This window comes from Winogradskyella arenosi (assembly GCF_003337305.1).
Classification (GTDB): domain Bacteria; phylum Bacteroidota; class Bacteroidia; order Flavobacteriales; family Flavobacteriaceae; genus Winogradskyella; species Winogradskyella arenosi.
Genome location: NZ_QPJO01000003.1, coordinates 57672 through 115342 on the forward strand (window position 1 = coordinate 57672; position 57671 = coordinate 115342).

Annotated in this window: 41 protein-coding genes and 2 tRNA genes (2 of these 43 cut by a window edge); 26 read left to right on the forward strand and 17 right to left on the reverse strand. The window is 36.6% G+C overall.

What is annotated here, in order from left to right; translation table 11 throughout:
* Positions 1–1616: the 3' portion of an LptF/LptG family permease gene (locus DFQ08_RS09305; RefSeq protein ID WP_114309756.1), read on the forward strand. 397 nt of this gene lie to the left of the window's left edge; the window shows 1616 of its 2013 coding nt (coding positions 398–2013); its start codon lies off the left edge, out of view; its stop codon occupies positions 1614–1616.
* Between the two features lie 31 nt (positions 1617–1647).
* Positions 1648–2796 carry a 3,4-dihydroxy-2-butanone-4-phosphate synthase gene (gene ribB / locus DFQ08_RS09310; protein ID WP_114309757.1) on the forward strand — a complete coding sequence of 383 codons (1149 nt, stop codon included), beginning with the start codon at positions 1648–1650 and terminating at the stop codon, positions 2794–2796.
* Here ribB and DFQ08_RS09315 read toward each other — a convergent pair.
* From DFQ08_RS09315 to DFQ08_RS09355, 9 genes are all read right to left on the reverse strand, one after another.
* Positions 2793–3986, reverse strand: a complete 1194-nt coding sequence (locus DFQ08_RS09315) for a DegT/DnrJ/EryC1/StrS family aminotransferase (RefSeq protein ID WP_114309758.1) — start codon at positions 3984–3986, stop codon at positions 2793–2795. The two genes, ribB and DFQ08_RS09315, sit on opposite strands and share 4 nt — an antisense overlap.
* A 72-nt stretch (positions 3987–4058) precedes the next feature.
* Complete coding sequence (locus DFQ08_RS09320) at positions 4059–4688, reverse strand: NAD(P)H-dependent oxidoreductase (protein WP_114309759.1); 630 nt, start codon at positions 4686–4688, stop codon at positions 4059–4061.
* Positions 4689–4822: 134 nt separating this feature from the next.
* On the reverse strand, positions 4823–10720 hold the full coding sequence (locus DFQ08_RS09325; RefSeq protein WP_220235582.1) for a T9SS type B sorting domain-containing protein: 5898 nt from the start codon (positions 10718–10720) through the stop codon (positions 4823–4825).
* Between the two features lie 200 nt (positions 10721–10920).
* A complete protein-coding gene (locus tag DFQ08_RS09330) occupies positions 10921–12789 on the reverse strand; it encodes an OmpA family protein (RefSeq protein ID WP_114309761.1) in 1869 nt (622 codons plus the stop codon).
* Positions 12790–12807: 18 nt separating this feature from the next.
* Positions 12808–13743, reverse strand: a complete 936-nt coding sequence (locus DFQ08_RS09335) for a PorP/SprF family type IX secretion system membrane protein (protein ID WP_114309762.1) — start codon at positions 13741–13743, stop codon at positions 12808–12810.
* 33 nt (positions 13744–13776) lie between these two features.
* Positions 13777–21105, reverse strand: coding sequence for a choice-of-anchor J domain-containing protein (locus tag DFQ08_RS09340; protein WP_114309763.1), 7329 nt, complete (start codon positions 21103–21105; stop codon positions 13777–13779).
* 179 nt (positions 21106–21284) lie between these two features.
* A complete protein-coding gene (locus DFQ08_RS09345; RefSeq protein WP_181858388.1) occupies positions 21285–22436 on the reverse strand; it encodes a tetratricopeptide repeat protein in 1152 nt (383 codons plus the stop codon).
* A complete protein-coding gene (locus DFQ08_RS09350) occupies positions 22436–24019 on the reverse strand; it encodes a helix-turn-helix domain-containing protein (RefSeq protein WP_114309765.1) in 1584 nt (527 codons plus the stop codon). Before DFQ08_RS09350 ends, DFQ08_RS09345 begins: the two co-directional genes overlap by 1 nt.
* A gap of 299 nt (positions 24020–24318) precedes the next feature.
* Positions 24319–27306, reverse strand: coding sequence for a T9SS type A sorting domain-containing protein (locus tag DFQ08_RS09355; RefSeq protein WP_114309766.1), 2988 nt, complete (start codon positions 27304–27306; stop codon positions 24319–24321).
* Between the two features lie 221 nt (positions 27307–27527).
* Between DFQ08_RS09355 and DFQ08_RS09360 the strand changes: the two genes are divergently transcribed.
* Complete coding sequence (locus DFQ08_RS09360; RefSeq protein WP_114309767.1) at positions 27528–27806, forward strand: hypothetical protein; 279 nt, start codon at positions 27528–27530, stop codon at positions 27804–27806.
* A gap of 334 nt (positions 27807–28140) precedes the next feature.
* Here the strand turns inward: DFQ08_RS09360 and DFQ08_RS09365 are convergent.
* A tRNA-Ser gene (locus DFQ08_RS09365) sits at positions 28141–28225 on the reverse strand.
* 197 nt (positions 28226–28422) lie between these two features.
* Here DFQ08_RS09365 and DFQ08_RS09370 point away from each other — a divergent pair.
* From DFQ08_RS09370 to DFQ08_RS09385, 4 genes are all read left to right on the forward strand, one after another.
* Complete coding sequence (locus tag DFQ08_RS09370; RefSeq protein ID WP_114309768.1) at positions 28423–29202, forward strand: DUF3108 domain-containing protein; 780 nt, start codon at positions 28423–28425, stop codon at positions 29200–29202.
* Between the two features lie 6 nt (positions 29203–29208).
* Positions 29209–29544 (forward strand): FUSC family protein, encoded by a 336-nt coding sequence (locus DFQ08_RS09375; RefSeq protein ID WP_114309769.1) that lies wholly within the window; start codon positions 29209–29211, stop codon positions 29542–29544.
* 42 nt (positions 29545–29586) lie between these two features.
* Positions 29587–30618 carry a M28 family metallopeptidase gene (locus DFQ08_RS09380; protein ID WP_181858389.1) on the forward strand — a complete coding sequence of 344 codons (1032 nt, stop codon included), beginning with the start codon at positions 29587–29589 and terminating at the stop codon, positions 30616–30618.
* Between the two features lie 128 nt (positions 30619–30746).
* On the forward strand, positions 30747–32327 hold the full coding sequence (locus DFQ08_RS09385) for a M28 family peptidase (RefSeq protein ID WP_114309771.1): 1581 nt from the start codon (positions 30747–30749) through the stop codon (positions 32325–32327).
* A gap of 207 nt (positions 32328–32534) precedes the next feature.
* Here the strand turns inward: DFQ08_RS09385 and DFQ08_RS09390 are convergent.
* Positions 32535–32610, reverse strand: a tRNA-His gene (locus DFQ08_RS09390).
* Positions 32611–32668: 58 nt separating this feature from the next.
* Positions 32669–33391 (reverse strand): bacillithiol biosynthesis deacetylase BshB1, encoded by a 723-nt coding sequence (gene bshB1, locus DFQ08_RS09395; protein WP_114309772.1) that lies wholly within the window; start codon positions 33389–33391, stop codon positions 32669–32671.
* Positions 33392–33835: 444 nt separating this feature from the next.
* Here bshB1 and pckA point away from each other — a divergent pair, with 444 nt between their 5' ends.
* Complete coding sequence (pckA, locus tag DFQ08_RS09400; RefSeq protein ID WP_394347177.1) at positions 33836–35446, forward strand: phosphoenolpyruvate carboxykinase (ATP); 1611 nt, start codon at positions 33836–33838, stop codon at positions 35444–35446.
* A gap of 55 nt (positions 35447–35501) precedes the next feature.
* Positions 35502–36200 carry a DUF2490 domain-containing protein gene (locus DFQ08_RS09405; RefSeq protein ID WP_114309774.1) on the forward strand — a complete coding sequence of 233 codons (699 nt, stop codon included), beginning with the start codon at positions 35502–35504 and terminating at the stop codon, positions 36198–36200.
* On the opposite strand, the gene DFQ08_RS09410 is transcribed toward DFQ08_RS09405, so the two are convergent.
* The 4 genes from DFQ08_RS09410 to DFQ08_RS09425 form a co-directional block, all read right to left on the reverse strand.
* Positions 36181–37332: a trans-sulfuration enzyme family protein gene (locus DFQ08_RS09410; protein WP_114309775.1), complete on the reverse strand. Its 1152-nt coding sequence runs from the start codon at positions 37330–37332 to the stop codon at positions 36181–36183. The two genes, DFQ08_RS09405 and DFQ08_RS09410, sit on opposite strands and share 20 nt — an antisense overlap.
* A 129-nt stretch (positions 37333–37461) precedes the next feature.
* Complete coding sequence (ccsA, locus tag DFQ08_RS09415) at positions 37462–40659, reverse strand: cytochrome c biogenesis protein CcsA (protein ID WP_114309776.1); 3198 nt, start codon at positions 40657–40659, stop codon at positions 37462–37464.
* A 102-nt stretch (positions 40660–40761) separates the two neighbouring features.
* Positions 40762–41211 (reverse strand): large conductance mechanosensitive channel protein MscL, encoded by a 450-nt coding sequence (gene mscL / locus DFQ08_RS09420; RefSeq protein ID WP_114309777.1) that lies wholly within the window; start codon positions 41209–41211, stop codon positions 40762–40764.
* Between the two features lie 59 nt (positions 41212–41270).
* A complete protein-coding gene (locus DFQ08_RS09425; RefSeq protein ID WP_114309778.1) occupies positions 41271–41657 on the reverse strand; it encodes a group III truncated hemoglobin in 387 nt (128 codons plus the stop codon).
* Positions 41658–41770: 113 nt separating this feature from the next.
* Between DFQ08_RS09425 and DFQ08_RS09430 the strand changes: the two genes are divergently transcribed.
* The 11 genes from DFQ08_RS09430 to DFQ08_RS09480 all read left to right on the forward strand — a co-directional run bounded on the left by DFQ08_RS09430 (position 41771) and on the right by DFQ08_RS09480 (position 53253).
* Positions 41771–42562, forward strand: coding sequence for a Rossmann-like and DUF2520 domain-containing protein (locus tag DFQ08_RS09430; RefSeq protein WP_114309779.1), 792 nt, complete (start codon positions 41771–41773; stop codon positions 42560–42562).
* Positions 42563–42568: 6 nt separating this feature from the next.
* Complete coding sequence (locus tag DFQ08_RS09435; protein WP_114309780.1) at positions 42569–43102, forward strand: KdsC family phosphatase; 534 nt, start codon at positions 42569–42571, stop codon at positions 43100–43102.
* A gap of 26 nt (positions 43103–43128) precedes the next feature.
* Complete coding sequence (locus DFQ08_RS09440; protein ID WP_114309781.1) at positions 43129–43443, forward strand: hypothetical protein; 315 nt, start codon at positions 43129–43131, stop codon at positions 43441–43443.
* Positions 43444–43451: 8 nt separating this feature from the next.
* Complete coding sequence (locus DFQ08_RS09445; protein ID WP_114309782.1) at positions 43452–44378, forward strand: geranylgeranylglycerol-phosphate geranylgeranyltransferase; 927 nt, start codon at positions 43452–43454, stop codon at positions 44376–44378.
* Position 44379: 1 nt separating this feature from the next.
* Positions 44380–44973 carry a Maf family nucleotide pyrophosphatase gene (locus DFQ08_RS09450; protein WP_114309783.1) on the forward strand — a complete coding sequence of 198 codons (594 nt, stop codon included), beginning with the start codon at positions 44380–44382 and terminating at the stop codon, positions 44971–44973.
* A 94-nt stretch (positions 44974–45067) separates the two neighbouring features.
* Positions 45068–46000 (forward strand): septum formation inhibitor Maf, encoded by a 933-nt coding sequence (locus tag DFQ08_RS09455; protein WP_114309784.1) that lies wholly within the window; start codon positions 45068–45070, stop codon positions 45998–46000.
* A gap of 45 nt (positions 46001–46045) precedes the next feature.
* Positions 46046–46585 carry a mechanosensitive ion channel domain-containing protein gene (locus tag DFQ08_RS09460; protein ID WP_114309785.1) on the forward strand — a complete coding sequence of 180 codons (540 nt, stop codon included), beginning with the start codon at positions 46046–46048 and terminating at the stop codon, positions 46583–46585.
* Between the two features lie 2 nt (positions 46586–46587).
* Entirely contained in the window at positions 46588–47667 is a 1080-nt protein-coding gene (gene corA, locus DFQ08_RS09465; protein WP_114309786.1) for a magnesium/cobalt transporter CorA, read from the forward strand.
* Positions 47668–47794: 127 nt separating this feature from the next.
* On the forward strand, positions 47795–50314 hold the full coding sequence (locus DFQ08_RS09470) for a PIG-L family deacetylase (RefSeq protein ID WP_114309787.1): 2520 nt from the start codon (positions 47795–47797) through the stop codon (positions 50312–50314).
* A gap of 157 nt (positions 50315–50471) precedes the next feature.
* Positions 50472–52289, forward strand: coding sequence for a sodium:solute symporter (locus tag DFQ08_RS09475; protein WP_114309788.1), 1818 nt, complete (start codon positions 50472–50474; stop codon positions 52287–52289).
* Positions 52282–53253: a Gfo/Idh/MocA family protein gene (locus tag DFQ08_RS09480; protein WP_114309789.1), complete on the forward strand. Its 972-nt coding sequence runs from the start codon at positions 52282–52284 to the stop codon at positions 53251–53253. The genes DFQ08_RS09475 and DFQ08_RS09480 overlap by 8 nt, the downstream gene beginning before the upstream one ends.
* Before the next feature lie 67 nt (positions 53254–53320).
* On the opposite strand, the gene DFQ08_RS09485 is transcribed toward DFQ08_RS09480, so the two are convergent.
* Positions 53321–54166, reverse strand: a complete 846-nt coding sequence (locus DFQ08_RS09485) for a DUF2911 domain-containing protein (RefSeq protein ID WP_114309790.1) — start codon at positions 54164–54166, stop codon at positions 53321–53323.
* Between the two features lie 170 nt (positions 54167–54336).
* Between DFQ08_RS09485 and DFQ08_RS09490 the strand changes: the two genes are divergently transcribed.
* The 6 genes from DFQ08_RS09490 to DFQ08_RS09515 all read left to right on the forward strand — a co-directional run.
* Positions 54337–54672: an ArsR/SmtB family transcription factor gene (locus tag DFQ08_RS09490; RefSeq protein WP_114309791.1), complete on the forward strand. Its 336-nt coding sequence runs from the start codon at positions 54337–54339 to the stop codon at positions 54670–54672.
* A 23-nt stretch (positions 54673–54695) separates the two neighbouring features.
* Positions 54696–55166, forward strand: coding sequence for a DUF6428 family protein (locus DFQ08_RS09495; RefSeq protein ID WP_114309792.1), 471 nt, complete (start codon positions 54696–54698; stop codon positions 55164–55166).
* Between the two features lie 23 nt (positions 55167–55189).
* Positions 55190–55807, forward strand: coding sequence for an arsenate-mycothiol transferase ArsC (locus DFQ08_RS09500; protein ID WP_114310174.1), 618 nt, complete (start codon positions 55190–55192; stop codon positions 55805–55807).
* Positions 55808–55809: 2 nt separating this feature from the next.
* Positions 55810–56862, forward strand: coding sequence for an ACR3 family arsenite efflux transporter (gene arsB / locus DFQ08_RS09505; RefSeq protein WP_114309793.1), 1053 nt, complete (start codon positions 55810–55812; stop codon positions 56860–56862).
* Positions 56863–56971: 109 nt separating this feature from the next.
* A complete protein-coding gene (locus DFQ08_RS09510; protein ID WP_114309794.1) occupies positions 56972–57631 on the forward strand; it encodes a TetR family transcriptional regulator C-terminal domain-containing protein in 660 nt (219 codons plus the stop codon).
* A gap of 2 nt (positions 57632–57633) precedes the next feature.
* Positions 57634–57671 carry the beginning of an ABC1 kinase family protein gene (locus tag DFQ08_RS09515; protein ID WP_114309795.1) on the forward strand. The gene runs 1273 nt beyond the window's last position, so only the first 38 of its 1311 coding nucleotides appear in the window; the start codon lies at positions 57634–57636; its stop codon lies off the right edge, out of view.

Sequence of the window (57671 nt, forward strand, 5' to 3'; positions counted from 1 at the left end):
GACGAAATATCGCCAAAATGAAACCGGCCTTAGCAATTGCTGAAGGTCAGTTTAATGAAATTGGAAATATTAATATTAAAGTTGAAAAGAAGTCTGGTGATCGCGGCCAATTTTTAGAAGGTGTTGTGATTCATGAAAAAAACAACACACGTTCAGGGAACTATAAAGTGATTATTTCTGAAAAAGGAGAACTTAAAAGTAGTCCGGACTCTAGTATTCTACAACTCGAATTAGAAAACGGACATTATTATGAGGAAATCATCAATAAGGACGTTAGGAAAAACCAACGTAAGCCGCATGTAAAAAGTTATTTTAAAACCTATGTCACTAATGTTGATTTAGAAATTTTAAATGCTGAAGACTTAGACGAAAAAAATCATTCGGACCGCTATAACATGTTAAATGTAAGTCAACTTAACAAAGTTATTGACACCTTAAAGCAAAAGGAAGCTAATGATTATAGAGCCTTAGCGACCACGATGTTAAACCGTAGTACCTTTTCGTCTATTAACATAAACATTGACCTTAAGGATGTAGATTCGCTACGGACTCAAGATCCAGATGCTCTACCTTTAGCAGAGACCAACTATCTAGATCTTTACAGCACCACGCAACAAGTTCAGATTATGAACTTGGCCATAAACTCTACCAATAGCGCAACACAAATTTTAAATTCTAACACTAAAAATTTAAATACAAAGCGCGTTTTTATGAATAAGCATATCATTGCATTACAAGATAAATTTGTTCTTGCATTTGCTTGTATCATTTTATTTTTCGTTGGGGCACCATTGGGTGCCTTAATCCGAAAAGGTGGACTAGGCCTACCAATGGTTATTGCTATTGTGTTGTTCTTAACCTATCATTTCTTTGGTATATTCTCTAAAAATAGTGCAGAGAAAGGAAGTTTCAGTCCTGTTATTGGCGCTTGGTTGTCTACAGCGGTTATGTTTCCATTAAGTGTTTATCTCACCACACGTGCCACTAATGATAAAGGTGTTTTTCAGTTAGGTGCGCTTTTAGTGCCCCTAAAACGTTTCTTTAATACCAAGCAAAAAATTCAGCTTTCAGAAAGTGAAACCAAAACCTATAATTTCTATTCTAAGTATTCTATTGAAGAACTTATTGACATTATAAAAAAGCAAGACCACTTTGATTTGGATAAGAAACCTAAAGAAATTGCTTTGCGTAACTTACTAAATCGTAAAATAGCATTAGAAAGCTTACAGTCTGAAGGCCTAAGCATTCCTAAAAGTCTTATTGAAGCACGCCAATTATTAAAAGATTATAAAGACTACTCTACAACCAACTTTGTCAGTTACTGTATTGCAGTAGTTTTATTTGTGCTCTACTTTGTGTTTAAAAACAATAAGCTGCCACAACTGGCAGATGCGTCTTTAAGCTTAAGTGCAGTGGCCTTTATATTCTTTATTGTGTTTATTATTGTTAACGCTTTAATCTACACTAAATTTTATTCTAAACTGAATTTAAAAGGGAAACAGATTAATCCGTTAATCCTTGTATTAACCTTACCTATTTATCCTTTAAAATATATTATTGTTCGCAGTAGAATATCACAAGACTTCTTTCTAAGTTCGCTCCAAAATATAAAATAAACGTATCTTTGCATCGTCTAAAACAAACATTATGATGACTGAAACTATAAATAAAAAATTGACTTTAAATACCATTGAAGAAGCTATTGAAGACATCAAGAAAGGTAAGGTTATCATTGTTGTTGATGACGAAAACCGTGAAAATGAAGGCGATTTCTTAGCGGCTGCTGAAAAGGTAACTCCAGAGATGATTAATTTTATGGCTACACATGGTCGTGGATTAATCTGTACACCACTTACAGAGCACCGTTGTGAAGACTTAGAGCTTGGAACGATGGTTAGAAATAACACGGATCCTATGGAAACGGCCTTTACGGTTTCTGTAGATTTAAGAGGTAATGGTGTAACCACCGGAATTTCTGCTGCCGATAGAGCTAAGACTATTAAAGCTTTAGTAGATCCAGAGACTAAACCTTTTGAGTTAGGACGTCCAGGACATATCTTTCCTTTAATTGCGAAAGAAGGTGGGGTCTTAAGACGAACAGGACACACCGAAGCAGCTATAGACTTTGCACGTTTAGCAGGATTTGAACCTGCAGGTGTAATTGTAGAAATTATGAATGAAGATGGTACAATGGCGCGTCTCCCTCAATTGATAAAGGTAGCCGAACGTTTCGATCTTAAAATAGTTTCTATTGAAGATTTAGTGGCTTACCGAATGGAGCACGATTCTTTAATTGACAAAAAAGAAGATTTTAATATTGAAACTCGCTTCGGGCAATTTAGATTAAGAGCTTACCAACAAACAACTAATGATCAGGTTCATATTGCCTTAACTAAAGGCACTTGGAAATCTGATGAACCTATATTAACTCGTGTTAATAATACTTTAGTGAATAGCGATATTCTTGGATCACTTACCAACAATCCAGATCAGAAATTAGACGACATGTTTAATGTGATTAATAAAGAAGGTAAGGGCGCTATCATATTTATTAATCAGCAACCAGAATCTATAAACTTGCTAACACGTTTGTCTTTATTAAGAGAAAGTCAAGTGGAAGGTGAAGTGGTAAAAGCCCCAAGTTTAGGGATGGATACAAAAGATTTTGGTATCGGTGCACAAATTTTACACGATCTTAAAATCAGTAAGCTTAATCTTATATCAAACAGTCTCCAAACCAAACGTGTGGGGATGATTGGTTATGGTTTGGAGATTGTAGGTTATGTTAATTATTAAAGCGTTGCTCTAATAATTTTCGCCATTTTTTCGGCACGTTCTGCAACTTCTTCTTCTGTCCATGACAATTTAATTAAGCATGAAATATTACGCCCTATATAGGCATCAGATTGATCGAAGGTTTTGGTATCTAAATACTTTAAACCTTCTTTCACTTCTTGAGAAATTGGAAATAAAGATTTCTGTTCTTTTAAGTGGTGCCATTCTTTAATGTAATGCCAATTGTTTTGGTAATAATTCCAACAAGCATCTACACCTCCTTCTTTAAAAGCCGCTACAACTTTTTGTACCGAATCTAAATCGGGTAAAAAGAAGTTTAAAAACGCATAGCTTTCTTCTCCTCCTTTAGGCACACGTCTAAAGCTTACTCCAGGAACTCTGGCAATCGCATTTTTTAAAACATTATAGTTTCGTTTTTGCAAGGCTATAAACTCTGGTAAACGTCTTACTTGGGCTAAACCAACCGCTGCATGTAATTCTGAAATTCTAAAATTATAGCCTAAAAACGGATGGGTTTCAGCTCCTCTATCCTGACCTATATGATCATGACCATGGTCACTATAATGATCGGCATTAATATAAAAGTCTTTATTATTGGTCACCACTGCTCCCCCTTCTCCACAAGTTATGGTTTTTACAAAGTCGAAAGAGAAACAACCTAAGTCCGCAATACTTCCTAAAGGTTTTCCGTTATACGTCCCTCCTATGGCTTGGCAAGCATCTTCTAAAAACACGAGATTATGCGACTTACAAATGGTTTGTAGCGCCTCCATATCGCCCATACTTCCGCACATTTGCACTACCATTACCGCTTTTGTTTTAGGCGTAATAGCGGCTTCAACAGCTTTAGGGTCTAAGGTAAGGGTATCATCAATATCCACTAAAACCGGAATTGCTCCTAACATCATAATCGCCTCAAAACTGGCCACGAAGGTAAAGGTTGGCATAATAACCTCATCTCCTGCTCCGATTCCGGCAGCGGCTAGAGCTACAGAGACTGCAGCCGTTCCGCTAGAGACCAACTGAACGTGTTTAGAGGCAAACGTTTGCGCCAATTCGGCTTCAAGTTCTTTTGCTTTCCAATGCCCTTTTCGCATTCCATCAAAACCATAACGCATTAAGACCCCATTGTCTAACACATCATTAACTTCTTTGCGTTCTAAATCACTGAATAACTCAAATCCTGGCATATTTTATTTATTTTTTTTGTTTTGTATCCTAACAAAGATACCATTTTACTGAAGTACGAGAATTAAAAACGCTTATAATTCTATCACTGTTTTTGAAACCGGTTGACGGACTTTTTTTAAGCCAGAAAACAGATCATCATCTGATCTAAAACCTACAGGAAGTAACAACACAGAACGTAATCCGTGGGCTTTTAAATTTAACTTTTCATCTAAAGCTTCTGGCATAAAGCCTTCCATAGGGCAACTGTCTATTTCCTCTACAGCACAAACCGTCATTAAATTTCCTAAGGCGATATAGGCTTGTTTTGTAGCCCAACTTATTTTCTTTTCTGCTGTCATCCCTTCAACAGTTGTTTTTAGATCTTCCTTAAAAGGATTTAAAATTGCATCGGGTGTATTTCTAATTGCCTTTACGGATTCAAAATGTGTTTCTACATCATTGGCATCAATCACATCCTGAACACAAATCACTAATAAATGAGACGCATCAACCACTTGTCGTTGCCCATAAGCCAATCCTACTAATTCTTCCCTTAAGGCTTTATTTTCTACGACTACTAATTTCAAAATTTGTAGACCATAAGATAAGGCTGTAAGGTTAAAGGCTTGTTTTAACGTGGTAATTTGCGCCGTTGAAAGCGTTTTATGAGCATCAAATTTCTTTGTTGCGTAACGCCACTGTAATTTTTGTATAATGGACATTTTCTTCTATTTTTTTCAAAAGTAAGCAATAAATATTGGAGTCTTATGCCCTAAAGCGCCCTTCTATCTTCAGCAAAAAAAAGCTGAAAGACCTTATTGATCTTTCAGCTTTCATATAACAACCTATTAGGATTTTATCGTTTTAAAGCAAAATGGCCTTTATACGTTTTTCGTTCTCCTGTAAGCGGTTCATTATACTCTACGGTAAACCAATAGTCACTAGACGGCATAGCCTCGTTATTAAAAAAGCCATCCCAACCATTGCCTTCTGAGCTAATCTGTTTTAGGAGTTTTCCGTAGCGATTATAAATCATTATTTTGGCATCAGCACCTAATTGCGGAATATTCCATGTATCATGGTTACCATCTCCATTCGGTGTAAAATACACCGGGTAATCAATAATAAACTGGGTTTCTGACGTTAGTCCACATCCGTTCTTATCTCTAGCCGTAATCTCATGTGTTCCGGCAGAAACATTAGTAAAGGTATTCTCATCTTGCCAAGGTCCGCCATCTAAACTGAACTCATAAACCCCAATTCCCGTTGCGGTCGCTTCAAGAATATGGTTTCCTGCAAAGGCTTGAGTCAGCAAGGCAACAGATAAACTTGGAGGCGCACTTTCTATGACTTCCATCGTTTCTGTACGCGAACATTGTGTCACCGTAGACGACGATACATCGGTGACCTGTACACTATAACTCCCTTCTTCTAAAGGCATATAATTAGGCGCCGTTGCTCCGGCAATTTCCACACCATTAAAGAACCAGACAAAATTATATTGATCTGCCGCTAAACCTGTGTCAATATTTAAAGGCGTTAAAGCTTCAGTACCGTTCGTACTTAAACATAAGACATATGATGACTCTAAATTTAATTCTGGCAACTGATTAACTTGAAGTGTCACTTCTGCCAAAGCATAACAAATAGAAGTATCACCACCCGTTGTACTATCTGGCGTATCATTATCCACCCTAGCATAAAGTACTTGAGGATTGGTCACATTTTCATAAAGTGTAGATAATGGGTTCACGTTTAACTCCGCATCTTCTAGTGTCGTATAATAGCTTACACTATAGTTTGCGGGGTTTTGACTGTCTAACACTTCAGGATCTAAAGTTGTAAGATCAAATTGTGCACTATCATTACTTGGATCTCCATCGGTGTCAACATCTAAATCACAAACTTCATATACAATAGGTACTGTATCGGGATTGGCTTGCGCCGACTCATGAACTTCAATATTAAAACTTTGTGTTGTTATCGCACAGCCGGTATCTACATTGGTAATGCTTACAAATATTTGTTGCGGATTACTAGTATTGGTATACGGTCCTATTAAACTATTTGTACCTTGTTGCGCGTCTGCTAAGGTTTCATAATAGTCTACTACAAATTGATTAGGATTCTGACCGTTAAGTACCTCTGCATCTTTAGTTGTAAGGTCAAAACTGTCAAAGCCATCCGTAAATAATTCACATTGAATAAAATCGGTAACGGCAACGGCCTCTGGTAAGGCATGCAATACCAATCTAAAACTTACAATGGTATAACAGCCCGAGGTATTATTATACACCCTAACATAGATCACTTGTGAGGTACTTGTATTTTCATATTGTGTAGGGTCTGCAATGGCAGCAGTTCCATTTTCAGCATCAATATAACTTTCATGATAGCTTGCCGATACGTTGGCTTCACCATTAAACATTAAGGTTTCATTTATTGTTAAATCGAAAACCTCAACCTCGTCTCCAGTATTATTAACATCACACAACACCACTTCTGGCAATACCGAGGTTGGTGTTGGATTAGGCATCACGCGGATCGTTAGCGTTACGCTACTCGTACAACCCGTGTCGGTATCGGTAACCACAGCAAATAAGGTTTGAGGGTTGGCTTCAGTCCCATTTACAGCAGTATTGGTATAAGCTTCTGCATCTACCGCAGCGGTTTGGTTTTCGGCATCATCTAATGTTTCATAATAGGCGACGCTCCAACTTGCTTCACCTCCCGTGATTTCATCATTCTTAACCGTTAAATCAAACACTGTAACTTCATCAGCCACTTCATCATCACATAACTCTAATTCGGTTGGTCGAACAGGCTCAGGAGGAAGTGCTACACTAATTTCAAAAACACCCGTATCAAAACAAGCCGTAGCCGTACTTTCTAAACGCACATAAATAGATTGTGGGTTACTAGAATTTGTAAAACTATTAGGGTTTGTTATCGGGTTATTTCCAGCTTCAGCATCTGATGCACTCGTGTAATAACTTAAGTTTACCCCGGTTTGACTTCCTATTATTTCTGAATCGTTTAAAGTTAAATTAAAAGACGTACTTCCATCCGCATCCGTATCGCAGTTCACAAAATCTGAAATAGACGTTGGTACTTGAGGTGTCTCTAACACGGTTAGGGTTAAGGTTTCTGAAGTATTATAGCAACCTGTGAGCGTATTTGTAGCTCTAACATATAAGGTTTGTTGCCCCATTACGATATTGGTATATGGACTTGAAAATGCATTCACCCCCATATTCGCATCTTCTAAAGTCTCATGATACGTAATTGCGATGTTTAACTCATTTCCTATAATTTCATCTGTTCGTTCGTCTAAATTAAAACTCGCAAATCCATCCGTATCATCATCACACACTTCTAAATCTGTTGGAGGTGTTGGTGAAGGTAATGGTAAGACTCTTAACGTTAATAAAGTCGTATTTGTACAGCTGGTAAGACTGTTTGTTCCTTTAACAAAAATAGTCTGCGGATTAGACGTATTGGTATAGGGACTTAAAATTGGATTATTATTGTCTAAATCATTCTGAGTTTCATAAAAACTAAGTGTTATGCCTGATTGACCATTTAATATTACATCGGCAGCATCTTCCAAATAAAATACTTCGATTTCATCACCATGATTATTAGCGTCACAAAGTTCTAAAGGTTCAGACAGCGCCAAAGTTGGTATTGTATTAACTACTAAAGCTAAAGTGGTTAGTTTATAGCATCCTGAATTATTATCTTCTACACGTACCCAAACCTCATCACTAAAACTCGTTGTATTAATATAGTTGCTGGTATTTGTGATTGGGTTACTGGCTAAATCAGCATTAGATTCATCTGTATAAAAGGTTACTGAATAAGCGGCAGGATTTGCCAAATTTCCTAAAATATCATCAATCTTACTCGTTAAATTAAAGCTCGCATACCCGTCTGCACTGCTGTCATCACACACCTCTAAAGCCTCTGGTGGTGTCGCTCCTAATTGTGGTGTTGGATTTACAATAAGTTCTAAAGTTACAATAGTATCACAATCAGTAACAATCGTAGAACTTTCTACACGCGCGTATAAGGTTTGTGAGTTTTGAACAATATTATCATAAGGACTCGTTACCGCATTCACATTGTTATCCGCATCAGCCATCGTTTCATGGTAAGTTACGGTTAATGTGCTATCTCCTCCTGTAATTTCATTGTCTTTACTCGTTAAATCAAAAATACCATAGCCATCACTATCTGGATCACAATATTCTAATGGCGTTGGGTTGTTAGCAAATGGCGCTTGAGCCACCACAAGTTCTAACCTGGTGGTATTATAACAGCCCGTAGTAAGATCATCTACACGCGCTACAATAATTTGACCATTGGACGTATTGGTATACAAGCTTGGTAAAGGATTATTTTCCGCATCAGCATCCGTTAAATTCTCATAATAGCTCACCGTATAATTAGCATTCCCCTCAGTAATTTCAGCATTTTTAATACTAAGATCCATCTCCGTTAATCCATCAGGTGTTCCATCATCACAGACTTCTAGTGCAGTAGGCGCCGTTACTACCGGTAAAGGATTCACTTCTAATATTAATGTTGAAATGCTATAACAATCTGGATTAAAATTATTTTCAGCACGAATATAAATCGTTTGAGAACTGCTTGTGTTTGTATAAGGACTTATAAGATTCGCGGTTCCGTTTTCAGCATCAGCTTCTGAATCATGATAACTCACGGTAACGTCTGTCGCCCCATTTAAAAGTAATGGCGTTTGGGCTTCTAAATCAAACTCAGCCCCCCCATCATTAGAAGAATCGTCACAAACTTCTAAAGCTGCAATTGTATTTAACAAGGGGGTATCAAAAACTTCTAAATTTAAACTTGTTATGGTATAACAGGTTGTCGCGTCTGAATCTACACGAGCATAAATAGTTTGATTATAAGCCGTAGTATTTTCAAAAGCGGTTAGATTGGTTATTACCGGAGTTCCTGCTTGGGCTTCGGCTTCATTAAGGTAATAAGTGACTTGAACCAATAAGGTGTTCCCTGCCGTAATAGCGGCATCGGCTTGAGTGATATCAAAGATTCCAAAACCGTGGGCATTGCTATCACAACTTTGTAAGGGTGCAATGGTATTGGCTAAAGGTGCATCTACAACTTGTAAGTTTAGAGTGGTATAGGCCACACAACCTAAATCTGTTTCCACACGAACGTAAACGGTTTGGTTAGCCGAAGTACTCTCGTAAGGCGATATTAAAACTTCTAATGGGTTCCCCGTTTCTGCGGCTGCTTGAGTTTCATAATAAGTGACGTTGACATTGGCCGCATTATTAGCTATAGCCACACTTTCAGCATCTAAATCAAATGTGGCCGTATTAGTATTTACTCCATCATTACACGCTAGCAAAGGCTCAGGATCGACTACGGTAGGCATTGGATTTACCGTGATGGTTTCAATGGTATTTAATAAAAGTCCACAATTTGGTGGTGAAGCATTGGTTACAGAAATGAGTTCCACGTTGGTTGTAGAAGTTAAGCTAGATAAGGTTAGGGTGTAATTTCCTGAAGCATCTAAATTAAAACTTTGCGTTGCTCCTGCATTTATACGGTAAGTTATGCTGGCATCAGCATCTCCCGAAAATTGTAATTCTGCATCCTCACCTTCACAAATAGGGGAATTATGTGTCACCGTTGGTACCGTAATTGAATAGACGGTAATAGTTTCTGAATCGGATAAATTCTGAGAACAGACTACCGCTCCAGATTCATTTAACACTTCTGCCGTTTCTAAATTAAAAGTCAAATTGTTCACAGCTGTTTCCGTTATAATCGCTGTTCCTGAAGCCTCTAATAAAACACTCTGTGAAGCTGCACCATCAATATTGTAATAGATGGTTGCTCCCGGTGTTCCTGTAATGGTAAATTCTATATCTTCCCCTTCACAAACGGCATTGGTAGCCACCGATAAAGATGCTTCTGGAATTTCTGAAACCACTAAATCGAAATCAATTAAAGAGTAACACTCGGTCCCTGCCGATTTTACTTTAGCGTAAATGGTTTGAGGATTTGAAGTATTCGCATAAATTCCTGGAAGTTCATTAATATCATCCGTAGCATCTGCTAGGGTTGCATAAAACTCTATGGTGTTGTTTGGATCTGAATTGATACTCGATTTTAAACCAAAAAGACTAAATACAGACACGTCTGTTGTGCTACTACACTGTACCACATCATCTATTTCATTAACTACTGGGGGCGCAGGAAAAGCACCAGAACCTTCAGTTGCGGTCCCTGTCCATTCAATTTCAAATCCACCATCACCTTCAGGTCTATCAATAACAATATAATAACGTTCTCCTACATTAACATTTAACCAATACACATAACCATTTCCGTTAGCCCCAGGGCCGGTTTGAGTTAATGTGGTACTTCCGTTAATTCCGGTGTGGTTATTCGTTAGTCCGGCTTCCGCAGGATTGGTGGTTGCACAGCGTATAGGACTTCCTAGATTAGAACAAATTAAATTAGGGCCGTAAACCCAAAAATCATAATCGACCATAATGTCGGGATCATTAGGAATTAAATCGAATCCTAAAGTCCCCGCCTGAACCACATTGACTTCTAACCATAGGGAATTGTGTTCAAAACCACTACAGGCATTCACTTCAAACTCGTCTCCAGAGCCTGTGGCATTAGACATAAATGTCCCATTACCACAGACTGTAATGGCGTCTATACAGTCATTAGGTTCATTTTGTGCCATTAGCTTAAACAGCACCGAACTAAAAATTAATAGTATTAAAAATTTATTCATTTAATGTATGTATATGAACCTCAAATAGTCAACATCTTACATATTGTAAAACTTGACTATCGAGATGCTTGCTATTAAAAGTAAGTGTTTATAAGCCTTTATGGGTACTTATAAAACAACTTGATTTACAGATGTCCTACCTGAAGGTCTTATTTCTTCACAATTAAAAATTCAGAGCGTCTATTTTGCGCATCTTGGTCTTCTGTACATGGCTCACAATCAATTTTTGGTGCCGTGCTTCCCATACCTTCAGCAGATAATCTAGATTTATCAATTCCTTTAGAAATTAAATATTGCACGGTAGATTGTGCTCTACGCTCCGATAGTTTTAAATTATAGGCTGCATTACCCTTAGAATCTGTATGCGACTTCACTAAGATATTCATCTCTGGATACGCTTTCATAATCGCCACTAATTTATCTAATTCTAAAGCTCCTTGATTGGTGATATTACTCTTATTAAACTCAAAATAGATTGTATTTAATTTCACTTCTGTTTCTGTGATAATCTCATTAATCGGTTTTAAAGCGATAGCAATATTAATAGTTTCACCTTCGGAAGGTTCTACAGGTATTGATACCGTAGTATAGCCCTCTTTAGAAACTTGAAGGCTGTACTGGTTTTCACAAACCACTTGAAAATTTGTTGTCCCTTTCTTTTTGGTCGCTTGTGTTGCAATTTGATTTTGTTGTGCATCTAAAAGTGTAACCTCTGCTCCCTTAAGGGTCGCGTTAGTTATGGCATCGCGAACCGAACCAATAATTTCAAATTGACAGATAGGAATAGCACTATAAATTTGATCTACTCCAGACCTGTTAGAAGAAAAGTAACCGACTTTTAAGGCATTATTAACACTAAAAGCAAAATCATCTCTTTCAGTGTTAATCCCCTTTCCCAAGTTTTCAGCAGGTTCTTTTTTATTTAAATCTATTTTAAAGATGTCAAAACCACCAAAACCTTGGTGCCCACTTGAGGCAAAATAAAGGATATTGTCGTTACTAATATATGGAAATCCTTCTTTGCCTGAGGTATTCACTTCAGGACCTAAATTAACAGGCTCACCATAACCATTGGCATCGATACTAATTTTCCAGATATCTGTATCGCCTATTCCATTTGGTCTATTAGAAGCAAAATATAAGGTTTTTCCGTCACTACTTAAACTTGGGTGACTTACGGTATAACTAGTGCTATTGATAGGAAGTGCTTCTACATTTCCCCATTTTCCATCAATTAAAGTGGCTTTATAAATTCCTTGTTGCGCCACTTTTAAACGTTTGCTCTTCATTTTTTTAAACGATCCTTCACTATGGCCATCTCTAGAAAAATACATGGTTTTTCCATCGGCACTAATGGTTAAAGGTCCGTCATGGTAGGCGGTATTTAATTCTTCAACTTCTTCTGGTTCAGATAAAGAACCATCATCTGAACGCATGGACTTATAAATATCTAAATAAGGTTGCTTGGTCCAGGCATCTTCTTTCCCTGATTCTTTTCGTGTACTTACAAAGTATAAGATATTATCATTAGATAAAACAGCTCCAAAATCAGTATGTTCAGAAGCATTGATGTTTACATCTTCCACTTTAAAAGTTTCATCAATATCAGCCAACATCGGTATATAATTAGGGTTTTGCATGTGGGCTTTTGCTCTAGCATCTTGAGGGGCTAATTTTGCAAATTCATCTAACTGTGCATTTGCAGCTTCATACTTCCCTTGAGATTTTAAAACCTGAGCATAACGGTAATAGGTCTCTGCACTCCCCTGTTCTTTTAAGGCCAAAGCATACCATTTAGACGCTTCATCCATATTATAAACATGGTAATAACTATCTCCCAATTGTTGGTAGACATAGCTATTGGCCTTCCCTGCTTCAACAAGTTCTAAATAACTATCAATAGCATCTACATATTGGTAGCTTTCGTATAATTTATCTGCTTTTTCTGTTTCCTTATTTTGTCCGTAGCTAGTGGCTACTATGAAGCACAAAGCTAAAACACGATATATTTTTTTCATTTTAAAACGTTTAATTGATTAGAAGAATCTAGGTGAAATGGATACTTTTTTCGCAAAATTTAGGTCGAATAACAACATAATTTCATGAGATCCTGAGGCATCTATATTTAAGTCTGACGTGGTATAATCATAGGCATATCCTATTCTTAATTCTGGCGTAATAGCAAAATTAGCCATAGCTCCAACAGCATCTTCTAAACGATAGGTGGCGCCTACTTCTAGTTTATCAAAAAATAAAAAATTAGCAGAAAGATCTAAAGATGAAGGTGCATTAAAAGCTGACTTTAGTAAGAATGAAGGTTTAAATTTTGTATTCTCATTAAGGTTAAACACATAACCTGCAGAGAAGAAATAATGTAAAACTTCAGAACCGTATTCAAATTCTTGACCATTATTAGTCACATCTAAATAAGTACTTTTAAGCATGTTTGGTACTGAAAGTGATACGTAATATTTGTCGGTATAGTAAAAGGCTCCTGAACCTACATTTAGATAGGTATTATTTGTATTCTGGCTAAACGCTTCATCACTAGCATCTGGAACATAACCGTTACCAATATCACTAAACAAACCTATATTTTGGAACGTGGCTCCAGCTTTTACCCCAAAGGCTAAGCGGTGTTCCCCACCTAAATTAAGCGTATAGGAGAAATCTGCATACACATTATTTTCTTCTACAGGACCAATCTTATCAGAGATTACGGAGAGCCCTAGCCCTACGTTTTTTCCAACAGGACTGTGTACTGAAAGTGTTGCCGTTTTAGGCGCATCATTAATCCCTACCCATTGTGATCTGTATAACAAGCCAACCGATAAGGCTTCGTTAGAGCCTGCATACGCTGGGTTTACAACATTCATGTTATACATATACTGGGTATATTGAGGGTCTTGTTGTGCATTGGCACTCCCTAAAATCATAAGTGCTAAGGCGATTGTAAAATATATTCTTTTCATCTGTATTTTATATTGCTGTATTATCAATTATGATTAGTGAACTCTGTTTATAAAAACCCAACCTGTAGCTGAAGTCCCATCTTCTTTATCTATTCTATAGAAATAAGTACCATCTGGTAATTCTTCACCAGCGTTAGATTGCCCTTTCCATTGCGACGTGTAATTACCGCTAAAGTTGTAAACTTCTCTTCCGTGACGGTTAAAGATCTGTAAGTTTTGAACTCCGAATCCTGTTAAATCGAACGTATCATTTTTACCATTTCCATCAGGTGAGATACCTCTTGGAATCTCTTTACATGATAAACGTTCCGTGGTATAAGTTGTGGTTACAGAACAACCTCCAAAATCTACAGTCAATGAAAATTGTAAGGGAACTGTAACTTCAGGATAAGACGCTGCATAGTCTGAAACATTAAAGACTTCAGAATTGTCTCCTACTATAGTTCCATTGCCATCTCTCCATGTGTAGTTCGCTTCCTCTACACTGTAAGAATTCTCCACTGGCATAGCTATTAAAACATAGTCGGCATCATCACAAGCACCTTCAATTGTTGCTTCAATAGCATCTAGAATTGTAATATTAAACGTGCTTGACGTTCCTTCTACACAGTTAGCCACATCATCTAAAACTTCATAAACCACATCGTAATTCCCCATGCTACTCGCAGCAATGTTTATCTCCCCTGTCACCGGATCTATCGCTAAACCTGCTTCTGCACTAAACATACCGGTTAAGGTTGCCTCTGGAGAGAACTCTGGGAAAATAGACGTACTGTCTGCACAGTAAACATCTTCTTGATAGCTAAATGACGTTACAGGAATACTACTTTCTGTAATTGATAGCGTTACGATAAAGGTACCAGGCGCCATACAAGTTTCTGCATTAGCCTCTACGCTATACGTTACCTCATGATTACCAACTGTGGCTGTAGATAAGTCTAAAGCTCCAGTCGTTGCATTTACCGCTAGTGTTAATGAACTATACACACCACCTTCGGTAAAATCTGAAGCGAAACTTGGTAGAACCGTGTTTACTTCTAATACACAGAAAGATGATGCGCCATAGTCAAACAGTGTTACTGGGGTTGTAGCAGCGGTAAAATCTATAGTTGCCGTATATGTTCCGGCAGCGGTACATGTTGTTGCATCTCCATTAAAGGTATATGTTATTTCGTGTTGTCCGGCTGATGCAGAAGCCATATCAATAACTCCTGTTGAAGCTTCAATATCTAAGGTTGTTGAACTGAACACACCGCCTGTAGCAAAATCTGCTGCCAATTGTGGCGTTGGATTTTCTATAGCGACAACACAAGTCTCATTATAAGTGAAGGCTAATTCTGGAGTGAACGAATCGCTCACCACCACTTCGATTTCAGAACGAGGACCTTCACACCCTTGAGCATCGACGTAAGCTACATAATAGCTCACAGTTGCTGCTACAGAAGTATCTGGTGTTGGTGCCGTTGTAGAGCCTGTAGCTCCTACGGCATCTGTAAACCACCATAAGTCGTACACATCAGAAGCTGAAGCCTCTAAAGGTTGCGCGGTGTCGTTAAGGCAGTATTCTACAATACTTTCTACTGTAGGCTGATCTGCAATACCATTATAAGTAATTTCTAAATCGTAAGCACAATAAGCGGTTTGCCATGTAAAGCTATACACGCCTGGTTGTACAAAATCGGTAAAGCTTGTTGTGTTACTGTTGGCATCTGCAATAGTCACTGTTCCTGGATTAGACGCAGCGGCCACCCAAGTTCCAACACCACTTGCTTCAACATTAGCCACATCATCATCACACTCTAATGTAATCGGTGTAGTGACAATACCTGAGTGCGAACTGAAGTTTACAGCATCAAGGACGTTACCAATGTCATTCCCTTGTAAAGCTCTAAAGATAAATCGTGTCATTAGTTGACCTTCAGGAACCTCGTATGTGCCTGTAACCACTTCCCATGCTTGCATAAGCCCCAGGTGACTTGTAACTAAAGTATAAGGGCCTCCAATTGGTCCGGCAAAGAGTTCAATAGTATTCCCATCGAATCGCGCTAAATGGGCAAAACTATATTCAAACGTTGTGATTTCAGAACTATCAAAGTCTCTATAATAGCCTCTAATTTCTGAATCATTAGCATCGCTGTCCTCTTGATCTGATAAAAGTTGTACACACTGGCTTCCTTCATAAGGTTCAAACCCTGGTGCATTCAAAGATTCCCAAACAAAAATATTATTTGATGAAGTTAAGTTAGAGCGCCATCCTGGAACCGTGTTCATCGAAATGATGGTATTAACACCACTTAAGGTACTAAGGGCAGGTTCTTCAAAACCACCATTAATCGTATCAAATGCACATAAATCTTCAGGCGTTTTTACACAAATATTAAAATTATATGCTGTTGGCGTATCACTGTTTAAAGTCAATCCCAATTTATAGTCTTGTCCGACAATAAGTTCTGAACTGTACATCGCCAATAAAAGATTATCGTAACTACACGAGATTTCTTCTAAACTTCCTCCACCGTTATCTTTATATAAAGTCATAACAATTTCAGGATACACTGGGTTTCCGTTATTATCTCTTAGGTCTCCGTTAAAGCTGTTAATTTCTATAGCATGAATTAAGGATTCTGCTGTAAAACTAAACCAAACATCACCTCCGTTAACACCATCACAAGACATGGTTTCTGGTGAAGCACTCGCATTAATAAACGATACGGTTGTTACCGCTTCTTCACAGGTTTCTCCGTCATTTATAGGTAAGGTAAGCGCCTTAGACACATCGTCATTTCTAACAAAAATATAAGGACCAGACCAATAACTTTCATCTTCTGTACTACATAAAGCTCTTACAAAATACTCGTAAGTTGCCGCATTAGGATCGCTAAAATCAGCTGCTACCGGTGTGTAAGAATTGGTAGAAACTACAGTCCCTGATTGTGGAATTGTGGCGTTACCTAAAGGCTGAATAGCAACTTCCCATTGTGTTTCTGAGCCCGTTGGCGTCCATGATAATTCTGAAAATTCATTAATGGTTAAATCTGTAGGCTGCGGACAGCTAATATCGCCACAAATTGAAGTCCCTGTATAAACGGTTGTTCTCGGTATTAACCCTGTAGGACTTGAATAGATTGTAACCCCTTGATCGTTTAAAATATCGAATTGGTAATTTGCATATTGAGGTGCAGACCAACCAATAGTATCAAAATATAATGAGAACTCTACGCCTGAACATAATAATACGTTATACGTCACATCTTCTTCACCTGTAAATGGTAAAGCCTGTGATACTTGATTGTTTTGTGTAATTAATAATTCTGAAGAAGTACTCCCGTCACTTGTTAATACAAAAGTGTACTGACAAAGGTTTTCAAAGCTACATTTTGTGGTCACTTCACTTGGTCCTGTCCACATTCCGGTAGCTCCACTACAAACTGCACGTACATAAATATCATACATGGTTGACGCCTCTAAACCTGAAATGGTAAATGGATTAGTTGTAGCTTCAAATAAATAACTCGGATCCGTATCTCCAACAGGAGCGTCAGAACCTGCTGGTTGCACTGAAATCTCCCAAGCCGTTTCAGATCCATTAGCCTCCCAGCCGACTTGCACTGAAGTATCTGTAATGGCACTTAAAGTCATATTCGTTGGCTCTGGACATTCTGGTACATCTTCAATATGCACATTATCGATCACTAAAGTTTGTCCTCTATATGAATTTGTACTTGCAAAGTAAGGTACATGAAAAGCAATATTGACATCTCCTGAGATTCCTGCAGGGAAGTTGATGATCTTCACTTTGTACGCCGTATTATTTATCAGCACCGTATCATCATCAGAATCGTAAAGTACGGTTGTAAATTCCTCTAAACCGACCCCATTAGTCGATAATAAGACTTCTAAATCTTCTGTAAAAAAGCTATCGTTAACTCTGTAATAATAACGTAAACGTTGGTTTTCTGTAATGGTTATCGTTGGTGAAATTAACCAATCTTCATTTTGCCCGTTAGAACCTGTAAAGATTGCTGCGGCTTGATCTCCTTCATAAGGAAAAGATCCACTATTTAATTCCCAAGTTTCATCGTCTGAATTATCATTAATAACAATCCAACAATTTTCTGATTCAGAATCCGAATTAAATGTTTCAACAAAAGGTGCAGTAAAAGCCGTACATAGTGTTCTAAACATTACGGGACCTACCCATTCACTATCGCCAGAATCGCAAATTGCTCTAACATAAACCTCATAATCTTTATCTGAATTTAAGTTACTCGCTGTAAAGTTAGTCGCATCCGCAAGTGCTCCAGATCCTGAAGGGACACCTGAACCCGCTAATTGTACAGCCACCTCCCAAGAGGTTTCATTATAGCCTGCAGACCATGAAATACCTGCACTATCCGTTAACACGGTATCTACCATAATATCGGTAGGATTTGGACAACTCGGTGCATCTTGAATACTGACATCATCTAGACTTAAAACAGACCAGCTTCCTGTAAATTCTGGTGGAACTCTAAAGGCAATATAAACCGTTCCTGAGCCTTCAATGATTAACGATTTTTCTTCATAACTCGAATTGGTGAAAATTTCTAAAGGTGAAATAACCGAAAAACTAGAAGGATTCGTGTTGGTTGTAGACATTAAAACTTCCAAGCCAAATCTTGGTGATCCGGCAAAGAATGAAAAATCTGCTCGGTACTTATAGGTCAATTCTTTTACACCGTCTAAATTAATAGCTGGTGTAATAAGAAAATCATTAAATTCTGATGGTGGTGACGTCACAGAAGTCTGTAATAACGCATGAGACTCATCTATTAGCCAAGTGTTACCATCATTGTTAGCATCAATAATCTCCCAACAGAATTTTTGAGTTCCAGCATCTTCATCATTAAAGCTTTCGAAGAACGGTGTGTCATAAGATTCACATAGTGTTGTAAAGGTTACCGGACCAACCCACATACTAGTATCGTCTTCGCCACAGTAAGCTCTTACGTAAAATTCATAACGTGTTCCTGGGTTTAAACCTGATGCGATATATGGAAAATTACTGGACACTAATAGTCCTGCCTCCGTAGGTATACCTGTTCCTTCATTTTGAATTGCAACCTCCCATTGTGTTTCTTCGTCACCTGCCGTCCATAATAACCAAGCAGAATCAGTGGTAATACTAGACTCTAAAACGAATGGGTTAAGCGGATCTGGACAAGTTGGTCTATCTTCAATCACCACATCATCAATAGAAAAACGCAATGCCGTTTCCGTGGTATTCGGTTCTACAACAAAAGCGATATTCACATTACCAATAACCGTTTCTGGAATGTCTACAATAATTTCCTGAAATGAGGTATTGTTAACAGTCGTCGGTGGTAAAAGTTCTGTTGTAAAATCTTCAACACCTACACCTGTTGTAGATAGTTTTAATGTATAGGTAGAAACTCCTTGCGTCGCTCTATACTTATAACGAATTCGTTTTTGAGTTCCGTCAAAATTAATTTGAGGTGTGACATAGTAATCATGATTACTGTACTGGCTATTGTTGGTTTGTACTGTGGCATACCCTCCAATAAATGCCCAAGTTGTTCCGTCTCCGTTAGCGTCAATGGTTGTCCAACATGGTTCTGGATTGGCATTATTGGCATTATCAAAACTAGTAGCGTAAGGTGTATCGAAAACTGAACATAAGGTTGTAAAACTTACTGGAGTGCTCCAAATTCCTGGCGTTCCACCACAAATTGAACGCACATATAAATCGTAAGATGTCCCAGATTCTAAACCGGTGTTGATTGCTACGTTGGTATTTGTTGTCGTTGCAGTTCCTGAAGTTGTAGGTTCCCCTGAATTTGCAGGAACTACAATATACTCCCAAGAATCTGAAAAACTACCAATGTTATCCCATGAGAAATTAACACTACTATCGGTTAAGTTTGAATATGTAATAGCACTAGGAGGTGCACAAGTTGGTGCTGAAACTTCTAGTGAGAAACAAATACCTGCAGAGCTCGATAATTCTGATGATACCACAATGATATATGTTTGTCCGGCCGTTACTAATAAATTAGAAATAGTTTTAGGATCGTAAGACGCTGATGTCGTTACCCCAGCGACACAACTTACTCCAACATCTTCACAGCTATCGTAAACAAACAATGAACTTCTAGAGTTATAACAATCAGAATCTCCTCCTCCTCCTGGTTCTACAAAAGTGGTTTGCGTTAAGCTTATTAAACCGTCTTGAGGAGCTGTATAACTTAAAAAGATTTTATTACCTGCTAAATAATTAGTGGTTGATGAACCTAAAACGCAGTTAGAACCTTGTGTAGAATAGACCACATCAGGATTTGTCCAATTGGCTAAGTTATCTTGTAAAATATACGGTGTACTAGAAATATCTGAAATGTCTATAGGCGCACCACAAGACAAACCATATTTTAAGGTTTTAAACGTATAAGGTCCTGTAAAAGCACTTTCGGTATCATTATTGCAAATAGCGGCTAAATACACATCGTACTCCGTATCTTCATCTAAATTGTTTAAAGTATAAGAAGTCCCTGAGATAGGAATACCACTTGCTGCAGGCACCCCATCGGTTGGTAATACTTGAATTTCAAAATCTGTTGCTGACGGGTGTGACCAAGAAATCTCAGCGCCATTTACCGTAATCCCATCGACAAGCACATTATCATCCTCAAGTTCTTCACAGCCTTCAACCACCGCAAAATCATCTACAAACCACTCATCTCCGGATGGCGTTGCGCCGTTTTGTGTGTTGATAGCTACAAAAGCAATATAAATATCTAATCCAGTAGGGATTCCTGGTGGAATCTCAATGACCTTTTTTTCATAATTGGTTTGCGCTCCTTGGTTTAAGGTTGTTTCGGTATAACTTTGAAGAACAACATTAAAACCGTTAATATCAGGTTGCGCTCCGGTAGAAATTCTTATTTCGTATTGCGCCCCATTATCAGCTTCACTGGCTTGTTTGGTATAAAAATGAATTTCTCCATTTTCTGGAATACTCAATTGCGGCGATACTAGAAAATATTGTCCGGTATTTTGATCTCCAATATTATCTGCACTAGGATTTACAGAAACAGCATTAGTCCCTAAATAACCGTCTGTGGTTGACGACCAATTGATATTTGAATTGTTGTTTCCGAAAAGCGTCCAATTCGCAGGAATACCACTATCAAAATTCTGTGATAGTTGCGCAAAGCTTTTCCCTGAAAAGAGTAGAAAGAATGTAAACAATACAATGCATTGTATTTTCCCTATATGAAGTTTTTGTTTCGAAAACTTTAATTTAAAAGGTGAGGTTAGGAAAACTAAATGATTTACTGCAACAGAGGATTGTAACTTATTTCTCATGTCGTTAAAGTGTCAGTATTAGAGTTAAATTAGATATTCTATCCTCTAAATATACACGAAATAAACACTGAATAATATAGTGTGTCTTTGCTATTTACTGAATTTTAAAAGTCAAAAACAAACAATAAACCCCTGTACTATATACACTTACAACATTTTACCCCTAAAAAAACCAAATCTTAGCTTTGTTTTTGATTTTGGACGCTTTTTAGTTTTGATTTAAGTAATTTAATGGCCGTTCTATTCTTTCTTTCAATAAATAAGACGCCTAAAATAATGATAAAAATAAGGATTAAAATCCAATAAAGCTGCTCCTTATATTGCAGTTTAAGGAGGTTAAGATCTTGGTTTTGCACCTTATGACTTTCTTCAATTGAAGCACTAATAGAGTTCCGCTCTGAGACTTTTATTTCTAATTGCGTTTTAGAATACAGCTCATAATATTTTTGGTAGGCTTCCCATTGATTTAAGGCTAAATAATTCTCAAAAAGTCCATTGTAGATCCCTAAATTTAAGACTAAATCCCCTACCGTTTTAGACTTATGGTACGCCGTTTGAAGTAAGTTTATGGCTTTCTCATACTCCCCTTCTTGGGTGTATACTTCTGCCAATCCTTTTTGAGCAAAGGCAATTAAACTATTCGCATTTTCTAACTGCGCAAAAGCTATAGATTTTTGAAAACTGTTTTTTGCAGCCTTATATTCTGAGAGTAGCGTATAGCAATTACCCCGATTATAATAGGCAATACTTAAATTAGCATTGACCTCTTCACGTTTTAACCGCTCGTACTCTTTGATTCCCTTATCAAAATACTCTAAAGCAATATCACAGTTAAGGTTATCTTTATAAATAAATCCTTTTACAATATAACTATTTGCCAAATGCTTTCCTACCGAATCGCGCACGGGGTAAAGCAAAGCGAGTTCTTCGGTTTCCTCCAAATAGTCAATAGATTTGTCAAAAATTTTCAGTTGTTGGTATAAAATTCCTGTTCGGAAAAGAATCTGAATTTGCAGGACCTTATCATCTATGTCTTTAGAAAGTGCATTGGCCTTTATGATATACGCTAAAGCACTCTGATAATCTCTTTTAGACGTATAAGCCAAAGTCATTAACATTAAGGCTCTAACTCTGGTTTTAATGGAGTAATGCTCGTTATTATAAATAGAAACTCCTAATTCTATAGATTTATCTGGGTTTTCGTAAACGTGACGGCGACTCGCCTTTAATAAACTATCTATCCTTTGATAGCTTTTCGGTAAATTATACCCCCAACAAACCCCTTGTATACTAAAACAAACGAAGAGCACTATATATGTAAATTTTGCCATCATTCGGTTTTAGATTTTGGTTGATTTGCTTTTCTTTCCTCTTGAATAAGTTTTATAAACGTTACAGGTGACATCCCTACTACCGATTTAAACACGGTTGCAAAACTACTATGCGACCCATACCCGCTTTCTTCAGCTAAAAAACTAATTTTATAATTAATATAATTAGAATCATTTTTAAGCTTTGTAATGATGTAATTGATACGTAATTTATTAATGAAGGTATTAAAGTTATCATTGTAATGCTTATTGATAACTCCTGAGAGATACTTTGTATTTGTTTCAAATTGGCCCGCTAGCACCGCTAATGACATATCCTTGTTTAAAAACCTTTTAGAACTTTCAAAACGCTTCAACTTTGCTAAAATAGTTTTCTCTGTTTCTTCAGGAATATTAATACGTTTTTTACTGACTTTTTTAGTAGGCTTAACCTCTAAGAAATTATTCTTTGTAATTTCTATATAATTAATAATCTCGTTTAATCGTTTTTTACGAGCTTCACTTTTAAACACTATAAACACAGCAATTAATACTACAACCAATACCACCAACCATAAGATATACCCATAATTTGTATAGGTTTGTTTTTGTGCATGTAGTACGATTTCATTTTGTTCGGTAATAAGATTATAAAAGGTATTAACGGCTTCTTGTTCTATTAACTCAGTTTGCGTATTGAGCACCATAAATTTGTCATTATACACTTTGTGTTGGCTCTTTTTATTCGAGGCCAAATAACTAATAGACAAATACTTATTAATTTCTAATAACAAAGGTACATTACCTATAATTTCTGCAAAGCGAGAAGCAATAAAGAAGTTTCTTTCGCTATCATCAAAGGCCTTTTGATTAAGGTTAATACGTCCCAATTCTTTATAAGCCAAGGCTTTTTGTTGAAGATTATTAATTTTACTATTCGGAATTAAACTTAAAGTTTTATGTAGATATGTTGCGGCAGAATCTACAGCCGCTGTGTTATTAAAAAGCTTGACTTTCGCTAAATACAATTTAATTTTTTGATCAGGGGAAGCTTTGTAAGTGCTTTTAAACCGTTTTTCTTCCTCATTAATCGCTAAAAAGGCTTCTGCACTTAACCGCCGATCTACGTAATAATTAATTTGTTCTAAAGCAATTAGACGACCTACAGGATCTTTAAAAGCTGGTTTCACTTTTTCACTAAGTGCTTTAGCTTTTAGCACATAATCTTGAGATTGGGAATCTAAATACAGTTGCCTTAGAAGAGTGGCTTTAAAAATATAATGTTCTACTTGCAAGGCCGGAGCCACTGAATTTAAATGATTAGAATTTTTAAACGCATACTTAATGGCGCTATCCATATTTCCCTTTACCAAATAACTTTGAGCTATAATAAGGTGGAGTTGCGAGACTTCTTGTAATTGGTCATGGGTTCGTAAAATATGCTCGGCTATTTTAATGGATTCATCAGGATCAGAATACACTAATTCTTTTGCTTTATCAAGAAGGTCATTATCTTGGGCATGCCCTACAGTGGTTAAGCACAAGCATGCATACAACCCAAAAAGGTAGATAATTTTAGAATGAAAAATATAGCGTTGTTTCATTATCAATATCACCAGCAATTCTTATTTTACTTGATGAAATTAAATTTAAAACCATTAAGTAATTGCCGCTTACGCAGTAAATATAATAAACTTTATTAAAGCGTACTTTTCTTATAACTTTTGAATGCTATGAAATAGTATAAAACAAAAAAACAAACCTTATAAGACACTGGTACTAAAAAACACACAAAAGAATAAGAAATTTACTTTTTCTAATTCTCATTTTAAATAATGTACGGGCATAAAAAAGGATAACATACTAATGTTATCCTTTTTAAAAATTTTATTGTAATTAAGACTTATTCCTTAATCACTTTAAAGGTTTGCTTTGCACCGTCAATAGTGACTTTTACAAAATAAACACCTTCATTAAGGTTATTCATTTGTACTGAAGCATTTAAGCTATTTGGTGCTTGTTGCATCACTTGCTGACCAATCATATTATAAACGCTAATACTAGAAATAGCTTGCTTTGCCTCTAAGCTCAGCGTATTTACTACGGGGTTTGGATAAAATTTAAATCCTTCAAACGTATTTAAGTCTACGTTTAATGTCGCATCTGGATAAACAAACAATTCAAACTCCGCAGCACTAGAAGCGTGCACACTAATTAAATACGTAGTTCCAGCAACGAAGTCTCCAGATCGAGATCCTGATAAATAACAGCTTGTTAAACCTTCAATATCATTATCAATTGTAGAACAGTCGTTTCCATTAAATACTGAAAATGAGGCTGAACCTGATACTCTAGTAAACTCAAAGTTATAAGTTCCCGTGTAGTTTGGTGTAAAGCTATACCAAACCGTTTCTCTTGTAGTACTACAGTTTTCTGCTGATGGATACGCATTTTCCATATTTCCAGAAATAGCATTATTTCCATTTTCATCAATAGATTCTGCTAATACTACTGGTGAAGAACAATCGTTATTTGCTACTGCGTCTGGCAGTTGCCATGCACATAAGTTAAAGTCAATCCCTACGCCTGTTTGGCTCGTTTGTACCATTACATAGTAACTAAGGTTCTGATCTAATGTAAGAATCTTATTTGCTGTAGAACATCCTCCAGTAATATCAATTAACGTTCCACAAGCCCCTTCATATATCGCAAAAGAACTTGATGGTGTAGTACTTAATCGGTCTAAAGAGAATTCATATAAACCTGAAACTTCAGGATTAAAAACATACCAAACATCCCCATAACCTTCAGTTTCACAAGCATTCCCTGCAGACAATGTCGCACCAACAGTACTTCCTGTAACTTGGTTGTTACATGCATCGTCAGTTGAAACAAAGAACTCTATAGCTCCTGAACATTCGTCATTTACTGGAGCCTCTGCTGCTGCTCTTAAACAAATATTGAAATCTTGAGCATATTCGCCATTAAGTCGAGTATTGTTTCTAACATAATAGATATTTCCGATGGTTAAATCGGTTAACGTTACATAATTAGACGTATAACAGTTTAAGCTTGTTAAGGCGCCACATGTTCCTTCTAATAATTCTGTAGCCTGAATAGTTCCACCACCACCAATAGCTGCTGTGATATCTAAATACTCTAATACAATAATTTCGCTTGTTGCTTCAAAACTAAACCACACATCATTAGTATTGTCTGTGGTTGAACCACAAGTATTAGGGTCTGAAATAGACTCTGTAGCCCCAGCATTTGTAGCACTTGTTAAAATAGTACAAGACCCATCGGTATTTACTGTTAAACTCAATGGAGCATCACAGTCGTCGTTAGACGGAGGACAATAAAAATACGCGCTATCCGTATAAAGACAAGTTGTATCTTGGTTATTTGTCACGGTAAAGTTTACAGTAGAACCGCTTTCATAAGGTCCCATAGTAACGATACCTGTTGCAGTAATATTTGCAACATCAGCAGTTGTCGTTACATCATCAGATAAAGTTAAAGATGTTGCGCTCCCTAGGTAAGATACCTCTACATCTATAGAGAATTGACCGTTATCACAGTCTGCTACTGGTGTTAAAGTTCCTAACGTAGGATTTACACAGCTATTCGCAGTAATAATTAAATCGTAAGTATAAGTTCGTGAAGCAGAGGAGTTACTTAAAACAATAAAGTACGTATTTCCGGCTAATAAAACCACATCAGTTAAGTTCCTTGAGGTACCAGAATAAGACCCCTCATAATCTACACACTCTGTAGCAGAATCTGGACATCCATTTAACACATGAACACTAGAACCGTTATTTGAGATATTAGTCAAATTAATATCAATAGAAGTATCTACAGTAGGTGTTACACTATAAAAGACATCCTTACCATTCATATAAGAGTTACTACATGGACTTTCATCAATATTGTTTTCGTAATTATCAGTGTTTCCGCCAGCTTCAATAAAAGGAAAAGAAGTAATTTCTATAGGGTTACTACATGTTGCTCCCGGAAGTGGTGCTGAGCGTGTTGTAAAACTTTGCTCTGTACATCCCGTTGCTGCACCTATAGCGTTAAAAGGAACAATATTAACATAGTATAACGTCTCATAAGTTAAGTCTGATAACGTATAGCTCGCTTCTGATGTTGTGGCTTGATTAACAATATCAGTACCCCCTTGTGTCGTTCCAACAGATACGGTATACCCTGTTGGTAATCCTGTAGCTGCTTGCCATGATAAAGTAACATCAGCATCTACACCTGTAGCACCATCAACTGGAGTTGTTAATACAAAATCACAGTTTGGCACAGCATTAGAGGTTTGTGTAATACTCACATTATCTATAAGTAATACTTGTCTGAAACCAGACACATTTGTTACTGTATTTACAAATCTTACTTGAAAATCACTGCCATCAGCAATAGTCCCTGCGTTAATAGTCCCAGTAGATTGACAAGTATCAGAATCAATAAAGATGTAATTAGAAGCATCTATAGTAGTGAGGTTTATCCATGATAGACCACCATCAGTAGAATATTCTAACACTAAACTTCCCCAATTGGCACCAGGCCCTGTAAAAGTAACTGGCGGGAATTGGCTAACCTGCTCAAAGATATTGTAACTAAAACTTACCGTAAGGTCTGTTCCGTTAGAAACCCCTGTATAATTGTTAGAAGTTAATGTTGTTGTTACACCAGCGGGAGCATAAGAAAAAGCACTTAAGCCTTCATCTCCACAAGTAAAACCAGATGTCGTCACTATTTCTCCTATCCACCCTTCTGGGGATTGATTGTTTGTTCCATTGTCAAAATCATCTATGATCTCAATTTGAGCAAAAGATGACGCACTTAATAGCATCATTAAATAAATCGTAATTTTCTTCATTGATTTTTAATTTAAATTAATTAGTAGTCTTTTATGACATAGTTAGTTTAGCATGGTTCTAAGATATAACCATATATTCTGTATCTAAAGGGCTTGTTTTTGGTATTTCCCGAATTTCAAAAGCAGAAAACACACCATAAAACACTGTGAATCAATTAATTAAACCGAATGCAAATCATTTAACAAAATGCTAACAATTTATTTATCTTTTTAGCTTAATAATGAAATATCAGCATGTTTTCACCACAATTGATACTGAATTCTCTAAAGAATTAACAGAAAGAAAAGAACTAAAAATAAAATTAACTTTTACACAGAAGAAATACCAAAAAGCTTTGAATCATGACTTACATTTTATAAAAATAACCTCATGGGACGACGATGGTTTTTCAGTATTTATTATAAATAACAATGATGAATCTCATGATCTTCAAAATGTATTCATCAGATTTTTTTTAGTCGATTTTAGATTGAGAATGTTTTTACATCTTATTTATTAAGATTGCTTAAGTCACACTATTTTCAAATACCACAGAGCGATAAAAAAAGATTTTCTTAATAAAAGACAAACTCCGAAAGACTACAGACTACTCCTTATTAAATAGCACGCCTTAATTTTTTCAACATAAAAACAGCGCGACAAGACTAATAAAGTATACTGAAAATGATTTATTAGGACGATTAAGCTTGAAGAGTCAGTACGAGAAAGTTGCAAAAAATAAAATAATAAGAACCGATTCTATATATTATCCATCATTTACAAAGCTAAAACACCCCTATTGGCCTAGCTTAAAACGCAAAAAACCCACAACTTTCGTTATGGGTTTTAATTTGCGGAGAAAGAGGGATTCGAACCCCCGGAGGTGTGACCCTCAACAGTTTTCAAGACTGCCGCATTCGACCACTCTGCCATTTCTCCGAGCGTCTCATCAGGTATTCCCTGATTGCGGGTGCAAATATATAACCCTTTTTCAGTTTGACAAAATTTTTTTCGACCTTTTTTCAAAAAAAATCATTTTATCAATTTATATCTCAAAAATATCTCCGTTTTCAAAAAGCATCGTATTTTCGGCACAATAAATGTTTCACTTATTTTGGTATTAAAACCAACACTTTATGAAAAAATTGCTTGCCCTAAGTTTCTTCATTTCTACATTATATAGTTTTGCTCAGAATAATACAATTGCAGCCGGAGAAAAACTTGTCTTTACGGCCTCTTATAATATGTCTGGACTTTTAACAGATATTGCTGAGGTAAAAATGGAAACTAGTGAAGTTAAAACTTCAAAAACTACCCTACTCCGTTTAAAATGCACAGCAACAACTTATAAGAAATGGGATGACTTTTTTAAAATTAGAGATATTTATGAAAGCTATGTTAATCCTAAGACCCTAACGCCTTATCTATATAAGAGAGATATTAGCGAAGGTGGCTATTATAAGTTTATGCAATACAAATACAACCATAAAGCCAACCTTGTAAAAAGCCTTAAACGTAAAAAAAAGAAAGACGGGACCACCTGGGACGAGAATAAAGCCGTAAGAATAAGTACAGGAACTAAAGATATTGTGAGCCTCTTATACACCTTAAGAAACTTAGACATCCATAAAGCTACACCTGGCGATCAACAAGAATTCACTGTTTTATTTGACAATAAAGAAACTACGGTTGTAGTCTCCTATATAAAGAAAGAAACAATCTCTACAGCATTAGGCAGTAAAGCTTGTTACAAACTTAGCTTCGCGCTTAAAGGAAACGATATCTTAAAAGGCAATAATGCAAACTTACTATGGCTTACAGCAGATGCCAATAAAGTTCCTGTGTATGCTAAATTTAAAATCCCTGTTGGGAATGGCGAATTAAAAATAACTTCAGCAACAGGTTTAAAACATTAATACAACATGAAAAAGATTCTTATTATTCTAGGTTTTATTGGCGCAATATTAGCAGTTATTTTTTCGGTGACTCCTTTATATAATATTGCTCTTATGCCGCTAATTGTCGCTTTTGTTTGCGGTATAGCCCTTGTATTTATGACTAAAACCGCAGCATCTAAACCCAAAGCTATTCAGTATATTTTTCTGTTGGTGATCATCGCTTTAAGTATCACTATATACAAAGCCGTATTCAACACTTCCGAAATTGGAGATATTGAACAACTAGAACAACGTGACGAACAAAACCTTGAAGACTCTAAAGAACTTTTAGAAGATATTGAGATTGATGAGAATTTTTAAACTTTAGATAATTTTTAAAGCGTAAGACTTTTACTGCTGAACATGAAAACACTTATTGCTTCTGTATTGATTTTGGTTGGCTCTTGTGCCAACTTAAGACACAGTGAAAAAATTAAAAATCTAAAAGAAAGCATCAGCTATAAAGATAAGGCCGTAGTTGAGCAATATCTTAACAGTATTACACCTGAAGATTTAGAACTTCATCTTAAAGAAATTTCACAAGACAAATACAAAGGCCGTAAAACCGGCGAAGAAGGACATAACCAGGTATGCGATTATATTAGGAGTCACTATAAAGCGCTAGAGATTCAACCTCCTGTTTCGCATTCTAACTATTATCAAATTGTCCCAGAATCGGCTTTACCCAATAACCTAAAGGCCTCACAAAATGTTATTGCCTATATAGAAGGTTCGGAATACCCCGATGAGTATGTTTACATTTCTGCCCATTCTGACCATGAAGGTATTATTAATGGTGAAATTTACAATGGCGCTGATGATAACGGCTCTGGTACCGCCGCAGTTTTAGAAATTGCTGAAGCCTTTAAACATGCAGCTCTAGCCGGACACCCTCCTAAACGCAGTATCGTATTTTTACACGTTACCGCAGAAGAGGTAGGTTTATACGGATCGCATTATTACACCCAAAACCCCATATTTCCACTAGAAAATACCACAGCAACTTTAAATATAGATATGATTGGCCGTGTAGATACAATTCATAAGGAGAATGAGAACTACCTCTATCTTATTGGCGCCGATAAATTAAGTACCGAGTTGCATTACATTGCCCAGAAGGCCAATACTACCTTTACCCATCTTAATCTAGACTACACTTATAATAAAGACAACGATCCTAATAGGTATTATTACCGCTCTGACCATTATAATTTTGCCCAATATGGCATTCCTGTTATCTTTTTCTTTAATGGAGAGCATGAAGATTACACCAAACCTACCGATACGGCCGATAAAATTAACTACCCCCTCCTAGCCGAACGCACGCAATTTATATTTGCCACGGCATGGTATTTAGCCAATTCTAAAACTTCACTTTCTAGAGAGATTCTCTGATGTTAAAATTTACGAAAAACACAGAAGCTCCGCATTAAAGGCGCTGCTATTTTTTGTAGATTTAAGGCTTAATTTATAAGTCGCTGCATTAAGCCGCAACTTTATTACAAATCACTCTATTTTTATACATGAAAAAACTATTACTCTTAGGCTGTGCATTTTCCATAGTCGTAGGTTGTGGTACGTCCTCAAAAGGAAATCCTACAACAGTAGCAACGGAAATAAGTACTCCTGTAGACCCATCTCAATTTGCAGAACACATTAATTCCGAAGAACTCAAAACCCTACTATATAAATACGCTTCGGATGAATTTGAAGGTAGAAATACAGGAGAAAAAGGACAAAAAATGGCTGTTGAATACCTAAAACAGAAGTATCTCGCAATGGATATTCCTTCTCCTTTAGGAGGTGATGATTATTTCCAAGAAGTCCCTTTAGAAAAACAACAGGTTGCAGAAGCACAATTTTCTGTAAACGGCACAAGCTTTAAGAGTTTTGAAGATCATATTGTCTTAGCCTCTTCAGAAACTACAGAAATGACACTCGATCAGATTGTATACGTAGGTTATGGAATAGACGACACTAACTATTCCGATTATAAAAACAACGACGTAAAAGGCAAGTTTGTTTTAGCCAAAGCGGGAGAACCTAAAGATAGCGATGGTAATTACATCACTTCAGGAACATCGGAAGACACCAAATGGTCTAACGGACGTCAATCATTAGCAAGTAAAAGAGATGCTGCAAAAAACCATGGCGCACGCGGTCTTATTTATATGGATGACAACTTGTTTTCTAGATATGCTTCTTTTTACCAAAGGCAAGCCGCTAGCGGAACCGCCGGACGTCTATCCTTAAAGAGTAAGGATCAAACCATGATTATGATGATGATTAATGCGAATTTAGGTAAAGTAATTTACGCTTCTATTGCTGAAGATGCACAACCTAAAACATTAGACACTGACATTGCACTTGCTATAGAAAACAAGTCTGAAACAATTATGTCTGAAAATGTTGCGGCCTACATCAAAGGTTCTGAGAAACCCGATGAAATTCTTGTGATTTCTGCACATTTAGATCACGAAGGTATTAAAGACGGAGAAGTATATAACGGCGCTGACGACGATGGCTCTGGAACCGTAGCCATTTTAGAAATTGCTCAAGCTTTTAAAGCGGCAGAAAAAGCAGGATACGGCCCTAAACGTTCAGTGTTATTCTTGCACGTTACAGGAGAAGAAAAAGGCTTATTAGGCTCGCGTTACTATACAGACATCGATCCTATATTTCCTTTGGAAAACACCGTCTCTAATTTAAACATCGATATGATTGGACGTACCGATCCTAACCGTACATCAGGAACTCGAAATTATATTTATTTAATAGGAAGCGATAAATTAAGTACCGATTTACATAACATCTCTGAAGCTGCAAACACGAAGTATGTACAGTTAGAGTTAGATTATACTTATAATGATGAAAACGATCCCAACCGTTTTTACTACAGATCGGATCATTATAATTTTGCTAAGAATAATATTCCGGCTCTATTTTATTTTAATGGAACTCATGACGATTACCATAAACCTTCAGATACACCAGACAAAATTCAATACGATTTATTAGAAACACGTGCTAAACTTGTCTTCTACACGGCTTGGGAAATTGCCAATAGAAAAGAGCGCCCTATTGTAGATAAAGCAGGAAAATAATTTACATCACCTTATTATAGCAAAAAGCCGCTCCTTATTTTAGAGCGGCTTTTTTGATTCCTAGAATTCGATAATCCCTGTCGTTATATCTAAAATCACACAAATCATAGCTTTTAAAACCTTACAAACAACAGATTACACCAAAACTTAGTATTTCAGTTTGGTCCACAAAAAAAGCCTTTCATTTCTGAAAGGCTTATTACTTTTGGGTGGAAGACCGGGTTCGAACCGGCGACTTTCGGTACCACAAACCGACGCTCTAACCAGCTGAGCTACAACCACCATTTTAATTGGGTTGCAAAGATAATTGAATAGTTAATATCTGCAAACATTTTTTCGAATTATTTTAAATCAAATATCGAATTTACGGCCACATAACGCTCAACTGTATAACCCTCAGCATGTTCCACACCAATTAATCTTCCTAAATTTCTTGCTCTATAGTCTACGCTATCCGTGAAGTTTTTACTAGATATCGGAGTTTCAGGCTCTTGACTATCCGGATCAAAAAATTGTGTCTTATACGCTAAAACCGAAGCCTTCTTTTTTTCCATATATCCCGTAACATCAACCACAAAATCCGGTTTTATATCTTTCCATTGTATATAATGGTATACCGCTTTTGGACGCCAAGGATCTTGTGCCCCTGTTTCGTCATCATAATGGGTTTCAATTTTCTTTAAACCACTTAAAAAACAAGCATCACTGACCAACTGACTCCCTTTTGGATGATCTATATGCCGATCGTCAATAGCATTACAAAGTACAATTTCTGGGCGGTAGTAACGGATCATTTTAATCAACTCTAACTGATGTGCTTTATCATTCTTAAAAAAGCCATCGGCAAAGCGCATATTAATTCTAGAATGCACGCCTAAGATTTTAGCGGCATCAAAAGCCTCTTGATCTCGCGTTTCTGCTGTACCTCGTGTTCCTAACTCGCCCCGAGTCAAATCTATAATGCCTACTTTTTTTCCTTTGGCCACTTCTTTGGCTAAAGTGCCTGCACAACTTAATTCTACATCATCAGGGTGCGCTCCAATCGCTAATAGGTCTAATTTCATCTTCAATTTTATTTATCTGAATGTCAAAAATATTAAAAAGAAGACAGATTGTCGATTTCTTTTTAGTTCGCAAACGTTAGCGTCTGAAAATAAGTTGATTTTATGACCAAAATCACTAAAAAAATGAAAAACGTCTCATAAAATCAAAGTATGACTTTCGTCATAAAAAATCCTTCTTAATGCCTTTACCTTTACACCATAATTAAAACAGAGCATTCGTTTGAGCTTTGAAAAGTCTATATAATAAAGAACATTTTTAACGTCTAACGTTAGAGTTTCAAAAAACATAGCCTGTAAAGCACATTCCTATCAGGATTACAAAATAAAGGCGCCTTGATCCTACTCTTTTTTAATTGTATTGTGAAAGCCATCATAATGGCGAGTTAAACTTAATATGAAATAAAAAAAAATTAAATCATGGAAACTTTATTAAATAACCCAATTATGAAAACAAGAGATCTGACAAAGTACGGCCTAAAAGACACCACGGCACATTGGAACCTTTCTCCTGAAGAATTGCAACGCATTACAATAGAAAAAGGCATGGGAAAAGAAACCGCCAATGGTACCCTCGCTATTAATACCGGAAAATACACCGGACGTTCTCCTCAAGACCGTTTTATTGTAAAAGATAACTATACTGAAGATCGTGTATGGTGGGGAAAAACGAATAAAGCCATCTCTCCAGAAAACTTTGATCATTTACAGGCTGAAATTACAAAATACTTAAGCGGAAAAGAAATTTATGTAAGAGATGCTTACGTTTGTGCAGATCCTGAATATAAAACGAATGTAAGAACCGTAACTGAACTTCCTTGGTCTAACATGTTTACTTATAATATGTTTTTAAGATCTGACGAATCAGAATTAGAAAACTTTGAAGAAGAATGGTTAGTACTATGTGCTCCAGGATATGAAGCTACAGACCCTAAAGCCGTTGGTTTGCGTCAAGGAAACTTCTCAATCTTAAACTTTACTAAAAAAATAGCTTTAGTTGGTGGTTCTGCTTATACAGGTGAAATTAAAAAAGGAATTTTCTCTTCTTTAAACTTTATCCTTCCTGTTGAAAAGAATGTATTACCAATGCACTGTTCTGCTAACGTTGGCGAAGCAGGAGACACAGCAATCTTCTTTGGATTATCTGGAACAGGCAAAACAACTTTATCTGCCGATCCAAAACGTAAATTAATCGGTGATGATGAGCACGGATGGACTGCTGAAAACAACATTTTTAACTTTGAAGGTGGATGTTATGCAAAAGTAATTGACTTATCTGAAGAAAAAGAACCAGATATCTTTAGAGCTGTTAAGCCAGGCGCTATATTAGAAAACGTAGTCTTCAAAGACAATGGAGAAGTTGATTATATGGACAGCAGCATCACACAAAACACACGTGTAAGCTACCCTATTTATCATATCGATAATATTCAAAAGCCTTCATTTGCAGGAAACCCTAAGAATATTTTCTTCTTAACAGCAGATGCCTTTGGGGTATTACCTCCAGTATCTAAGTTAACTCCAGGTCAAGCGGCTTACCACTTTATCTCTGGTTACACAGCTAAAGTAGCAGGTACAGAAGCTGGAATTACAGAACCTGTACCATCATTCTCTGCTTGTTTTGGAGAGCCATTTATGCCATTACACCCAACGGTGTACGCAGAAATGCTTAGCAAAAAAATGCAAGATGCCGGTGTAAATGTATGGTTAATCAATACAGGATGGAGCGCAGGACCTTACGGTGTAGGATCTCGTATTAAATTGAAATATACTAGAGCCATGATTACGGCTATCCTTGATGGGGAATTAGACAACGTAGAGTTCTCACAACACCCAATCTTCGGATTATTTATGCCAAAAGAATGTCCTAATGTTCCTAATGAAATTTTAGATCCGATGAACACTTGGGCAGAAAAAGGCCAATACATTAGTAAATCTATCCAATTAGCACACTCTTTCCACTTAAACTTTGAAAAGTTTGCTAGTGAGGCTTCAGAACAAATAATTGAAGGTGGCCCATTAATTGATGAACACCACCAATTAAACGACCACGTTTAATCATTTCCATGATTGTTAAGAGCCCTATTTTAGGGCTCTTTTTTTTATTCTTTATATGATGAAAAATAATTTACTTCTCATATGGATTCTACTCCTTTGGAGTTCTACCCTATTCGCTCAGAAAACTTCCGAAGATTACTTTGGGGCTTGGTATACAGTTGGTGTACAACATCGATTTTCAGACCATTTTAGCCTAACGCCTTATGCTGAACTTCGTTTTTACGAGCCCACATCTAATTATAACCTCACGTTTTTAAGTCTTAATGCTAATTATCATTTTAAAAACAGCCAAACCCTTACGCTAGCCTATGCTTACTTAGATATAGATAGTGTTCTCGATGCGGATAATATGCCCAATACTATTGAGAACCGTATTATGGAACAATACAGTAAAAAACACAAATTGGGAGCCTTAAGCCTACAACACCGATTTAGACTGGAACAACGCTTTCTAAAGTATACCGATAGAAACGAAATACAACACCGATTCCGTTACCGCTTGAGCCTTAAATACCCCCTTAATAGCACCTTTTTTTTAGGATTACGAGAAGAGGCTTTTGTTAATTTTCAGGATCAAGTTTTTCATGAAAATCGATTTTATATCGGCCTTGGTATATACATAAAAAAACAGGTTCAACTTCAAATGAGCTATATGAAACACCACGTCAGAAAGAACAACTTAAACAGAATTCAAGTTGGTCTTAGCATACAAACAGGCTCTAAAGCACCAAAACCTACTGCAACGCCGCAATAGCTTGCTTAATATCTGCTTTGAGGTCTTTTACATCTTCTATCCCAACTGAAAAACGAATTAACTGATCGCTAATTCCAACAGCATCACGCTCCTCTTGCGTTAACAAAGCATGCGAGGTTAAATGCGGAGAGATCACCGTACTTTCTACCCCTGCCAAACTCATGGACGATTTAATTAATAGCAGTGCCTTTTGAAACTGGTAAGCATCTAAGCCTTCAACCAACTCAAAAGACAACATAGCACCAAATCCACTCATTTGTGATTTCGCTAATTGATATTCTGGGTGCGATTTTAAACCTGGGTAATACACTTTGGCTACCTTAGGGTGTTTAAGCAACCATTTGGCCATCTTAAGGGCATTTTTGGTTTGTGCTTTAACACGCAAGCCTAAGGTTTTCATGCTACGCTCTAACATCCAAACCGTCATATCACTTAGGTTGCCTCCTAAATTTTTACCAACGTTCCAAATCCGTTCTATATGCGCTTCGGAACTGGCCACAACACCCGCTAAAATATCACTATGTCCACCTAAGTATTTGGTGGCTGAATGCATCACCATATCGATCCCTAAATCCATAGGATGCTGATTTACCGGCGAAGCAAACGTATTATCTATAGAGGTTAAGACCCCTCTAGCCTTCCCTAACTTTGCTATAGCTTTAATATCCGTAATGGTCATTAAAGGATTGGAAGGTGTTTCAATATGAATTAATTTTGTATTCGGTTTAATGGCTTGGTCAAAATCTTTAACCTTATAACCATTAGTAAACGTATATTCAATACCGTACTTCGGAAATTCCTCTTTAATAAAATTTACGGTTCCTCCATACAAGGTATTTTGTACGACAATATGATCACCTTGTTTTAAAAAAGCCAAAAACATAGTACTAATGGCTGCCATACCTGAACCAAAAATTAAGGCGGCCTCAGTATGTTCTAAAGCAGCTATTTTCTTGGCCAAATAGGCTTGGTTGGGCGTATTAAAATAGCGCGGATAACGTTTTACTTCAACATCTAAAAACTCATAAGACGAACTTAAATACATTGGAGACACGGCTCCTTTAAACTGTTCATCTTTAACTTCTCCTACGTGTGTACAAACGGTATTTAACCCTAATTTCTTTTTAGACATCTTCTTTTTAAATTTGTTCTAAAATTAATAAAAACCCTATGAAGTCTTGTTAATTATAAACCAAAAAAAATTGGTTGCTCCACATAACGTTTTGCAACCAATTTAATAAATATATATACGGAATACCGTTTATTTCTTGTAATACTTACGGTGTTTTACGTAGGCTAAAATACCCAATACAGCAATCACACCTAAGGTAATAGCGATAAATTGGAAACTTAAAATCTGATCACCACTAGCATAAGAGTGTAAACCTGACAAATAGAAATTAACACCAAAATAGGTCATTAATATACTACCGAAAGCTAAAATTGACATTAAGTTGTAAATCCAACGGCTTCTTAAACCAGGAACTAAACGCATATGAATAACAAACGCATAAATCATAATACTAATAAGCGCCCATGTTTCCTTAGGATCCCAGCCCCAATAACGTCCCCAACTTTCGTTGGCCCACATACCGCCTAAAAAGTTTCCTATCGTTAACATCACTAAACCTACTGTCAAGGCCATTTCGTTAATAATAGTAAGCTCTTTAATGTTAATAAGCATGCGTTCTTTATTCTCCTTATTGGTAAAAATCATTAACAATAAGGCCACAACTCCTAGGATCATTCCGATAGCAAACGGTCCATAACTTGCTACGATAACTGATACGTGAATCATTAACCAATACCCTTGTAATACCGGTTGTAAATTCGCGATAGCAGGATCCATCCAGTTCCAATGCGCCACCATTAAAATCATTGAACAAACAAAGGCCGAAGCTGCAATGGTTAAACTACTCTTTTTAAGGCCTAATAATAGACCAAATAACATCACTGACCACGCCACGTAAATCATAGACTCGTAAGCATCACTCCAAGGTGCATGACCCGAAAGATACCAACGTAAAATGAGTCCGCCTAAGTGTAAAACAAATAAGGCAATAATAACGCCAATAAAGACTTTTATAGCTACATCTAACCAAGCACTCTTATACTTAAAAATCTGAACAATAATTAAAATGAATAAAGCCGCACTAGCATACATATACCAGCTAAATAACTGCTTAAAAATATCATAATCGTTATATAAGATTTCAGCATTAATTTTTTCATCTGAAAGCATCACATCACTTCCGTAGCGCTGCTGTGTTTTCTTAATGGCCTCTAATAACCCTTCCGCTTTAGAATAATCACCAGTTTGTTTGGCATTATTTAGCGTCACTAAATAGGTACTAAATCCATTATTTATAAAATTACCATATAAGGTATCTTCTATTTTTTCACGGTAACCTTGCTCTCTAAATTCTAATGCTGAAATCCACTTGTTATTTTCATCATGAGGTACCGGGAAAATTTTAACCGTTCGACCTTCAATAGCATTGTATAATAAGTTCACTCTAGAATCGGCCTCTTTAACTTCCTTCTGAAACCCATTAGGTTCTGTAGTTTTATAAGCTTGCTCTAAATAAGGCGCTAATTTATAACGGCCTTCTGGGGTAAAGAAATCTACAAGTTTCGCGTGTTCATCTTCAAAATCTACACCAATAATAGTTCTAATAGAATCTGCTTTTCTAGGCTTTAAATAAATGATCGGTACGTTATACCACAGCATCGGACTTTCTTGAATAGATAAGAAAACCTGATCGGCATCAAAATCTTCATACACATCACTTTTACTCAGTTTTCTAAGCATTTCTGAAGCATAGGTATGCATTGGCATCATGCGTCCACTATAATCTTGAACTACCATTTTTGAGAATTCTGCCGTATGGTGTTGTGGCGTAATATGAACGGCAAGGATAGAATCTATTTGCGCTTTTGTGGTTTCTTTTTGATGGTTATGGCCATCGTTTTCTGAATGCTCTTGCGTAAAACCGGAAAAACTCACTAAAAGCAACAACATAGACATCATTTTTGCTTTCTTCTGCTTTATTTTACCTAAGCGTGTTCTTATTTCATCAAAACGGGTATGCTTCGCGAAGAGTATTGCCATTAAACCAAAATACAATAGGAGGTATCCGGCATAAGTAATATAGGTTCCCCAAAAATCATGATTTACAGATAAAACTGTTCCTTTTTCATCGGGATGGAAACTGGCTTGAAAAAAGCGGTATCCTTTATGATCTAAGACGTGATTCATGTAAATTCTATAATCAAAATCTTCACCTTCTTTGTCTAGAACAGTAATTTTACTTTCGTAAGATGAATAGGCATTTTCTGTGCCGGGATATTTTTCAGCAATAAAATCGTTCAATTTAATATCAAAAGGAAGTTTTAAAACTTTTGGTCCGTATTGCAAGGCAATCTCTAAACCTCCTACATTAAACTCTTCAAAGCCTGTATTGGTTCCTGGTCCACCTAAAAGCCCTACTTCTTTGGTTTCACCATTAGCTGTAACCTTTAAAACAAGGCCGTCATTATCATTCTTTAATAGCTGTGATTTTTTTACAATTCCAAAATCCCCCTTCACTATTGGTTTTGGTAATACAATTTGCATATTACCAATAACGTAACGCGATCTTAAAATTAAAGGCTGTAAACTGTCTTTTTCTAACTTCCCAGAAGCCATAGTAGCCATGGTAAGATATTCACCTTCAAAAGGCGATTGAATATATAAGCCATCTTCCGTTTCTGAAATGTTAATCGCTCCTTCTTGAAATTTATTTAAAGACACCAGCGTATTGTGTAGGTTAACCACCTTACCATCTTCTAAAAAATGGTTATGCGGCGCACCATCACCAGCTTCAACAATTTTTAAATAACGTTTCCCGTTTTCATTCGGGATCACATCTTGCTCAGCACCTTCAATAAATTTTTCTAATTCTATATGAACATTAGTCCCACCATAATCAAAATCTTCACTGAAGCTATTGTCTAATCGTGGCGAAAAATCTACCATTTCTTCAATTCTACGCTGTTGGAGTTGGCCATTAACCTTGTAATTTCCAAGGATACGTCCGCTGATGTAGGTTTTCTGAGAGAAAAACTCGTTTACCGTCTCTCCTTCTCTAATAGGCATCATTCCTTCAAAACCAATATAACGGGTAATAAAGGCCCCTAACAAGATAAAAATAAAGGATAAATGCAGAATTAAAGTGGCCCACTTTTCCTTTCTAAGCAGTCGGTATCTAAAAATATTTCCAACGAAATTTATTACAAATAACAACATAATAGCTTCAAACCACCATGCGTTATAGATTAAAGTTCTCGTATATGGGGTTGGAGACGTATCCATATTACGATCTAAAATGGTTCCCACAGCCATGGCTACAGCAAAGGCAATAAATAAGAACGCAGTAAGTTTTGTTGAAAATAGGAAATTGGCGATTTTTTTCTGCATAATACTAGGCTTTTTTAAGCTCGCGCAAAGATATGTTTTTTACGTTTACCACCCGCCCTTTAACGCTTGTAATGGTGTTAAAATTGAAATAAAAAATGCGACTTATTGCCGTATGTTTCCTTTTAGCATTTTGTTTTGCTCTACCATTAATTCTTTTAAGTCGGTTAACAACTGAATATCCTTAGGGGTCACTACCGTTTTATCCTTTGGATTTTGAGATTTTGTACGGAGTTTATTCATGAATTTTACAATAATAAACACCGTAAATCCAATAATTAGAAAATCGAGAAACACTTCAGAAAGTTTACCGTAAGCCACAGCCACTTCACTAATTGTGGTTTCCCCAGAGGCATCAATGACAGCATCTCGTAACACCCACTTTTTATCGTTAAAATTGACACCATCAGTTAATAGAGATATTGGAGGCAGAATAACCTGTTTGGCTAAGACATCGATAACTTTATTAAACGCAGCACCAATAATTATCCCGATGGCCATATCCATCATATTTCCTTTAACGGCAAATTCTTTAAACTCTTTTAACAACCTCATAGTTCTTCTTTTTTATAGTTCTAATCCCTACAAATTTAGAAAGATGGTCTTGATAAATTTTAATTTCGAGACTTAAATATATGTATTTGCATAAAGGTACTCATCTTTTGAGCGCGGCGTTTGGCCTGCTCTGCCCTTTCTCCTTCAAATAGAGCATCTATAGTACTAAACCATAAATTAAGCCAGAGTCCAAAGTGTTTGGCACCGATTGAATGATTAAAAGCCTTATCAACTCTTACATGCGCCTCTAAAGGATTTCCTAAGTACTTCGTTTTTAAAAACAGGTTAGACTCCCAAAACGTCGTGAGCTGGTCTAAATGTGCATCCCAATCTTTAATTGTGGTATTAAAAATAGGGCCTAAAACAACATCTTGCCGTACCTTATCATAAAATGTAGATACCAACAAAAAAATATCTGCTCTCGATTTTATATCTTGTTTTTCCATGGTTTATTTTCGGCGTCTTAGAAGGATTAAAAACCCTATTAACCTTTAAGAAGGCTCCTTTTTTTATCGGGTAATTATGGCACTAAAATAAGAAATCTTATTACTTTTACAGCATGATATCAGTTGTAATACTAGGCGCAGGAAATGTTGCCACACATTTATATAAAGCATTTAGAAATGCTGAAAACATTGAAATTACGCAATGGTACAACCGTTCGCGTTCCGCTATCTCATCCTATGCCAATGCGGTAGAGATTACAGATAATTTAGAGGACTTAAAAGAAGCCGATCTTTATATTATTGCAATTAGTGACGATTGTATTGCTGAATTTTCTTCAGAATTACCATTTAAAGATCGTTTTGTAGTGCATACCTCGGGGAGCGTTGCCATGCATGATATTGATAAGAAAAACCAAATTGGTGTTTTTTATCCCTTACAATCCTTTTCAAAAAATGCGGAGGTTGATTTTTCTGAAGTGCCTATTTGCATTGAGGTTTATGAGAAGGACAACCTTCAGCTATTAAAAGACTTAGCGCAAGCCGTAGGTTGTAAAGCCCATAAAATTACCACAGAGCAACGTCAGACCCTACATTTAGCGGCCGTTTTTGTGAATAATTTCACCAATCAACTGTATAGAATTGGTCATGAAATCTGTGAGACCAAGAATATTGAATTCAATATTTTACATCCGTTAATTGAAGAAACCGCAAAGAAAATACAATACATGTCGCCTTTTATGGCCCAAACTGGTCCAGCAAAACGACATGATAAGAAAACGATAAAACGACAGTTAAAACTTATAGAAAAAGATTCTCATGCCTCTATTTATAAATTATTAACCGCCTCTATAAAAAGTACGCATGGGTTTAACAGCCCAAAACCTATTAAAACTACAAAAGCCTAAAACCTCATGAACGACGACAAAAGTTATAAAGAATACCTTGCCAATATCACCACTTTTATTTTTGATGTTGATGGCGTTTTAACCGATGGAACCATCACGGTAACCACAGACGGTGAAATGCTACGTACCATGAATATCAAAGATGGTTTTGCGCTAAAGACCGCTGTAGACACAGGGTTTAACGTTTGTATTATTTCTGGAGGTTCTAATGAAGGGGTAAGAAAACGTTTAGCAGGCTTAGGGATTAAGGATATTTTCTTAGGCGCACATCATAAAATTGAGCAGTTAGAACAGTATTTATCAGAAAAAAAGGTAAGCACAGCAGAAGTTTTATATATGGGCGATGATATTCCGGATTATCCGGTTATGAAACTTGTTGGACTTCCGTGTTGTCCTCAAGATGCCGTTCCGGAAATTAAAAGCATCTCTAAATACGTATCTCATAAAAATGGTGGAAAAGGCGCTGTAAGAGATGTTATAGAGCAAGTTTTAAAGGTGCAAAATCAATGGCAGAAAAATTTTAGTGCCAAACACGATTAAAGATTAAGTACAAAACGTTTCACAACATGTCCGCAAAAGGTAGAAGACATAGTACAGGATTTGGATATATTGGTTTTGGTAATAGTCAAGCTACTTTTAACCGAAAATCAGCTACACCTTACTCTAGATATAAGGAAAAATTAGATTTAGAAGCCCACCTCGACTACCAAATTCATTTTTTACACAAAGACCTTACAAAAGAAGACAAGCAGAAAATTAAAGACAAGATTAGAAAGCAAGAACGCCAACTTTTAATTAAAACGGTTATTGTTGGCAGTGTTATCTTCGGCATTTTCGCTGTTCTTGCCTATTTTCTAGTCACCACTATATTATCTCACTAATTTCTAAAATGATTCAATTTCTCAATTTAATTCGTTGGAAAAACTTATTAATGATTGCCCTAGTACAAATATTAGTAAAATATGCTTTACTCTTACCTTTTGTAGACTCTCATGGGCTTACCACAGCTTTAAAACCGTTTGATTTTGCTATTTTAATTTTGGCAACGCTTCTCATTGCCGCTGGCGGTTATATCATAAACGATATTTATGATGTTGAAACGGATCATATTAATCGCCCCGATAAAGTCATCATCAATAAATACATCAGCGAAGAAAAAGCGTTAATGGCTTTTATTATACTCAACGTTATTGGTGTAGGTTTAGGGTTTTATTTGTCTGACGGCCTTGGAAAATCTGGACTCGCCTCGGTGTTTGTTTTGGCCTCAGCCCTACTCTACATCTATTCATCTTATCTTAAAAGATTATTTCTCGTGGGTAACATTGCCATATCTTTAGTCGTGGCGTTAAGTATTCTTTTAGTCGGTATTTTTGAAGTGTTACCGTCTTTAGCACCTTCGAATAGAGTGGTACAAATTACGTTTTTCGAAATTATTTTAGACTATGCAATTTTCGCCATTATGATTAATATGATTCGCGAATTGATAAAAGACATCGAAGATATTGATGGAGATCATCAATCCGGAATGCAAACCTTACCTATTGTCTTAGGGCGCGACCGTGCCAACTATGTCGCTATTGGTTTTGCTACAATTGCTCTTTTTTCTGTAGTGTATTACGTGATTACCTATTTATTTAAGTTGCCTTTGGTTGTCGCCTATTTTCTAGTTTTTATAGTAGCTCCTTTAATTTACATTATTTTAAAACTACTCAATGCCAAGCACAAAGCCCATTATGTACATATTAGCCTGATCTTAAAATTAGTTATGCTTACAGGGATGCTATCATTACTGCTTTATAATTTTATTCTGAAATAATATGCTGAACGCGACCTTAAAAACATTCAACCTTATTTTAGCTTCAGGCTCTCCACGTCGACATGCGTTTTTAAGAGATCTGAATCTGGACTTTAGCATTCAGCTTCGCCCTGTTGATGAAGTTTATCCTGAAGATTTAAAGCGTGAAGCCATAACCGATTACCTTTCAAAATTAAAAGCCACACATTTTAAAGACGAACTAAAGGATAAAGACATTTTAATTACGAGCGATACTATTGTATGGTTAGAGGACCAAGCATTGGGTAAGCCTAAAGACAAGGCAGATGCTTTTAAAATGATTCAATCTTTAAGCGCTAAAACCCATGAGGTCGTAACATCTATTTGTTTTACCTTAAACACAGGACAGTACGTAGTAAACACCACAACTAAAGTGACCTTTAAACCCTTAACTTCGGAAGAAATCTGGTATTACATCAACACTTATAATCCTTTAGATAAAGCGGGTGCTTACGGTATACAAGAGTGGATTGGCGCTATAGGAATTACAAGTATTGAAGGGTCTTATAATAATGTAGTTGGTTTACCTACACATTTACTTTACAAAACGTTAAATACCATTGCAGAAGACCACTAGTCTCGTATCTTTATTAGAAAATTATCTCTTTTATAGTGCGCCTTTAAACTTCAGGCCATAAAGAAGCATAAATTTAATTCTTATGATGATACCGATGAGTAAACCCAAAGCATTTTATATTATACTTGCTGCTATAGGCTTTAGTGTCATGTCTTGTTCAGACACTAAAAAAACAACCTCACCCCAAATGGCTATTTCAGAACGCCCTCAAAAAAAAGCAACTCCTAAAACCAAATTATCGGAAGCGTTTAAAAACTATTGGTATAGCGGCGAAGCAGAAATTACATCTTATCGCTTAGAACAAGCCCGCTATGGAGAACTTAGAGAAGGAACTGCGGTTTTAGTTTTTGTAACTGAAGATTTTCTTCCTGAAGTTCAGGTTAAAGCCGACCATTATAGCGAAAACAACATCCGCGTTTTAAAACTGAATGCCACCAAAAATTTTAATACGGGTATTTACCCCTATTCCATTATGGAAAGCACCTTTTATCCGGTTGCCGATAATCAGCATGCCTTAAAAATTACAAATTCTGTACAAGAATGGTGCGGACAAACTTATATGCAGCTGAATAACCGGGATCGTTTTGAAATTCAATCGCATTCCTATTTTCAGCATTCTGCAGACCAAACTTTCGCTGTAGACAAAGCTTTAACAGAAAATGAACTTTGGGCAAAACTAAGAATAAATCCTAAAAAACTGCTGGTGGGTCCTATTTCAATTGTGCCGTCCTTAGAATATTTACGCTTAAACCATGAAGACGTAAAGGCCTATGACGCTTTAGCGACTTTAGATGAAGGCAGTTACACCCTATCTTACAACACTTTAAATAGAACCTTAAAAATTAATTTTAACCCCAATTTCCCTTATGATATTTTAGGCTGGGAAGAAACCACAGTTTATGGTAAGGGAGCAGACACTAAAACCTTAACTACAAAAGCCACAAAATTAGAAACACTTAAAACGGACTATTGGAATAAAAAAAGTAAAACAGATGAAAGCCTTAGGGAAACTTTAAAATTGCCGTAATATTCCGCAAAACTCAGTTATCTTTACGTTAAATACTTTCGTTCTATGGATTCCATTTTTCAGCGTTATAACAACCAAATTTTATATACCACTATACTCCTCATTGTATTATTTACAATTAGAGCACTCATCGTTATTACGGTTAAAAAAATTGGTAGAACTAGCGGTACTACCGAAGCTAGAGCAGGACTGATTGGACGTTACGCAACAGTAACTTTAGTCCTTATTGCCATTCTTATAGAAGCTTTTATTCTGGGCGCTGAAACTAGAGACATTACCTTAGTCTTTTCTTCCGTATTTGCCGTTATTGGTATTGCGCTTTTTGCCATATGGTCCATTTTAAGCAACATCACTTCAGGAGTTATTATGTTTTTCTCATTTCCATATAAAGTTGGTGACAAGATTAAGATCCACGATAAAGATTACCCCGTAATAGCTATAATTGAAGACATTAGAGCTTTTCAACTTATCTTAAGAGAAGATAATGGCAATTTAGTAACCTATCCCAATAATCTTATTTTACAAAAAGCTGTAACTTTATTACAAAAAGACGCCTTAGACGATTCAGGTTCGAGTATTCTATAACTATGAAAAAAAAGCCAGTAAAAAAACGAACTCATAATTATAAAAAACATGCCGGTAAAGCACCAGGGACACTAGTTTATACTGGGGTTAAAACCGAAAAAAAGCTTAAAATAGAATCTTTTGATTACACCAAGGATTCCTTAGTTGAAAAGGCCCTTACCAATATAGAGGAGGCCCAGACTTTTAAAGACACTTCCTCCGTAACATGGATTAATATTGATGGTCTAAATGCCATTGACGAAATTGAGAATATCGGAAAACAATACAACCTACACCCTTTAGTTTTAGAAGATATTGTAAACACCACCCAACGTCCTAAGATTGATGAGTATGAGGATTACTTATTCATAGTACTTAAAATGTTGTATTACGATCAAGACGAAAAGATTATTATAGAACAAGTAAGCTTTATTTTAGGAAAAAATTACGTCCTCTCCTTTCAAGAAGCCGAAGGCGATGTTTTTGATAATGTAAGAGACCGATTGCGTGCAGGGAATGGGCGTATTCGCGGATTACAATCCGATTACTTACTCTATGCCCTAATTGATGCTGTGGTTGACCATTATTTTAGCATTATTGAAACCTTAGGCAACAAAATTGAAGACTTAGAAACTGATTTATTTGCCGGAAACTCCAGAGAAAATATAAATATTGAAGTACAACAACTAAAACGAGAAATCTTAAAAGTGCGTCGTGCCATTTTCCCACTTCGCGAAATTATTAACAGGGTAGAAAAAGGAGAGCATGAGTTAATTTTTCAACGTACATTAACCTATTATAGAGACATCTACGACCACCTTATTCAAGTTTCAGAAAACATCGATATTTACAGAGAAATGATATGGAGTTTAATGGATATGTATATGACTACCATAAGCAATAAGATGAATGAAGTTATGAAGGTGCTCACCATCATGTCTTCTATTTTTATTCCACTCACCTTTCTTGCAGGTATCTACGGCATGAATTTCACCTACATCCCTGAGCTGCAATACCGCAACGGATATTTCATTCTTTTAGGCGTGATGCTCGTTATTTTTATCGCTTTACTCATTTACTTTAAACGCAAAAAGTGGCTCTAGAAAATTAAGGCTCAGCCTAGAGCATATAAGTCTTTTCTTAATTTTAAAGCAACGTTAAAAAAATCTAAAACAAAGGTTAGTAGTAGCAAACTTTTCTATATTTGGAAAGTAACTAACGCCTCTCCTCATGGACCAAATTAGACGCTGTCTATTATTACTTGTAAGTTTTTCCACAATCTTACACGCTCAACACCCCCAAAAACTAAATTCATCTCAAATTTATGAAGCCGTACAAAAACTTAATGTTTTAGGCTCTGTACTTTATATTGCTGCACATCCGGATGATGAGAATACACGGTTAATTTCATATATGTCTAACCATGAAAAAGCAAGAACCGCCTATTTATCATTAACCCGTGGTGATGGAGGACAAAACCTTATTGGTCCTGAAATAAGAGAACTTTTAGGCGTTATTAGAACTCAAGAATTATTAGCCGCCAGACGTGTAGACGGTGGTGAACAACGTTTTTCTAGAGCTAATGATTTTGGCTACTCTAAACACCCTGAAGAAACCTTAAATATTTGGGATAAAGACGAGGTTTTAGCCGATGTGGTTTGGGCCATTAGAGAATTTAAACCCGATGTTATTATCAATCGTTTCGATCATAGAACACCAGGAACGACACACGGACACCATACTACTTCTGCCATGTTAAGTGTAGAAGCTTTTGATTTGGCCAACGACCCTTCTCAATATGCCTCGCAATTAAAATATACCGAAACTTGGCAACCAAAGCGCTTATTTTACAACACCTCTTGGTGGCGCTACGGAAGTCAGGAAGAATTTGACAAACTAGACAAAAGCAACATGCTTAATTTTGATGTTGGCGTATATTATCCCAACAAAGGCATGTCTAATAACGAAGTCGCTGCTTTAGCTAGCAGCCAACACCTCTGTCAAGGATTTGGCCGCTTGTCGCAACGTGGTAACCAATTAGAATATATTGAATTCTTAAAAGGAAATGCTTTAAACGGCAGTGATAATATTTTTGAAGGCATAGACGTTTCTTGGCAACGTGTTGAAGGCGGGAAAGCCATTGAAAACATTCTAAAACCAATTGAAGAAAACTTTAACTTTAAAAATCCGGCAGCGCATTTACCCAAACTTTTAGAAGCCTATAAATTGGTCCAAAACCTAAAAGATGAGCACTGGAAAACGATAAAAACCAAAGCCTTAAAAACCATCATTGAGGCGTGCACAGGCTTATACCTTGAAGTTTCTGCACAAACGCCACACGCTGCACCTCAAACCAATGTGACTTTAGATATAGAATTGGTTAATCGTAGCACAACCAAAATACAACTACTATCGTACCAACTTTCAACATTAGACCAAGGCATTATAAAGAAAATTAACCTTGGGAACAATCAGAAATTAACTTTAAAGGAAGAAATCAGTATTCCTGAAAATAGTCCATATACCACACCCTATTGGTTGAATGACAAAGCGACTTTAGGCATGTACCACGTGGATGAGCAAACCTTAATTGGCTTACCAGAAACGCCAAGAGCTGCTTTTGTAGATTTTAATCTCCTAATAGAAAACACACCTATCACGTTTAGAAAACCGGTAATTTTCCGTTATTCAAAACCTGATAAAGGCGAACTTTACCGTCCATTTGAAGTGATTCCTAAGGCTTCAGTGAGCATCAGTGACAAGGTGTTTATTTTTGAAAATAATCAGCAAAAAGACATTGAAGTTACCGTAAAAGCAGGCCAGTCTCAACTTAAAGGCTATCTAGAATTAGCACATCCAGACACATGGCAAATCTTTCCGAAGAAACAAAAAGTGCAGATTGCCAATAAAGGCGATGTACAAAAGTTAATCTTTACCGTCATTCCACCAAAACAACAAGATGAAGGCATTATAAGTCCTCAGCTTAATATTAATGGCGAAGTGTTTAATAATGAACTTATAGAAATAGACTACGGGCATATTCCATTTCAAACGGTTCTTATGCCTAGCCGTAGTAAAGTTGTCCGTTTAGACATTGAGAAACTGGGAAATAATATCGGTTATATTGAAGGTGCCGGCGATGTGGTTCCTGAAAGTCTAAGACAAATTGGCTATAACGTTACTTACATTACACCCGAGCAAATCTCTCCAGAAAACCTTGATGATTTTGATGCAATTGTGGTAGGAATTAGAGCCTATAATATTTTAGAAGAACTAAAATTTAAACAGAAATATCTATTTAATTATGTTGAAGAAGGTGGAAACCTCATTTTACAATATAACACCAATAGAGGACTAAAGACCAAACAACTCGCGCCTTATCCTTTAACTTTATCTCGAGATCGTGTTACGGATGAAAATGCAGACATTAGAATTTTAGACCCGAAGCACCCGTTGCTTAATTATCCTAATAAGATTACAGCCGAAGATTTTGAAGGTTGGGTTCAAGAACGCGGTTTGTATTTTCCAAATGCCTGGTCTGAAGCCTTTACACCACTTTTAGCCGCTAATGATAAAGGCGAATCGTCTAAAGAAGGTGCTTTATTGGTCGCACAGTATGGCAAAGGCTATTACATTTACACAGGACTTAGTTTCTTTCGTGAATTCCCAGCAGGAGTTTCGGGAGCCTACCGTCTATTTGCTAATTTACTCTCCGCAGGAAAAGAAACCCCAACCGAACTTAAAAAATAATCTCACAAAAAATCGATAACACCGCTTAAAAAACCTTTGAATGACCCCACAAGAACCACCAAAACAAAAATGGAGCAAGATGTATACTGCTGTGCTTTTAGCTAACATACTATACATTGTTATATTCTACCTTATAACCGTTTCATTTTCTTAAGCTATGGTACAAACATTAGACGCAATTGATTGGACGGTTTTAGTGGCCACACTAGCCATCATTGTTGGTTATGGGACTTGGAGAACTAGAGGTCAGAAAAACGCACAAGATTATATTAAAGGAGGAAATACTTCGCAATGGTGGACTATTGGTTTATCCGTTATGGCCACCCAAGCCAGTGCCATAACATTCCTATCCACCACGGGCCAAGCCTTTTCTGATGGAATGGGATTTGTGCAATTCTATTTTGGACTCCCAATCGCAATGGTTATTATTTGCCTGGTATTTATTCCGCTTTACCATCGCCTTAAAGTGTATACGGCTTATGAATTTTTGGAGAACCGATTCGACTTAAAAACCAGAAGTCTTACTGCCATTCTATTTTTAATTCAACGTGGATTAGCCGCCGGAATTACCATTTTTGCACCCGCCATTATTCTTTCGGTAGTATTAGGTTGGAATATTGTAACCTTAAATATCATTATTGGGGTATTGGTTATTATCTATACCGTATCTGGAGGCACAAAAGCCGTTACTGTGACACAAAAACAGCAGATGTTTGTCATTTTCGCTGGTATGATTGCCGCCTTATTTATCATCATCAATTTAATTCCGGAGGAAGTCTCTTTTAAAGACGCCATTGATATTGCTGGCGCCACTGGTAAAATGCAAGTGCTAGACTTTTCTTTCGACCTTGAAAACAGATATACCGTATGGACAGGCTTAATTGGTGGTACTTTTTTAATGTTGTCTTATTTCGGTACAGACCAAAGTCAGGTGCAACGCTACCTCTCAGGGAAATCCATGAAAGAGATGCAAATGGGACTCCTTTTTAATGGCTTATTTAAAGTCCCGATGCAATTTTTTATACTTCTTGTTGGGGTAATGGTATTTGTATTTTATCAATTTAGCCCTTCACCTTTAAATTTTATTGATAAGTCTACGGAAACTGTTTTAGCATCAACCTACGGTGACGATTATAGAGCGCTTCAAGAAAAGCAAACCGATTTATTTCAGCAAAAACAAGAGATTAGCTTAGCCTACTCTAAACGTAAAGACGACGATCTTAAAACCCAATTATTTCAATTAGATAGTATTGAAAAAACCTACCGTTTAGAATCTAAATTTTTAATTAAAAAAGCGATTGATCCGGAATATACTGCAGCATACAACCAGCTTAATGCCGAAGTGAAAGCTTTAGAAACTCAGCCAGAAAGTTCGGCCTACTTAAGTAAATTAGAAGCGCGGAATGCTTTGTACAAAGAAGCTGCTAAAGACACGCAGACCAATGATAGAGATTATATGTTTATTCGGTTTATTCTGAATAATCTTCCAACCGGACTTATTGGTTTATTACTAGCTGTAATCTTATCTGCAGCGATGTCTTCTACCGCATCAGAAATTAATGCCTTAGCAACTATTACGTCTATTGACCTGTATGGTAGAAATATTAAAAAAGCTAAAGACGATGACCACATGGTAAAAATGACCAAATGGTTTACCTTAGGTTGGGGAATCGTGGCGATTATTATTGCCTGCTTTGCGGACCTTGCTGAAAATTTAATTCAACTTGTTAATATTATTGGTTCTATCTTCTACGGAAATGTATTGGGTATCTTTTTACTCGCTTTTTTCTTTAAACACATTAAAGGAAATGCCGTATTTTTTGGAGCTTTAATTACACAAGCCATAGTCGTTATAGGTTGGTATTGGGACTGGATGCCTTATTTATGGTTGAATTTATTTGGTTGTGTGGTAGTTATAATAGTCGCCCATATCTTGCAATTCACAACGCCTAAAACAAGAACAGAACATGCCTAAAACAATTCAATGGGGGATTATTGGTGCCGGTAAAATTGCATCTAAATTTGCCCGCGATCTCAATGATGTACCAAACGCAAATCTTTATGCGATTGCCTCAAGGTCTCTAGAAAAGGCCTCTAAATTTAAAGACGACTACCATGCGGATACCGCCTATGGGAGTTACGAGGCTTTGGTTGCCGATCCTAAGATTGATGCGGTCTATATTGCCACGCCTCATAGTTTTCATAAAGCCCATTCCATTCTGTGTTTATCACAACAAAAAGCGGTGCTTTGTGAGAAACCCTTTGCTATGAATTTAGAGGAAGTGGAACACATGATCCAAGTTGCACAAGAACATAAGACCTTACTTATGGAAGCGATGTGGACTTTATTCCTACCCCATTTTCAATATGTCTTACAGCTTATTAAAACCGAACACTTTGGACCCCTTGAAAAGGTGGAAGCTGATTTCGGATTTCAACCGGTATTTGACAGGACCTCTCGGGTCTTTGACAAATCTGTTGGCGGTGGTAGTTTATTAGATATTGGTATCTACCCTATTTTTGCGGCCTTAGCCACTTTAGGACGCCCTAAAACCATACAAGCTGAAGCCCAATTTTACGATCTTGGTGCCGATGCTGAATGCCTTATAAATTTTGAGTACCCAAAAGCGAGTGCGACATTAAAAAGTACCTTCCTAGAAAAGACCGCTACCGAAGCCCTTTTCCATTGCGAACGTGGCACCATTAAAATTGAAGGCCGATTTCATCAACCATCTTCTGTTGTTCTCACGGACCACAACGGCCAAACTGAAGTTAAAAACTTTGAGAGCAATACCATTGGCTATAGTTATGAAATTGAACATTTCAATGCCCTTCTAAACGCTGGTAAAACCGAAAGCGACCTTATGACGTTTGATCTGAGCAAACAATTAATTGACACCTTAGACCGGGTAAGACAAGAGATCGGCCTACAGTATTAAAACAAAAAAAAGCGCCACTTTAAAAGTGGCGCTTTTGTATATGATACTATTAAAAAAATCTACAAGCTTATTGAGCTCCCCATTCTTTTAAAGACGCTTCGTTCATTTTTACATAACCGTCATTTCCTGCTGCTTTAGCTTTTTCTAAAGAGGCTTTAGCGGTAGCGATAGCATTCTTCTTATCACCTAAGGCTGCGTATAATAAAGACTGTTTTCTAAGTTGATAAAATTTAGGATCATCGATCATAGACATTGCTTTATCCATCCACACTTTAGCCTGCTTTAAATCTTTACCTTCTACTAAATTATAAACTGCTGCGGCATAGTAATCATTTGCTGTAGGTCCGGCCATAACTTTATCAATAGCCGCCGTAACGATTTGGTCGGTTGGAACCTCAAACTTAACGTTAGCCATAGTGTTCTCCCAGATAAAACCTAATTCGGCAGAATTACTCTTTAAATTATCAAATGTCATGGTAAACGTTTCCACATTCATTGGCAATTCCATAGAAGCCACAGTAACTTTAGCAGCCACTTTAGCATCGTCTAGAACTTTAGGTGCTCCCCAATTATTAGTGTCATTGTAAAAAACAATGTCCCATGATGATTTAGAAGGCACAATAAATAAAGCATAGGCACCTGCTTCTAACTTTTCGCCTTCGACAACAACGGGATCGCTAAACGTAATAATGGTATTTTTATTAGCTCCAGCTCTCCAAACGTCACCGTAAGGAACTAAATCACCAAAAATGGTTCTACCGTTCATACTTGGACGTGAATACTCTAAGGTAACATCGGTTAAACCCACCTTCTGCTCTACCTTAGAAAAAGGACTTGGCTGTGGAGTTTCAATTTGTGCATGGACCGAAAACATTAAAGTTAAGGCCATTGTAAAAAGTACTAATTTCTTCATTTGTATTTACTGTTATGGTTGTTTGAAGGTAAAATTACAACATCAATACATGGTATGTGTTAAGGAATCCTTAAAAAAATAAACCAAGCCACGCGCAAAGTTTTTCATGGAAATGAATCGCTATGTAAAACATTAATCGTAATATTGCAATATAATAATCAATAAGACTTATGGGACTTACAAAATCCGAGATGTTTACCGAAGAACAAAATGAAATTTCAAATATTGCTAAAGTATTTGGGCATCCTGCACGTGTGGCTATTCTGCAACATTTATTTAAAATAGATACTTGTATTTGCGGGGATTTGGTGAATGAAATTGGTTTAGCACAGCCCACAATCTCACAACATTTAAAAGAACTTAAAAAAATTGGACTTATAAAAGGCAACATTACTGGCACCAGTGTGTGCTATTGTATTGATAAAGCAAATTGGACCGCTATGAAAAAGACCTTACATCTTTTCTTAGATCAAGATCTGCAAGACAATGACATCTGTTGCTCTTAACTCTTAATAAAAATTAAAACAATATGAAACTTTCAGAAATTAAATCAAAATTACAAGCCTTAGACAGCATTGCTTTTCAATTACCTAACGGAAGCTTAGTGCCTTCTCATTTTCATGTGACTGAAGTCGGAAAAATACAGAAAGATTTTATTGACTGCGGAGGAACCGTACGTTCTGAGCAAGTGGTTAATTTCCAATTATGGGAAGCCGATGATTACGACCACCGCTTACATCCTGAAAAATTATTAAACATAATTGAGCTTTCTGAAAGCACTTTAAACATTGGAGATTTGGAAATTGAAGTGGAATACCAAGGCGATACGATTGGTAAATACGGTTTAGATTTTGACGGCACAAACTTTTTACTGACTAGTAAGTTAACCGATTGCTTAGCTAAGGATCAATGTGGTGTTCCTGAGCCTAAAAAAACACTTAAATTTTCAGACTTACAAAATGATGCACCATCTTGTGCCCCTGGTTCAGGATGTTGTTAAGCACTAAATCTACAATACAAACCATGTTATATTCAAAAATTACAACGCAAATAGAGGGTTTAGCAGCGCATACTCTTTCCAAAGAACGCCAAGCAACATTACAACCACTTATCGATTTTATTCAGTCTAAAATTGATCAAAAGGCCAATATTAATTTAAATTTTATTTGCACGCACAATTCGCGTCGTAGCCACCTCTCCCAGGTTTGGGCGCAAACTATGGCGGCCTACTATAAAATTGATCGGGTTGCTTGTTATTCCGCAGGAACGGAAGCTACAGCATTATTTCCTGTAGCGGCAAAAACCTTAGAACATACCGGGTTCCATATTCAGACTATAGCAGCGGGAAGCAATCCCGTGTACAGTATAAAATATGGCGAAAATGCATCGCCTATAATCGGTTTTTCTAAAACCATTGAGGCTCCTTTTAACCCGAGTTCTGAGTTTGCAGCCATTATGACTTGCTCTAGTGCAGACCAAGGTTGCCCTGTGCTTTTAGGCGCTGAAAAACGCATTCCGTTAACCTACGAAGACCCAAAAGCCTTTGATCATACTCCGCAACAAATGGAGAAGTATCAAGAGCGCAGTCTTCAGATTGCTACAGAAATGAAATATGTATTTGCTAACCTTAATAATCACTAAACATGAGTGCTATTAAAAAAAAATTAAGCTTTTTAGATAGCTATCTGACCCTATGGATTTTTATCGCCATGATCATTGGTGTAGGCATAGGAAATTTATTTCCTGCTTTTCCTGAATATATAGAGACCTATAGTAGCGGAAGCACCAATATCCCTATTGCTATTGGGTTAATCTTAATGATGTACCCACCCTTAGCCAAGGTTAATTATAGATTGCTCCCTAAGGTTTTTAAAGATGTAAAAATCTTATCCATCTCTTTATTCCTTAATTGGATTGTAGGGCCAATTTTAATGTTTGCCCTGGCCATCATCTTTTTACAAGACCATCCGGAATATATGGTAGGGTTAATCCTTATAGGTTTAGCGCGTTGTATTGCCATGGTTTTAGTGTGGAACGATTTAGCTGAAGGTAGCAGTGAATACGGTGCCGGTCTTGTTGCTTTAAACAGTATTTTTCAAGTTTTCGCCTATAGTTTCTATGCCTATTTGTTTATTACCGTCCTTCCGCCCTATTTTGGTTTTGAAGGCGCTATTGTAGATATTTCTATAGGAACAATTGCTGAAAGTGTTGCCATTTATTTAGGGATCCCATTTCTATTAGGCATCTTATCTCGAGTAATTTTGGTTCGCATAAAAGGAGAAGCTTGGTATACAAATACCTTTATTCCGGCAGTTTCTCCCATGACATTAATCGCTTTACTCTTTACCATTATTGTGATGTTTTCTTTAAAAGGCGAAATGATTGTGGAGATACCGATGGATGTTTTAATCATTGCATTACCTATGCTCATTTATTTTTCGTTAATGTTCTTGATTGGCTTTTTTGTCAGTAAAGCTATGGGCGCCACTTATGATAAAAATGCAGCTATCGCTTTTACAGCTGCCGGTAATAATTTTGAATTGGCAATTGCCGTGGCCATTGCTGTTTTCGGATTAAATTCGGGTCAAGCCTTTACAGGCGTTGTAGGACCGCTTGTAGAAGTGCCAGCCTTAATTCTTTTAGTTCGGGTCTCCTTTTGGTTACGTAAAAAGTATTACCTCCCTAAAAAAGCTTAGGAAACCATACTTCGCAACTAAAGTAACAAAAGTCAAGATGTTAAATTTTGTTTAACTAAAATTAAAAATAGTTAAACATTAATTATCTTTACATGGTAAATAAAGCACCATGGCCAAAAAAAAGCATCTTAAGCAGTCAGATTTAGTCACCTATTATATGGATTATGTGTTAACGCATAACCAAAATCCCAAAACCGTATACGCATTTGCTAAAGCGCATAATTTTGAGGAGCAAAAATTCTACGAGTTCTTTAGTTCGTTTGAATCCTTGGAGGAATCCATCTTCGAAATTTTCTTTAGCAATGCCATACAGGTTTTAGAACAAAGCGAGGAGTATCAAACCTTTGATGCCCGCAACAAACTACTCAGTTTTTACTTCACTTTTTTTGAAATCTTAACGGCTAATAGAAGTTATGTGGTATACGCTTTACATAGCGATAAGCAACATTTAAAAGCAGTAAAAAAACTCCGTCCATTACGTTCGCATTTTAAAGTTTATATCAAATCTTTAGATATTAAGACTTTAGATCTTCAACAAGAACAGATAGAAAAACTCATGGACAAAACCCTAAATGAATCGGCTTGGATTCAATTCTTAATCACCCTTAAGTTTTGGCTCGATGATCAATCGCCTTCTTTTGAAAAAACCGACATTTTTATAGAAAAATCGGTAATGGCGAGTTTCGATATTATTGATACCACTCCGCTAAAAAGTCTTATTGATTTTGGAAAATTCATTTATAAGGAAAAAATTCACAAAAACGGATAAGGATGAAAACATTAGACAGTATCCCGATAACCAAAATCTC

Bases quoted from the DNA above. Each gene is read 5' to 3' on its own strand.
- DFQ08_RS09460 (WP_114309785.1), top strand. From the start codon at position 46,046: ATGGATTCCATTTTTCAGCGTTATAACAACCAAATTTTATATACCACT.
- DFQ08_RS09320 (WP_114309759.1), bottom strand. From the start codon at position 4,688: ATGTCCATTATACAAAAATTACAGTGGCGTTACGCAACAAAGAAATTT.
- DFQ08_RS09450 (WP_114309783.1), top strand. From the start codon at position 44,380: ATGCTGAACGCGACCTTAAAAACATTCAACCTTATTTTAGCTTCAGGC.
- corA (WP_114309786.1), top strand. From the start codon at position 46,588: ATGAAAAAAAAGCCAGTAAAAAAACGAACTCATAATTATAAAAAACAT.
- DFQ08_RS09425 (WP_114309778.1), bottom strand. From the start codon at position 41,657: ATGGAAAAACAAGATATAAAATCGAGAGCAGATATTTTTTTGTTGGTA.
- DFQ08_RS09405 (WP_114309774.1), top strand. From the start codon at position 35,502: ATGATGAAAAATAATTTACTTCTCATATGGATTCTACTCCTTTGGAGT.
- DFQ08_RS09345 (WP_181858388.1), bottom strand. From the start codon at position 22,436: ATGGCAAAATTTACATATATAGTGCTCTTCGTTTGTTTTAGTATACAA.
- DFQ08_RS09340 (WP_114309763.1), bottom strand. From the start codon at position 21,105: ATGAGAAATAAGTTACAATCCTCTGTTGCAGTAAATCATTTAGTTTTC.
- DFQ08_RS09355 (WP_114309766.1), bottom strand. From the start codon at position 27,306: ATGAAGAAAATTACGATTTATTTAATGATGCTATTAAGTGCGTCATCT.
- DFQ08_RS09480 (WP_114309789.1), top strand. From the start codon at position 52,282: ATGCCTAAAACAATTCAATGGGGGATTATTGGTGCCGGTAAAATTGCA.
- DFQ08_RS09330 (WP_114309761.1), bottom strand. From the start codon at position 12,789: ATGAAAAAAATATATCGTGTTTTAGCTTTGTGCTTCATAGTAGCCACT.
- mscL (WP_114309777.1), bottom strand. From the start codon at position 41,211: ATGAGGTTGTTAAAAGAGTTTAAAGAATTTGCCGTTAAAGGAAATATG.
- DFQ08_RS09440 (WP_114309781.1), top strand. From the start codon at position 43,129: ATGTCCGCAAAAGGTAGAAGACATAGTACAGGATTTGGATATATTGGT.
- DFQ08_RS09335 (WP_114309762.1), bottom strand. From the start codon at position 13,743: ATGAAAAGAATATATTTTACAATCGCCTTAGCACTTATGATTTTAGGG.
- bshB1 (WP_114309772.1), bottom strand. From the start codon at position 33,391: ATGAAATTAGACCTATTAGCGATTGGAGCGCACCCTGATGATGTAGAA.
- DFQ08_RS09490 (WP_114309791.1), top strand. From the start codon at position 54,337: ATGGGACTTACAAAATCCGAGATGTTTACCGAAGAACAAAATGAAATT.
- DFQ08_RS09475 (WP_114309788.1), top strand. From the start codon at position 50,472: ATGGTACAAACATTAGACGCAATTGATTGGACGGTTTTAGTGGCCACA.
- DFQ08_RS09350 (WP_114309765.1), bottom strand. From the start codon at position 24,019: ATGAAACAACGCTATATTTTTCATTCTAAAATTATCTACCTTTTTGGG.
- DFQ08_RS09410 (WP_114309775.1), bottom strand. From the start codon at position 37,332: ATGTCTAAAAAGAAATTAGGGTTAAATACCGTTTGTACACACGTAGGA.
- ribB (WP_114309757.1), top strand. From the start codon at position 1,648: ATGATGACTGAAACTATAAATAAAAAATTGACTTTAAATACCATTGAA.
- DFQ08_RS09455 (WP_114309784.1), top strand. From the start codon at position 45,068: ATGAGTAAACCCAAAGCATTTTATATTATACTTGCTGCTATAGGCTTT.
- ccsA (WP_114309776.1), bottom strand. From the start codon at position 40,659: ATGCAGAAAAAAATCGCCAATTTCCTATTTTCAACAAAACTTACTGCG.
- DFQ08_RS09380 (WP_181858389.1), top strand. From the start codon at position 29,587: ATGAAAACACTTATTGCTTCTGTATTGATTTTGGTTGGCTCTTGTGCC.
- DFQ08_RS09360 (WP_114309767.1), top strand. From the start codon at position 27,528: ATGAAATATCAGCATGTTTTCACCACAATTGATACTGAATTCTCTAAA.
- arsB (WP_114309793.1), top strand. From the start codon at position 55,810: ATGAGTGCTATTAAAAAAAAATTAAGCTTTTTAGATAGCTATCTGACC.
- DFQ08_RS09370 (WP_114309768.1), top strand. From the start codon at position 28,423: ATGAAAAAATTGCTTGCCCTAAGTTTCTTCATTTCTACATTATATAGT.
- DFQ08_RS09325 (WP_220235582.1), bottom strand. From the start codon at position 10,720: ATGGCACAAAATGAACCTAATGACTGTATAGACGCCATTACAGTCTGT.
- DFQ08_RS09500 (WP_114310174.1), top strand. From the start codon at position 55,190: ATGTTATATTCAAAAATTACAACGCAAATAGAGGGTTTAGCAGCGCAT.
- DFQ08_RS09510 (WP_114309794.1), top strand. From the start codon at position 56,972: ATGGCCAAAAAAAAGCATCTTAAGCAGTCAGATTTAGTCACCTATTAT.
- DFQ08_RS09375 (WP_114309769.1), top strand. From the start codon at position 29,209: ATGAAAAAGATTCTTATTATTCTAGGTTTTATTGGCGCAATATTAGCA.
- DFQ08_RS09445 (WP_114309782.1), top strand. From the start codon at position 43,452: ATGATTCAATTTCTCAATTTAATTCGTTGGAAAAACTTATTAATGATT.
- DFQ08_RS09485 (WP_114309790.1), bottom strand. From the start codon at position 54,166: ATGAAGAAATTAGTACTTTTTACAATGGCCTTAACTTTAATGTTTTCG.
- DFQ08_RS09385 (WP_114309771.1), top strand. From the start codon at position 30,747: ATGAAAAAACTATTACTCTTAGGCTGTGCATTTTCCATAGTCGTAGGT.
- DFQ08_RS09430 (WP_114309779.1), top strand. From the start codon at position 41,771: ATGATATCAGTTGTAATACTAGGCGCAGGAAATGTTGCCACACATTTA.
- DFQ08_RS09470 (WP_114309787.1), top strand. From the start codon at position 47,795: ATGGACCAAATTAGACGCTGTCTATTATTACTTGTAAGTTTTTCCACA.
- DFQ08_RS09435 (WP_114309780.1), top strand. From the start codon at position 42,569: ATGAACGACGACAAAAGTTATAAAGAATACCTTGCCAATATCACCACT.
- DFQ08_RS09495 (WP_114309792.1), top strand. From the start codon at position 54,696: ATGAAACTTTCAGAAATTAAATCAAAATTACAAGCCTTAGACAGCATT.
- pckA (WP_394347177.1), top strand. From the start codon at position 33,836: ATGAAAACAAGAGATCTGACAAAGTACGGCCTAAAAGACACCACGGCA.
- DFQ08_RS09315 (WP_114309758.1), bottom strand. From the start codon at position 3,986: ATGCCAGGATTTGAGTTATTCAGTGATTTAGAACGCAAAGAAGTTAAT.